Below are 57671 nucleotides of genomic sequence, written 5' to 3'. Positions count from 1 at the left end.
GTAGTATCAAATCCACAACGGTTAGAAATATTTACGGAGATATTAAATATCCCGGATTGACCTTGTGGAAAAACGTAAGCGGTATCCATGCCTGCGGCACTAAATACTGTACTATTATCTACTTGGTTTGTAATTGACCATAAGAACTCATCTATATCGGAAGTGCCAGTACTTGTCATTTCAATGCGTTCCTCTGTACAAGTCAGGTCTGGGGCAAACATTGATGGCTCCATCTGAGGATTGGCATTATTCTGAACAATATTCGGTAAGCCTAGTCGCGAATTACCCGTAGTTAAAATAACCGCCTGAGGACTAAATCCTGAGGTTTGGAGTGTGTCATCTACTGCAGCTATGGAGCTGACAAACCTTGTTCCAGCAGGGTTCCCAGGTGTTTCAACGGCGACATAAAGCTGTCCATTAGGACCTGTTTGGATTTGCCCAAAGTTCAACTGCAAGTTCAAGCCATCGGTAATATCCATTCTAGAAGCTAATCGAGTGGCTTCTGTAGAAAATGTATCAATTCTGTATTCTAGTACTCGTCCACCCGCACTTCCTGTATTGCGGTTATTCATTGTGGCAAAGAGTTTTCCGCCACCTGGAGAAAAATGAACGTCGTAGACCTCATCATTGGCAGCTCCGCCTTCATTTAGATCGATTCGATATTGGAACTCGACAATCTGACCAGTCATCAAGTCGAATTCGAAAAGTTCAGCGTAATCTTCCGTGCCTTCAATAAGGGCAATCGCTACACGACCTCCATCGGCCGAGAATTTCATACCACCTTGTCCACTGAGTTCATCATTGAAGGAATGGATTGCTCCAGCGGAAGAAATCACTGGTGCGCCAATACCATCGACAGTAATAGGGTACGCCCTAAAGGTATTATTGCCATATTCATGAGCGAGTAACCAAGAATCATTACCAGCACCACCGTAAGCCACAACTTTTTCGGTGCTTCGGGTAAACATGGTTACATCTTTGATAATGACATCCCCACGTCCATTATCTTCCTTCATATCAACTACGCTATACTTTAAGGCAAAGGTGTTTTCACCATAAACCTTTTGAGTCGTAAATAAGTAATAGAGCGTTTCATCATCTACAAATGGCACGATGATTACAGCTTGATTTGAAAGGCTATCGCCCCCAATTTCTGTTCCATTTGGCATGACACCATTTTCTCTGTTCCATACGCGTGATCCATTTGTATAGAATAAGACATCCCCATTCGGGTCGGAAATAGTAGAAGTTCCTGCCGGGGCATTCATAGCATGTGGCGTAGTAATACTCCGCGGAGGAGGGTCTAAGCCATCTACCTCATTGAAATCTATTCCTGCACCGTCGCCGAAGTACCAAATGTTGGCTGTGGTGCTTTCATCGGCATAAACTTCTACTCTGGCCGTGGCATAAATAGGACACCCATTGGAAGGAGTGATGACCACCCAGTAATTGCCAGCTTCGCCTACTGTAATCGTTGAGGTTGTTTCGCCTGTACTCCACAGGTATTCAAATGGCCCACCCGTGGCACCACCTTGTTGCCCTTGGCCACCTTGTTCTGGCTCAGCGTCTAATTCCAGTGTTTCTCCCTCACAAATAGTAGTATCAGGTAACGATACTTGTAGATCGTTCTCGAGGATCTCTCGCATAATAACATTGGACCTCACCACTTCTCCGTTAATGATTACCGATAGTGATGCGGAAAGAAATCCTGCTTCTTCAAAGGTCATTACAGGAGCTTGTTGTGTTGAGGTAAGACCGAAGGGTTGAAAATCCCAGAAATATTCGGTAGGCACTGCCGTAGAAGGCTCAATCATGGGGAAGAACTGTATAGGATTGTTCATACAGAATTCTCCATCTTGGGCTACTGCCGTTACAACAGGTTCAATATTGGCTTCTGGGCTGAACTGACTGAAATAGTTTGAATTAACATCTGCTCCTTCGAATAATCCGCTTTCATAGTTTACTATAGTGATGGCGCTATCTGGTTGATTGATTTTACCCATAAAGCGATTTCCGCCTGGTGCATCGCGATAGATATGATAAATAGTACTGTCTGGCGCCAATTGTAAACTCAGACTTTCTTCGACTGGTGTGTTAAGTACAGCTTCCAGTGGGGCATCGTCACGAATATCTAGCATATTGAAACGGAAGATATTTCCTGAGGTACCATCATTCCTACTAAAAAACAGATGGTTTCCTGAAACAGACCATCCTGCTGATCCTCCGAAAGTTTCCCCAAGTACGAAGGTGTTAAGAATTACTCTTCGAAAAGTCAATTCTGGCATTGCTTCATTGAAGTGAATGATTTGAATATTGGAATTATTCGATGGAATGACCGCTATCTGACTTGTTGCCGTATTATAAGCTAGATGTAGGGCCTCAATCGGCGTGGTTAAGTTCAAGTTTCCAACCGTATTGAATGATCCGCCCGGTTCTGGGATGCTATGAATTTCGAATAAGCCGTTAGAAGAATTTTGTGTGATCAGCCAAAATTGGGTCATATCTCTCGAACCAATGGTTATCATGCCATTGCCGCGATCTGTAATGCCGGACAAAAGATTTTTTCCAATTGCAGTTACCTCTCCAGCTGGCGGTCCATCAGCTCGGTTGCCCTGAACGCTTCTATCCACTACAGAATAAAGAATTTCGCCTGCGGCATTTCTATGAAAAAGATAAAACAAGTCTTCATTCCCAGCGCCTGGAACAGGGCTTGTGCTCATGGCCTGAATGCCTGTGGCATCGGTAATTATCCCATTTCCGTTCTGAATTACCTCATTTGTACCATCATAAATATTGATGCCATCGGAGTAAAAGATTAGGTCGCCACTTGTAGGATCAGTAGAAGTGATTTTTTCGCCTACATTCAATTGAGGTCTTTTACCCGCATCTAAAAAGGCTTCGCTATTGATGCTTTTTCCAAAAATTAATGCCTGATCATTGCCTGTAAAGTACCAGTTGTGTCTGGTAAAATCTTGACCAAGAGCGGTTAAGGAGATAACCAAGCCAAAAAATAAAAAAACAAGTCGTAGTTTTCTGTTCACAGTGAAATTCTCTTTCTGGTAAACACCAAGGTAAATTGATACCCTTATTACGCGGTTAGTGGACTTTTTATTATATTCAACGCCTCATTAAGCACGCCCTAAGATAACGGAAAAGTTTATTGAGGAAACGTTGTTTTGGTATTTTGATTCTTCAAAATCAAGGAAGAAAATATTATTGTATCAGGGTCGTTAGGAGTTTAATTGTTTAAAACATTACATGAGGAAGGCGTTTATATTAGTTGTAGGCATTTTAGCAATTTGTACTTCTAGAGAGGCTAGTGCTCAAGATGCGCAGTTTTCGCAGTTTTATGCTGCACCTTTATATATAAACCCAGCATTTACGGGAGCATCGCAATTCACGCGATTTGGTGTTAACTATAGAAGTCAATGGCCAAATCTTCAGGCATCCTTCGAAACATTTTCTTTCTATGCCGATCATTATATAGAAAAGTATAACAGTGGCATCGGTTTAATAGTAACTACTGACCGAGAGGGTCAAGAAGGGCTCACGTCTACCAATGTTGGCTTTAGTTATGCTTATCAACTTCGGATTACCGAGAACATTGTTTTTAGACCAGGTGTTCAATACAGCTTTTTCTCGAGAAATGCAGGTTTTCAAAATCTAGTTTTCACGAATCAAATCAATACAATTACCGGAGAAATTGACCCAACGATTACTGACCCGGCTTTAGTCGCAGGTCAAGATTTACAGGTTAGTTTCGGTGATTTAAGTGTTGGAGGGGTACTATATTCGAGAAGATTATTCTTAGGCGCATCACTACAACATGTTACTGAACCCAATCAATCGTTATTAGGTCCAGATCAAATTAGTGTTTTGCCTGCTAGGCTAACCATTCATGGTGGGTATAAGATTGATCTTTCTCCAGGCCCTTTGAGAAATAACTTGACGTATACCCGAAAGGAACGAAGCATTACACCTGTTTTCCAGTACAAAGAGCAAGGACCTTTTACGCAATTGGATGTTGGAGCGTTTATACATTTAGAGCCAGTGAATTTTGGTATTCAATACCGTGGAATACCTTATAAGCAGTTTGAAGATTTTCCAAATCATGAATCACTGATTTTCTCTTTGGGAGTGACAACTAACAACTTCAATATTGGCTATAGCTTTGACTATACACTTTCTAAACTGACCATTAATGCAGGTGGTGCTCATGAATTTTCGCTGTCATACATTATCGACTTTAGCAAGCCTGAAATTACCCCTAGAAGTCGTTGGAGAATTCCTTGCCCTAAAAACTAAGTAAGAATATGCAAGCTGATCAATTGCTTTACCTCATTGTGGGTATTGTTGTATTAGATTTTAGTCTTGATCAAATTCTAGACTTTCTTAATCGTAAACATTCATCTGCTGCTATTCCAGAAAAGCTTCAAGGTATTTATGAACCAGACGAATACGCTAAATCGCAGGCCTATCAGAAAAAACTGGGAAGCTTCGGCCTTCTTTCTTCGGCCTTCAGTATCATCACAACCCTATTGATTCTTGTATTCGGTGGGTTCGGATTTTTAGATGCCCAACTTGGTCCTTATGTCAGCGACCCAATTCTTAAATCTCTGGCTTTTTTCGGCATCCTTTTTATCCTTTCCGACATCATCAATATTCCATTTAGTTATTACGCCACATTTGTAATCGAAGAAAAGTTTGGTTTCAATAAAATGACGGTCAAACTCTTTGTTATGGATAAACTTAAGGGGTACCTGATAGCGATATTGCTCGGAGGAGTTTTGGGTTATGCCTTGTTATGGATCGTTAACGAATTAGGAGCAAATTTTTGGATTTATGCCTTAGCATTGGTTTCGGCTTTTATGTTGGTGATGAATTTGTTTTACACCTCACTGTTTTTGCCTTTGTTTAATAAGCTCGTGCCTTTGGAAGATGGCGAGTTGAAATCAAAGATCAACGAGTATGCCGAAGGTGTCTCTTTTCCTTTGGATAATATCTTCGTGATTGATGGTTCGAAAAGATCTACTAAGGCCAATGCTTTTTTTTCAGGTTTAGGAAAAAAGAAAAAAATCGTTTTGTACGATACGCTCATTGAAAATCATACCACTGAGGAAGTAGTGGCGGTGTTGGCACATGAAGTTGGCCATTTTAAGAAAAAACACATTGTTTTAGGCCTTGTACTTAGTGTAGTTCAAATGGCGATTACTTTTTATGTTTTATCGCTGCTTATTTTCAATGAAGAACTTTCCATGGCGCTTGGTGGAGGAGAATTGGCCATTCACTTGAATTTTATTGCTTTCGGATTGCTCTACACGCCAATTTCGAGACTTACAGGTTTTCTCATGAATATGCTAAGCAGGAAAAATGAATACGAAGCAGATGCCTATGCCGCAACTACTTACAGTGCAAAACCTCTGGTTTCTGCATTGAAAAGGCTTTCTGTGAAATCGCTGAGTAATTTAACGCCACACCCGTGGTATGTAAGGGCGCACTATTCACACCCAACACTACTTCAGCGCCTTGAAGCGATGGAAAAGTTATAGAAAATCGATATCGATATTCCCTTGATATCTCATAAGGAAATTAACCCCGTTCTCAGCCGACATACCTTCAAAAAGAATTTTATAGAGTATCTCTGTAATTAAAGGTTTCAGGTTCTGGCTATCGGCTAGTTGCTTGATAATTTTAATCGTATTGATACCTTCCGCCACTTCATCCATTTCCAGAACGGCTTCATCCAAAGATTTTCCTTGAGCTATTTTATAGCCAAGCGTGTAGTTTCTACTGTTAGTACTTGTAGTGGTAGCTACCAAATCGCCAATACCCGCAAGACCAATAAAAGAAGAAATTTCACCACCGAGGGATTTACCCAAGTAAATCATTTCAACTAGTCCACGACTCACTAGTAAGCCTCTAGAGTTTTCGCCCATGCCAAGACCAGAAAGTATTCCTGATGCTATGGCTATAATATTTTTTAAAACGCCGCATAGTTCTACTCCTCTCAAGTCCGCATTGCTATAAACTTGAAAGTTTTCCGAGCTCAAAAGTGCTTTGCCTTCTTGGATTACTTCATTAAAAGGAGAGGCGATTACAGTAGCTGCCGGGTGGCCTGTTGATAGTTCACTGGCAATGTTTGGACCCGCCATACAGCCTACTCTTACCACCACCGTTTCTTGTCGTATGATTTCACTCATTGTGAAAACATGCTCCTTGTTAAGAGAAAAATCAGTTGATGGATTTTGGGGAAGTTGTAGGTCTAATCCCTTTGTCGCATGAATCATCATGTGATAGGGCCTTAGATGAGGTGCTAATTGCTGAATTAATTCTCGAAAGTTCGACGAAGGTACTACGGGAAAGATAACGTTGCATTGCTTTGGAACTTCCTCGAGGTCGTTAACCACCTTAATGTTGTCCGATAAATTCTGCCCCGCTGATTTTCTTGTTTTCTCAATTTCTTCAACCGTTTTTTGGTTTCTTACATAGAGAATTACATTGGCATTTTTTGCCAAAATATTTGCTACAGCAGTACCAAAACTGCCACCACCTAATACGCCAACCGTTTTATCAGACATATTTTTCTAGGTTATAACCCGAAAGTCTATTGTGGTAATAAAACAGAACATTCAAGTCTTGTGTAGTAATATCACCAGCCCTATTTCGTATTAAAGGCCTTTTAGCATGGTACATTCCAACATTTTTCAGCCCATGCTTAATAATACCATCCGTATCGCCCGCCAAATGTGGAGAAACGCTTAGTTTACCTTCACCATACATCTTATGTACTTTGGCCAAAACGCTCTTAAAAGAAGTTTTAAACTCGTTATATGGTATGATTAAGTCCTCTTCAGGCAGCCTCAATAGGTTGTATAAATCTAACTTTTTAAATCTCTTTTTTAGAATAATAAAAGCAGTGTAGGCTACTAGGTGACTTGCAAAAACCTTGTTGATTTTCAAGTATTCTTCAACAATGCGCTCGCTGAGCATTCGCGTATATTCAACTTCGCGCTGATCGTTTTGCGAAATTATTCGCCCATCAGCTGTGAAGTATTCTTGCGTATCGATGGTTCTGCCTTTTTGATCATAACTTTGACCGTTTTCGTCAACGTAATTGCCCAAAACATCCATTGCCTTACCAATAGAAACAGATATATCAGAACCTTTGGTAAAGAACTTTAAGAGAAATGCAGTGATCTTATAAGAGGTAGAATATTCGTCGTTTTCAACGTAATATCGCTCTTGACCTTGAAGTCTTAAGTATTGCTTAATTAAACTCGGTGCTTCTAATACGAAGTTGTAATTGAGCGTAACAGGAACCACGAAAATTTTCTCTCTAGCATCGCGTTTCCCTTTCTGATAATTTACCCGTTGTGCTTCTATGGCAGTGCTCAATAAACCCAATTTCAGTCTGCTTTCTATTTTTCCAGACCTGGATCTAGTCCCTCCCGGGAAGAAAAGGCTATGACAGCCTCTTTGAATCGCCAAGCTTGAATAAGACTTAAGCGTTTCCAGGTAAAGCATGTTTTTCTTTCTTCTATCAACTTTATAGGCACCAAGGCTATTTAGAAAATAGGAAATGATTTTTATATTGAAGAGGTTGAGGCCGGCACCATAGATAAAAGCAGGCATCCCCATTACATTAATAACCCAGCCGATAAGAATGGAGTCCAGGTTGCTAAAATGAGTTGGTACCATAATAATAGTACCCTTTCTTGCGAGTTGCCTTAGCTTGTCAACTTCACCAGTAATATTGATTTTATCTTGAAGCGTGTATTGTGTACTGAAGATAGACCAAAAACCACGTGCTCTTGATGCATTCAAAAGCCGCGCAAAGCCGAAGGTGACGATTGACCTGGCCATTCGATAACGAGACTTCTTAAAGTTGCCCGCAATTTCATCAGAGTAGCGCAGGATCATTTCATTAAGAATAGAGTCTAGCTGCTCATCTTTCTCAGCGTCGTTATCAGTTAACGAAATATCGAGTAACCGATCTTTTACGGTATTCAGAAATGCTTGATCATCTTCAGGGTCTACGGCCCAAGGGTTTCTTTTTATTCGAAGTTTTTCGCGAAATACGGTGGTCTCAATTTCCTCTATAAGTGCTTCACGAGTAGGGGCAAGGGCTTTGATTCGCTTGATGCTTTCTTTAGCCACTTCTTCAACGAATTCCTGACGGTTGCGACTGAGTGCAACTACTGGCCATTCATTGATTCCTCCGGGTACAACCGGATCGAATTTTTGCTTAATGTAGTCTTGAGATATTGATTCCATCCAAATAGGTTCTCAAATATAGGAGAATTAAAAAATCAACCTGCGATTCCTGTATTTAAGTACTTGCAAAGTAAATCGATTTCTTCCTTTGTATTGAAAGTATGCAGGCAAATTCTTAATCTTTCAGAACCGGCCTGTACTGTTGGGCTTAAAATAGGGCGAATGTCTAAGTTGTTTTGCTGAAGTAAGCTGGCTACCTCTCTAGTCTTCTTGTTGCCGCCTATTATCACAGATTTAATCGGGGAAGGTGTACTAAATTTTGGTAAGACATGGTTAAAGTAGCTGATGTTTTCGTGAAGCTTTTCAATTAGGTTGTTATTACTTTTCAAAAATTTAAAAGCTTCTAGAATTGAGATTACTTCGAAGGCGCTTGGGGCAGTCGTATAGATAAAGGGCCTAGAAAAATTAATCAAATATGCTTTGAGCATGGTGCTTCCAGCAATGCAAGCCCCATGAATTCCCATTCCTTTACCGAAAGTGTAAATAACTGCAAAAACCTCTTTTTGAAGATTTTTTTGAACCAAAAAACCAGCTCCATTTGGACCAAAAACTCCAGTGCTATGTGCTTCGTCTACCACAACTTTAGCCTCGTATCTTTTAGCAAGCTTAATTATCCTGTCTATCGGTGCAATATCACCATCCATAGAGTACACCGATTCACAGGCTATATAAATAGCTCCGGTGCTCTCTTTTAATTTCTTTTCGAGGTCGATAAGGTCATTGTGTTTGAACGAAAGTCTTTTTGCATGGCTCAGTCTACAGCCATCTTTAATACAAGCATGGGCAAATTCATCGTAAATAACAGTGTCGTTCCGTTGAGGAACTGAAGAGAAGAAAGCTAAATTGGCCATATATCCTGAATTGAAGACAGTTGTGTTTTCAAATCCGAAAAACTGAGCTAAATAACTTTCACAATTTTCGGTGAGCGCATTATTCCCAGTTAAAAGTCTCGATCCTGTAGATCCGTTTTTGAAAGAGTTGGCTTGGTAGGAATCGTTAATATTAGTCTTCAATTGCCCGGATCGCGCTAGTCCTAAATAGTCATTAGAAGAAAAGTCAATCAAATCTTCTCCGGTTGTCTTGAGTCCTCTTAAGGCACCCTCGTTCCTTCTTTTCGCCAATAAATGTGCTATTCGACTATCCTTATTCATTTCGGATGCTGTATTTGCGGTAAATTATAATGACTTTTGCGCCAATTCTAAATGATATGTATTCAAAAGGTATAGCCTTTTTTCTTTGCCTGACAATCTCATCTGGACTGTACGCACAAGGTAGCTACAAGAATAGTGAGTTTTCATTCACAAACGAAAACGATGTTTACCTTTTGAAAGATCGTGATAAGTATTATTCCAATGGGCTGATTACTCATTTCAGATGGGTTCCGAAGTCATTTCGGACAGATACGATCAAGAAAATAGTAGATATTGAGTTTTCTCAAAAGTACTATACGCCTCAAGATCTATTACTGCGCAGGGTTCAGAATTTTGATCGACCATATGCTGGTTTATTATACGGAGGTGCAAGTTTCAGTACATTCAAAGAAAAGCATCGTCATTCTATGTTAGGTGTTGAAATCGGTATTGTCGGTCCAGCTTCAGGGGCGCAGGGCTTTCAAGAATGGTATCATGAAACTTTTGGATTTCCAGCACCACGCGGATGGGATTTTCAGATACCCAACGAATTGGTATTTAACTTTAAGAGCGAATTTAATCGGCAATATCAATTAAAACCGGGCAAATGGGATTTGATATCTAGTACTGATATTGCTTTAGGAACTGCCTTTACGCACGTTTATCAACGTTTGGATATACGGTTTGGGAAACTCCAATTTTTGAGAAATTCTGCTTTTAAAAACGCATTAATAGGCCCTGGTAGTGATGAAATCCCCAAGCACAATTACTTTTTCATGGGATATGGGCTTCAATATGTTGCGCATAACATTACGATTAACGGATCTATTTGGAACGATAATGCACCACATACAGAAAGTATCAAACCGTTGGTAAGACATTTTAGAATGGGTTGGGCTTCTAGCTCGGAAAGTGCCACATTTAAAGTAACCTACAATTGGTCGAGCCCAGAAGTGAATGGAAATGAGCGGCATGCCTATTTAGGCTTCGAATTACAGCTTCGTTTCCCGAGAAATTCTACTGATTGAAGACCATGAATTACAATGTGGTATGCATTGGCTTTAAAGGACTTAAAATCATTTACTGAATATGTCGAATATGTGTTTGCCATTGGAGCATTACCTGTTAATATTGTAGCAGCTAGAACATGGCACTGAGACTGAAAGATATACAAACCCCAGTGAAGACTGAAATGCTCGAATTCGAGCATAAGTTCAGATCCTTTATGAAGAGTAAGGTTTTCCTTATCGATAAGGTCACTAATTACATTGTAAAACGAAAAGGAAAGCAAATGCGTCCAATGTTCGTTTTTCTATCTGCCGGTGTGGTTGGTACCATTTCAGAAAGAAGTTATCGTGGTGCCTCCCTTATTGAATTATTGCATACAGCGTCCCTAGTCCATGATGATGTCGTTGATGACTCCAATATGAGAAGGGGTTACTTTTCGATTAATGCATTATGGAAAAATAAAATTGCCGTATTGGTAGGAGATTATCTGCTTTCCAGAGGCTTACTGCTTTCCATTGATAATGGTGATTTCGACTTGCTAAAAATAGTTTCAGAGGCTGTTCGCGAAATGAGCGAAGGAGAGTTGCTTCAAATGGCTAAAGCACGAAGCTTGGACATTACGGAAGACTTATATTATGAAGTAATTCGTCAGAAAACGGCTTCTTTAATTGCCTCTTGTTGCGCCGTGGGTGCCGCGTCGGTGCAAGATGATCCTGAGGTTATCGCCAAGATGAAAGAATTTGGCCTTAATGTAGGTATGGCTTTTCAAATTAAAGATGATCTTTTCGACTATGGAACAGATCAAATAGGAAAACCACTTGGGATCGACATAAAAGAGAAAAAAATGACTTTGCCGCTCATTCACGTGCTGCAAAAGTCTTCAAATGCCGATAAAAGAAGAATCAAACGAATTGTTAAAAGCAATAAGCAAGACAATAAGAAAGTTCAGGAGGTTATTGATTTTGTAAAGGCAAATGGTGGTATAACATATGCAGAATCCGTAATGCATGAGTACTACAAAAAGTCTCAAGATATCTTGGCGGAATTTCCCGATTCTGATTTTAAGACTTCACTAGGGCAGCTAGTCCAATTCACAATAGAACGCTCTAAATAAAAAAACACCCACCTTGTGCAAGGTGGGCGCTTTAGTTTAGCTTAGTAGTATATTTGTGTAGAAATATAAGATACAGTTAATATCCGCTATAAAGACAATCCTACCCAAAAACAACCTTATCGGTTGACTAAAAATTTCTTATTTTCATGAAAAGGCCTTTGAAATCTATTGGTCATAAAGAACAATAATCCACTTCCAATTTTCAGGAACATCTTCGGATGGCTTATAAAGATATCTGCCAAATAGGGCGTTTTCCTCAAGGTAAATATCTATAATGTTAAGCTTGTTTATTGCTTCCCATGTAGTTTCGAAAGATTCGGTATAAGGTCCGTCAATGTCATCCACAACAAGAGATGTTGGGTATGGCATTTCATCTACAAGCATAAAGAAACCGCCTGGGCCAATAAATTCTGGAGCAAAAATATTTGCATCGCCTTGTTCAGAAATTTCACCATTGAAAAGTTGCACATTGGTGGAGGTGAGTGTTAATGAAACAGATCCGTTTAAATCGTTACTAGGTTCTTGAAGGTCTACATTTACTGGAAGCTCGCTAAATTCAACATCCACTTTTGGGGTGAAAATTGCCGCGCCAGCTTGAAAAAAGTTGGTGTCGTAGTCGACCATTAAGATTAGAACGCTGCTCTGCTCTTCCGTAGGTTCATCGTCATTTATGCAGCCAGTAAAGAGGCCGATAGTTAGTGCTAGGAGTATGTAAGATTTTTTCATAAGAATTGACTTAGTGCGAAACTAAAACATAAAACGCTAAAGGCGTTCAATTGGTCTTAGATATTGCGATTTACTGATCAGTTTGACACAAAAAGTCTTGAATTAGATGGAACTATGGTAAATTACCCCACTCCATTGCACATCTACCCATATTTCTTCCTGTAATACGATTTTGAATTCTTGATTCTAATAACTTATTAATAATCAAGCATATATAAGTTAATTCGATTTTCCGCTAATTCTCATGCAATTGGCCTTTAGCTTGTGTTTTTGCTAAAAAAGATGAAGTTTTGTAGAGAAGTGCAAAAAAGTGCAAAATTGTGGGTGACTGTGGGAAGTTTTTCTATCTTTGTATTAGTTCAGGTGTGTAATGTCTTTTTTTACAGGAGAATATGATTGTAAGCTAGATGCAAAAGGAAGGTTGGCTTTACCAGCAAAGGTTAAGGCGGCTTTACCGGATGTAGCTATTCAGGAGCTTGTTTTACGACGAGGTTTTGAATCGTGCTTGGTGTTATATCCGAAAGTAGAATTTAAAAAGATTATTAATCGTGTTCGGTCATTGAGCGAATTCAATGAAGATTATCGAAAATTTCAGCGCAGTTTCTTTAGAGGGAATGCAGAGGTGGAGTTGGATGGTGCTGGAAGGATAAATATTCAGAATCGTATGCTCGCATATGCTGATTTGACAAAAGAAGTTGTAGTTGTGGGGTTGGGGAATAGAGTCGAAATCTGGAACCCAGATCTGTATGAAGAAAATCTCATCAACGATGCTTCAGAGTATTCGAAATTGGCCGAAAAATATTTGGCTGATGACTAAAAAGAATGGCTGACTATCACGTGCCGGTAATGTTGCAGGAATGCATCGAAGGGCTGGCAATCAAACCAGAAGGAATTTATGTAGATGTGACCTTTGGAGGCGGAGGTCACTCAATTGAAATACTGAAGCATTTATCAGCAGCGGGAAGGCTTTTAAGTTTTGACCAAGATGATGATGCCAAGGAAAATGCCTCCAATATTGAAAATCGTTCTTTCACATTTATACAAGCCAATTTCAGGCATCTAAGGCGTTATTTGAAGCTTTATGGTGTTGGTAAAGTGGATGGTATTTTGGCAGATTTAGGCGTTTCGTCTCATCAAATTGATGAAGTTTCTCGTGGATTTTCTATCCGAGGAGATGCTGATTTAGACATGAGAATGGATCGCGGTGTAGATATAACCGCTCAAGATGTGGTTAATGACTATTCCGAAAAAGATCTTCACCGCATTCTGGGAATATATGGTGAAGTAAAAAATGCCAAAACGCTGGCAGGAGCTATCGTTTCCGAACGATTTGCCAAACCTTTTAGGTCCACTTTCGACTTGATTGATTTACTGAAAAAATACGCGCCAAGAGGTAGAGAAAATAAATACTATGCCCAGGTTTTTCAGGCATTGAGAATTGAGGTTAATGATGAGATGGGAGCCTTAGAAGATTTTTTAAATCAGGCTTCTGAAATGCTCAACACTGGAGGTAAGCTTGTAGTAATGAGTTACCACTCGCTGGAAGATAGGATGGTGAAAAATTTCATCAACAAGGGGAAGATCTTTGGTGACGTGGAGAAAGATTTTTTTGGAAACGAGATTAAGCCCTTAAAGGCTATAAATAGAAAGTTAATACAACCGAATCAACAGGAACTAAAAGCTAACAGTAGATCCAGAAGTGCAAAACTTCGGATAGCTGAGCGAATTTAAACATGGCTGAGAATAGATTTAGAGTCAAAGAAAACGAAAGGCCTCGCGGCAGAGGATTCTTCGGCTTTTTGTCTGCAAAATTCAAATTTGGCCAAGACTGGAATTCTGAGTTACCTGTTAAACATTTACCTAAAGTAGCGTTCACGGTTTTGCTTGGTGTGTTCTATGTATGGAACAATCACTATGCAGAGAAGTCCATTCGAGAAATTGATAGGCTAGAGGACGTTGTTGAAGACTTAAAGGCAGATGTTACTACGCTGGAAGCTAACTATATGTATGGTAGTAAGCAGTCAGAAGTTGCCAAGAAGGTGAAGCCTCTTGGTTTAATTGAAAGTATGGAGCCACCCACTAAAATCATTGCTGACGACGATGAATATTAAGAAGGACATACTGCTTCGGGTGCGCATCGCTTTTTTAGGCGCTGCTGTTTTTGTTTTAGCCATCGTTTACCAAATGGTCGATATACAGATTATTAACGGTGAACATTGGAGAGAACAGGCAAGGGCAAATAGCCTTGATTATAGAACCATAAAAGCAACAAGGGGAAGTATATATTCTGATGGGGAAGACCTGTTAGCTACTTCATTACCCTTTTATAGATTAGCCTTTGATCCGTCAGTGGCTCATGACACGACATTTACGTCCAAATTAGACTCCCTTTCACACCTATTGTCAGCTTTTTTCCGAGATCATTCTTCAGACTACTATCAGAAGAAGATCTCGGAGGCTCGACAAGCCAAAAAGAGGTATTTAGTCCTTAGTAAAGAAGATCTCGATTATCAAGAAAAGGAACAAGTGGCCCAATGGCCAATTTTTCGTTTAGGCCAAATGAAAGGCGGCGTCATCTTTGAAAAAGTTGATAAAAGACATAATCCATTCGAAAGCCTCGCAGTTAGAACCATTGGAAATCTAACTCCTGAAAAATCTGGTTCTCATGGTATAGAAAAGAGTTTTGATCATTTTTTAGCAGGCCAAGATGGAGAAGGCCTTTTCCAGAAAATGACAGGTAATGGTAATTGGAGACCTATAAATGCCTCTTCCGATATTCGTCCTGTAAACGGATATGATGTTCATACCACTATAGATGTCAATCTACAAGATGTAGCTGAAAGTGCCCTCTTAAGAGCCGTTTCCAATCTTAATGCGGCTTATGGCACCGTGGTTTTAATGGAAGTTAAGACTGGCGAAATCAAAGCCATTTCGAACCTAAAAAGAACCTCAAAAGGCACATATGCCGAGAATTTAAATTTCGCAGTAGCTGAAAATAATGATCCAGGCTCAACTTTCAAGTTAGCTTCGATGCTCGCTTTATTAGAAGCAGGAAAAGTTGAATTGACTGATTCAGTAGACACAGGTAAAGGTGCGCTGAAATTTAGCGATCGTACCATGCGTGATCATAAAACAGGCGGGTATGGAATGTTGACCGTTGAAGACGTATTCGTGAAATCTTCAAATGTTGGTACTGCAAAGTTAGTCGATGAGCATTTTGGCGATACCCCTCAAGAATATGTCGATATCATTAAAAATACCGGTTTCGGTAAACCATTAGATTTTCAACTAATAGGAGAAGGCGTTCCTTATATAAAGGATGCTGACGATAAAAGTTGGTCGAATGTCACTTTACCTTGGATGTCTATAGGCTATGAAATGCAACTGACGCCACTGCAAACGCTTACCCTGTATAATGCAGTAGCGAATGATGGGAAAATGATTCAGCCGATTTTGGTTAAAAGCATCAAGCGTGGAGGTAAGACCATTGAAACCTTCGAATCTAAAGTGCTCAATAAGAAAATTGCATCGGATAAAACACTCGCTGGCCTAAGGAAAATGCTCGAAGGCGTAGTTGAAAGGGGTACGGCAAAGAACATTAAAAATGATGTATATAAGATTGCTGGAAAAACTGGAACAGCTCAAAAGTTAATTAATGGGCGATATACTTGGCAAAAATATTATGCCTCTTTCGCTGGTTATTTTCCTTCAGAAGAGCCACTCTATAGCTGTATCGTAGTTATCGATAGCCCGGATGGGATGAATCGATTTGGAGGAGATGTTTCTGCCCCTGTTTTCAAGGAAATAGCCGATATGATATATGCTAAAAACCTTGATATCCACGATTCATTTGAACCGAATCTTTTGGCCAGTGAAGGCAAGTTTCCAGTCATCAGAGCAGGAAATTTTCAAGAACTCAATGAGCTGTGCAATCAATTGGGCATTTCAAATCACTTCAATGGTCAAGCTGAATGGGTTCGATCAACGGTCAGTAATAACGCGATCATTTGGAAAGAAAATCATGACGGAGAAGATTTAGTACCTAACGTGAAAGGAATGTCACTTAGGGATGCGATTTACATCCTCGAAAATATAGGTTTAAAAGTTTCGGTTACCGGTTCGGGCAGGGTTGAAAAACAATCTGTTCCGGCCGGTAGACGAATAACACAAGGCGCAAGAATTAAAATTGAATTAGGTTAATGCCTCAATTAAAGGACATATTATATAAAGTGTCGTTGACTTCTGTTTCCGGAGATATGGAAACTGAGGTGACAACGCTTGCCTTTGATTCTAGAAAAGTTGAGGTAGGCAGTGTCTTTATTGCCGTGTCTGGTACACAAGTGAATGGTCACGATTACATAGATCAAGCCATTCAAAAAGGAGCTGTAGCAATTGTATGTGAAGAGTTGCCACAAACTACCATCGATGATATTGCCATAATTCAAGTGAAGAACTCAGCCCAAGCTTTGGGTTTTATGGCTTCTAATTATTATGGAAACCCTTCTCAAAAACTAAAACTAGTTGGTGTAACGGGCACAAATGGTAAAACAACTTGTGTCACACTACTATTCCATCTTTTTAGAGACCTAGGATACAATACTGGCTTATTATCTACTGTTGATAATAAGGTGAATGATGAGGTAATTCCAGCTACACATACCACTCCCGATGCCATAACCATTAATCGAATGTTGGCAAAAATGGTAGCGAAAGGGTGCACCCATTGCTTCATGGAATCTAGCTCACACGCAATAGTGCAGCACAGAATTGCAGGCCTTACTTATGCCGGAGCGGTCTTTACCAATCTGACGCATGAGCACTTAGATTACCATAAGACATTCGACGAATACATAAAAGCTAAAAAATTACTTTTTGATGGATTGTCGTCATCTGCATTCGCCTTGACGAACAGCGATGATAAACGCGGAATGGTAATGCTTCAAAATACAAAAGCGAGTAAGCATAAATATGCTTTAAAGAGTATAGCGGAGTTTAAAGCAAGAATTCTGTCCAATACACTTCAAGGATTGGAGCTAGACTTAGCCAATCAGAATGTTTGGTTCAAGCTAATAGGTGATTTCAATGCCTATAACTTATTAGCTGTATTCGGCACAGCCGTTTTGCTAGAAGAGGATCCTGAAGAGGTACTTAGAGTGCTTTCAAATATTAATGCTGCGCCAGGCAGGTTCGAACAGGTTATGACCAAAACAGGAATAACTGCGATAGTCGATTATGCCCATACGCCAGACGCACTCGAGAATGTTCTGCTAACGATCAAAGAATTTAGAACAGGTAATGAGAAAGTGATTACGGTAGTTGGTTGTGGTGGAAATAGAGACGCTGAAAAGCGTCCTATAATGGCAAAAATTGCCTGCGCCCTGAGCGATAAAGTTATTTTAACCTCTGACAATCCTCGTTTTGAAGAGCCAATGGCCATCATAAAGGATATGCAAGAAGGTGTAACACCATCTAATTATAAGAAAACCCTTGTCATAGAGGACAGGAAAGAAGCGATTAAAACAGCAAGTGCTTTGGCCGAAGCAAAAGATATAATTCTTGTAGCGGGCAAAGGACATGAAACTTACCAGGAAGTAAAAGGAGAGCGATCTGCTTTTGACGACAGGAAAATACTAGAAGAGATGTTGAACCTAATCCATAAACAGAACTAAACGATGCTGTATTATCTGTTTGATTATTTGGATAGAGAATTTGACCTGGTGGGTGCTGGCGTGTTTCAGTATATCTCCTTCAGGGCGGGTATGGCTACGCTTCTTTCTTTAATGATTACGATAGTATTTGGCAAAAAATTGATCCAAATACTCCAAAAGAAACAAGTCGGAGAATCAATTCGTGATTTGGGTCTTGCAGGCCAGATGGAGAAAAAAGGCACACCGACTATGGGAGGCCTTATCATAATAGCGGCTATTGTAATCCCTACTTTACTTTTTGCCAGGTTAGAAAATATCTATGTCATCTTGTTGTTAGCAACCACGCTATTGCTTGGGGCAATTGGCTTTTTGGATGATTACATCAAAGTATTTAGAAAGAATAAGGAAGGTTTAGCCGGAAAGTTTAAAGTATTCGGTCAAATATTTGTTGGCCTAATCGTAGGAGCAACGCTCTATTTCAGCGACAATGTTGTAGTAAGGGAATTTGAGGAAGTAACATCTACTGAAATAGTAGAAGGCACAGAAGCGCCAAGATCTTTTACCGACTCAAAATCATCAAAAACAACAATCCCATTCGTAAAGGATAATGAGTTAGACTATAGTAAGCTTAACCCTACCGATCAAGAATGGATAACGGCGGCCATTTATATTTTGGTTGTCATCTTTTTTGTGACTGCCATATCTAATGGAGCAAACCTTACAGATGGAATCGATGGGCTGGCGGCAGGTACTTCGGCCATTATTGGTTTGGCACTGGCCATTTTAGCCTATATATCAGGTAACGCCATCTTCTCTGATTACCTCAATGTGATGTTTATTCCTAATTCTGGTGAATTAGTGATTTTCTGTACCGCTTTCGTAGGAGCATGTGTAGGTTTTCTTTGGTATAACTCATACCCAGCTCAGGTATTTATGGGAGATACCGGTAGCCTTTCGCTTGGTGGCGTCATCACAGTTTTAGCCTTAGTGCTTCGCAAAGAATTATTGATTCCTGTGTTATGCGGAATCTTCATTATTGAGAATTTATCTGTGGTAATACAGGTGAGTTATTTCAAATACACAAGAAAGAAATACGGTGAAGGAAGAAGAGTCTTCAAGATGTCTCCACTCCATCATCATTATCAAAAAATGGACATACCAGAAGCGAAAATTGTAACGCGATTCTGGATTATAGGCATACTGCTAGCCATTATAGCATTGGCCACATTAAAGTTAAGATAGAAGCATTGAAAAGAATACTAACCATACTTGGGGCCGGTGAAAGCGGCGTAGGTGCTGCCCTGTTAGGGCAAGCGAAGGGGTATGATGTGTTCGTATCTGACTTTGGTGCAATAGCCGGTCATTTTAAAGATGAGCTAGTATCGTTAGGTATTGAGTTTGAAGAAAACGGTCATGCTCAAGAAAGAATTTTGAAAAGTGATGTGGTGGTAAAAAGCCCAGGTATTCCTGATAGTGCTCCAATAGTGAAAGCACTCAGAGCTAAAGGAAACTTAATCATTTCAGAAATAGAGTTTGCCGGAAAATTCACTTCAGCTAAACTCATTGGTATTACTGGTACTAATGGAAAGACTACTACCACAATGCTCACCTATCATATTTTGAAAGGTGCTGGCTACAATGTGGGAATGGCTGGAAATGTAGGGAAGAGCTTTGCACGGCAGGTTTTAACAGAAACTTATGATTGGTATGTGCTAGAGCTAAGTAGTTTTCAGTTAGACGATACCTACGAATTAAAATTAGAAATAGGAGTCCTTTTAAACATCACGCCAGATCATCTCGATCGGTACGATTATGACTTCAAAAAATATATCGCATCTAAGATGCGCATATTTCACCTTGTACACCTGGGATGTCATGCTGTCTATTGGCAGGAAGACGCCCAAATCGGGGAAGGCATTGTGAGCGCCACTCGTGGCCTGAATGTACGTCCCTTTTCGCTTAGTGGAGACGCCACTGAGATAACACATATACAATTTGATAGGTTGTTTTATGTTCCCTTTGATTTTGAGATATCTGCCCCCAGAGCAGATATCTCAATCAAGGGACTACATAATGTTCAAAATGCCATGGCAGCAGGTAATGCGGCACTCTTGGCTGGCGTAGAGAAAGAAGATCTTTTAAAAGGACTGAAAACCTTCCAAAACGCAGAACACAGACTCGAATTAGTGAGAACGCTGGACGGCGTAGACTATATCAACGATTCAAAGGCAACCAACCTAGATTCAGTGAAATATGCCCTCGATGCATTCGATACGCCAATTGTATGGATTGCCGGAGGAATAGATAAAGGAAACGACTACAGCCTTGTAGAGGCTTTAGTAAGTGACAAGGTAAAAGCACTGATATGTCTTGGGAAAGACAACAGTAAGCTCATTACCTCATTTGAAAATATTGTACCAACCGTGAAGTCTACCGACGATTTGATCAAGGCAATGCGATGGGCAAAAGAATTAGCAAAACCAGGTGATACCGTATTGCTTTCACCTGCATGTTCAAGTTTCGACTTGTTTAAGAATTACGAAGACAGAGGAATACAATTTAAGAAAGCCGCATTAGCGTTATGATGAATAAAGTAAAGGCATGGACAGATAAGCATATTCAGGGTGATCCCGTCATCTGGATAGTCGTGCTATGCCTTTCAGTATTTGGCATACTCGTTATTTACAGTGCAACAGGATCGCTCGCCTATAGATTTGAAGGCGGTAATACGGAGAAATACCTCATCAGACATTCGTTCATGGTTGTTTTAGCGCTAGTCGTCATGTGGCTTGCTCATAAGGTTGATTACCGATATTATTCTAAAATCACCCGTTACGCATTAATTGCATCAGTACCCTTATTGATTTATGTTTGGCTGTATGGTTCGAGCATTAATGAAGCATCACGTTGGATTGTACTTCCATTTATAGGAATTCAGTTTCAGCCATCCGATTTGGCTAAGTTGGCCCTTATCGCTGCACTTGCCACTATGTTGGCCAAACGACAACAAAACATTGAAGACTTTAAAGAGTCTTTGATCCCTATGCTTGCATGGTGTGGCGGCATCTGCGGTTTAATCGCAATGACTAATATATCTACTGCGATTCTCCTTTTCGCAACCTGTATGCTACTGCTATTTATAGGAAGAGTACCAATGAAGTATTTGGGCATGCTTGTAATCGTTGGGGTGTTCGTTGGGCTTATTGCCATGAAGGTAGGCCAGCGTGGAACAACCGCCGGAAGTAGAATTAAGAGCTTTGTGCAAGGCACAGAATTACCCTACCAAGTAGAACAATCTTATATCGCCATTGCCACTGGAGGAATCATGGGGAAAGGCCCCGGAAATAGTGTGCAAAGGAATTTCTTGCCAGCAGCATTTTCTGACTTCGTTTATGCCATCATCATAGAAGAATATGGCATAGTGGGCGGTGTAATTGTCTTACTGCTTTATCTCGTTTTACTCTACCGAGGCATGCGCGTGGTGGCGAATAGCGACCGAGCCTTTGGAGGCCTGTTATCCGCGGGATTGAGCTTTGCTTTAGTTATACAAGCCTTGGTAAACATAGGAGTAGTCGTAGGACTAGGTCCAGTAACCGGGCAAACGTTACCATTAATAAGTATGGGTGGAACATCACTCATTTTCACAGGACTAGCCTTAGGAATAATCCTGAGTATAAGTAGAGGCGAACGAGAAGATATCTCATCGCTAAGTAATGAAACAAGAAATACGGCAAAAGCCATTTAAATTATAGAAAAGAAAGCACCATATCGATTGATTATAAGCGGAGGCGGAACCGGCGGACATATTTATCCGGCGATTGCGATTGCCAATGCCTTTAAAGCTAGATTTAAAGGGGCTGAAATACTTTTTGTAGGCGCCAAAGGTAAAATGGAAATGCAAAAAGTTCCAGAAGCCGGTTATGCCATTGAAGGTCTATGGATAAGTGGATTACAAAGAAAACTCACTTTAGACAATCTGTCATTTCCTTTCAAAGTGATCGATAGCCTTTTAAAAAGTGCACGAATAATAAAGAATTTTAAACCCGATGCAGTTGTCGGCGTTGGCGGATATGCTTCAGGACCACTTTTAAGAGTGGCTACTCGAAAACGAATTTCTACCGTTATTCAAGAGCAGAATTCCTATGCAGGCCTAACAAATAAAGTGCTTTCAGGAAAAGTAGATAAGATTTGCGTGGCCTATCAAGGCATGGATAAGTTCTTCCCTGCCGATAAGATTGTCTTAACAGGCAATCCCGTTCGAAAAGACATTACTGATTTAGCCAATAAGAAGGAAGTCGGTCTTAAGCACTTTGGTTTAAGTAATGACAAGCCAGTATTGATGATACTAGGAGGAAGCCTCGGTGCCAGAACACTAAATGATAGTGTGGTCAACGGTATCGAAAAACTTGTTTCCGAAAAAGTTCAAGTTATATGGCAATGCGGTAAGTTTTATCATGAAGAAATGAAGTCGAAACTTCAGCAAGCTGAACATGATGGACTTATTCACCTTCACGAATTCCTAAGAGAAATGGATTTGGCATACGCCGCTGCCGATGTGGTGATTAGTCGAGCGGGTGCATTGTCAGTATCAGAACTGAGTATAGCAGGCAAACCGACAGTTTTTGTGCCTTCACCAAATGTTGCGGAAGATCATCAATCGAAAAATGCTAAGGCAATGGTTGATAACAAAGCAGCACTACTAGTAAAAGATTTAGAGGCGAAAGAACATTTGATTAATCGAGCGATAGCCCTAATCAATGACCAGGCGCAGAAAGATGCGCTCGCAAAGAATATTAAAGCAATGGCTAAACCCAATGCTGCAGAAGAAATAGTAAATGAAATAGCCAGCCTAATTGAATGAATTTAGATAGCATACATAGCGTCTATTTTATTGGGATCGGAGGGATCGGAATGAGTGCTTTAGCCCGTTGGTTTAAGCATAATGGGAAAGCTGTATCCGGTTATGATAGAACCGAAACATCATTAACCAATAGTCTGATATCAGAAGGTATTTCAATTCATTTTCAAGATGACCTTAGTCTAATTTCTAGTGAAATAAAGGCATCAACCGATGGTGTGCTTATTGTCTATACACCGGCTATTCCCAAAGATCATACAGGTCTGAATTGGTTTAGAGGTAATGATTATAGCTTACTAAAGCGATCGGAAGTTTTGGGGCTAATTACTCAAAACATGAGAAATGTTGCTGTGGCGGGAACACATGGAAAAACCACTACATCTTCAATGATTGTGCATTTACTAAAAACGGCAGGCATTGATTGCACAGGTTTCTTAGGTGGAATTTCTGCCAATTATAATACTAACATGGTACTTAATGATGGTGAAAATAGTATTGCCGTTATTGAAGCAGACGAATTTGATAGATCATTCTTAACACTGCATCCAGATATTGCTGTAGTAACGGCGACTGATGCAGATCATTTAGATATATATGGCGACAAAGAATCCTTAAAAGATTCATTCAAGCAATTTGTCAAGCAGATAAATAAAGGAGGTCATCTTTTTGTAAAAGACAATCTGAAAAGTGACCTGATAGATGAGAATTCAGTGGAGCATACCGGTTATGGATATGCCGATGGTTATGTAAAATCTACTAACCTGAGAATAGAAGATGCTACTTTCGTATTTGATTATAATGGAGATCAAACCATAGAAGGTGTACGACTGAATGTACCAGGCTACCATAATGTAGAAAACATGCTAGTAGCCATGGCGGTCTGCAGTGAGTTAGGGGCAGATGTTGAAAGCCTCAAAGAAGGCGTTAGTTCCTATAAAGGGGTAAAGCGAAGGTTCGAATTTATACATAGGTCTGAAGAGGTGGTTTATATCGACGATTATGCCCACCATCCGGTGGAAATAGAAGTCTTCCTAAAATCAGTAAGAGATCTGTTCCCAAAAAAGAAAGTAACTGCGGTGTTCCAGCCTCACTTATTTACGCGGACAAGAGATTTTGCGAGTGGATTTTCTGAAAGCCTATCGCTAGCCGATGAGGTAATCCTTTTAGATATCTATCCTGCACGAGAATTACCTATTTCAGGAGTATCATCTGAAATACTATTGAAAAACATTAACACACAAAAGAAAACAATAAGCACAAAAGAGCATCTCATAAGTCAAATCCACGAATGGAAACCAGAAGTCTTATTGACAATTGGTGCGGGAGATATTGACAAATTAATTGAACCTATTAAAAACTCACTGTCATGAAAACTAAAGAGACAATACTGAGGGTAGCAGGGATAATTGGAGGTTGTGTGATCATTTTCTTAATGATCAGTTTCGTCGAAAAACGTGAAGTTGGCTATCGTATAGAGGATATCGATGTGGAAATTGAAAATGCATTTGAAAACTTCTTTATAGATGAGGCAGACGTGATGTCTTTAATCATGGAAAACGAAGGTGATTCAGTGCTTGGCGATAAATTCGGAAGAGTAAGCCTTAAAGCAATAGAAAATAGAATTGAGTCACACAGCTTTGTAAAAGATGCCGAAGTATTTAGAGATCTTAAAGGCCATTTAGTAGTAAAAGCAAGGCAGAATAAACCAGTTGCGAGATTAATCAGCAACCGTGGAGAAAGTGCTTATATAGGAGAAGACGGCGATTTACTACCCGTATCGACAAAATACACGGCAAGAGTACCCGTAATCACCGGAAGATATGTAGCCAAAATGTTGGATCTCACTAACGTGAAAGACAGAGAAGAAGACGCAGACATTTTTGACTTAGTCAATCATATCAATGCCGATAAGTTTTGGACCAAACAAGTGGGGCAAATTATCATCAATAGTAGTGATGATATAATAATGTACCCGCAAGTTGGTAACCAAATGCTAGAATTAGGCAACGCCAAAAACATCGAGAATAAATTTAAAAACCTTAAGATATTTTTTAAGGAGATAATGCCAACCAAAGGTTGGAACACCTATAAAAGGGTAAATGTAGCTTTCAAAGACCAGATCATCTGTGATACCAAATAATGCCATGCAAAACGATAAAATTGTAGTAGGACTAGACATCGGCACAACGAAAATATGTGCTATAGTAGGTGCTAAAAACGAGTACGGAAAACTTGAAGTACTCGGTATGGGTAAAGCCGTTTCAGACGGAGTTATTCGAGGAATAGTAACAAATATTGACAAGACAGTACTTGCCATTGAAAAAGCAATCGCGGAAGCCAGTGAGCAATCCGGGATTGAAATTAATGTGGTAAATGTGGGTATTGCCGGTCAGCACATTAAAAGCTCAGTACACCACGGTAGCATTACGCGCGACCGTGTAGACGATGAGATTACTGTTGAGGATATTAACAGGTTAACTAATGATATCCATAAGATAGTAATGCCTCCAGGATGTGAAATAATTCACGTAATGCCACAAGACTACATTGTGGATTATGAAGATGGTATTAAAGACCCGGTTGGCATGTCTGGGGTAAAATTAGAGGCCGATTTTCACGTTATCACAGCACAAACCAATGCAATTCGCAATATCAATAAGTGCGTAAAAAGAGCAGGTCTTGAGATTGATGATCTCATTTTAGAGCCATTAGCTTCTAGTATGTCAGTATTGTCGGATGAGGAAAAAGAAGCAGGTGTGTGTTTAGTTGATATTGGAGGTGGTACTACAGATGTTGCCATTTTCCATGATAGTATTATCAGACATACAGCAGTCATTCCTTTCGGTGGCAATATCATTACTACAGATATTAAGGAAGGCCTTAAGGTAATGCAAAACCAAGCGGAGTTATTAAAAACAAAGTTTGGTAAGGCAATTGCCGAAGAAGCAAACCCTAATGAAATAGTGTCTATTCCTGGTTTAAGAAACAGGCCTCCAAAGGAAATTTCTATTCGTAACCTAGCACATATTGTCGAGGCAAGAATGGAGGAGATTATAGAACTGGTTCATGCCGAAATCATTACTTCTGGTTACGGAAGTAAACTAGCGGGCGGTATCGTAATAACTGGTGGTGGTTCACAATTAGCCTATATCAAACAGTTATTTGAATATATGACCGGAATGGATGCAAGAATTGGGTATCCGAACGAACACTTAGGTAAATCTAAAATAGAAGCAATTAAGAGTCCTATGTACGCCACTACTGTTGGTTTGGTGTTGTCAGGTTTCAGAGCAATAGATGAAAGAGAAAACAGGTACCTGGAAAATAAAGCCGGTGCAAATAGTAAACGTAGCGAAGGAAGTAGCAAGAAAGGCTCAGAATTCTTCAGTAAGCTAATCGATCGTACCAAAGGATTATTAATGGACGATTTTCACGATAAAAACGAATATTAGAATAATAAAAAAACAAAGACGACAACTCGGTATAAACCAAGTTTGATTCTACTTAAAATAAACAGTCATGGCAGATTCTTACATGTTCGAACTCCCATCACACCACAAGTCGATTATCAAAGTAATCGGTGTTGGTGGCGGAGGAAGCAACGCAGTAAATCACATGTTTAATCAAGGTATTAGAGATGTGGAATTCGTAGTGTGTAATACAGACGCACAAGCATTAAAAAGCAGTCCCATTCCAAATAGATTACAAATTGGAATTGGTCTGACTGAAGGACTCGGTGCAGGAGCAAATCCTGATACAGGGAAAAACGCAGCAATAGAAAGCAAAGAGCAAATTCGTGAAATGCTAGGTGAAGACACCAAAATGGTATTCATTACTGCCGGTATGGGTGGTGGAACCGGAACAGGAGCAGCACCAGTAATTGCTAAAATTGCTAGAGATATGGACCTGCTAACGGTTGGTATTGTTACCGCACCATTCAGTTTTGAAGGAAAGAAAAAGACAAATGCTGCGAATAAAGGAATAGCAGAGCTTAAAGAAAATTGCGATACCGTTCTGGTAATCTTAAATGATAAGCTGCGCGAAATTCATGGGAACCTACCAATTAGTAGTGCCTTTGGAGAAGCTGATAACGTCTTAACCACGGCAGCTAAAGGAATAGCAGAGATTATCACTGTACCTGGCTATGTGAACGTCGATTTCATGGATGTTCAGACAGTAATGAAAGGTGCTGGTGCGGCAGTGATGGGTTCTGCCTTGGCCGAAGGCGAAGGAAGAGCACTTAGAGCGGCTGAAATGGCCATATCTTCTCCTTTGCTCAATAGCAAAGACATTCACGGCGCTAAAAGAATATTACTATCCATTGTTTCAGGCGAAGAGGCTGAATTACAAATGGATGAACTGACAGAAATAACAGAATATATCCAAGAGAAAGCTGGTGACGATGCCGATGTAATCTTTGGTCATGGAATTGATCAAGAGCATGGGCAGAATATCAGCGTAACAGTAATTGCAACAGGTTTTGAGACTCCAGAGCTGGAGACTATTTCGGTTGAAAAGAAAAGGGTTATCGATCTAGAGAGCAATCTAGAGATTGAAACAAGAAGCGATGACTCCCTATCACCTAAACACAACTCGCAAGCACTCCTTTTTGAAGAAACAGAAAGTGTTGATAGTGAGGAGACTCAACCTGAAGCAAAAGAAGAACAAAAGGACGAGGAAGATATGACGTCGGGTTATTCATTTCTCAGCCGATTGGCAGAAAAGTATGAGATAGAAGAATATCCGCCACAGCAACCTCAAGTGCCTCAAGATCCGGAAGTAGAAAAGCGCAATCAGTCATTAGATAATGACTTTCAAGAAGAGCGTAATAAGAACTTCTTGGAAATGAAGCGTATAAAGTTGCAGGAACAAGCTAGAATTCGTGAAGAAAGATTGCGTGGAACAAATGCACAGCAAATCGATAATCACGACTTTAAAGAGAAGTTAGAAATTCCAGCTTATCAAAGAAAGCAAGTAAGGCTTACCGATAACCTTCCATCTTCAGAAAGAAGCGTTTCTCGCTTCAATCTAAATGATGACGATGAGATTATGGGAGACAATAAGTTCTTACATGATAATGTAGACTAGTCTACAAGCTCGAACGAGCATTATAACGTGACGCATACAAAAACAGCCTACTGCCATGGGCTGTTTTTTTGTTGATTTTTTAAGTATGAAGCGATACAGAATAGGTTGCCGACTGAGTTCCTCTTACCGATAGGGTTTGATTTGGTTTAGCGACTTAATTAGTGAATTGTAGGAAGCCCCTCAGAACTTGATTAATCGATCAATTTGACCGTTAAGCAATTGATTGTAAAGGTCGTTGGTAATCTTGCCACCTTCGAAATTTCGCTCAATGGCAGCTAATTTTGGTTTTATGGCCAATACATTCATTCCCAAGTAGTTGAATATGTCTGTGAGGTGAGACATGGCAAAAACACCGCCTTGGACACCAGACGATATGCCAACCATTGCTGCCATTTTATCTTTCACACCTTCGGGGTACTTTAAACCATCAATAAATGCTTTCAACACACCTGGAAAAGAACCATTATACTCAGGAACAATAAATACAAGTTTGTCAGCAGCCTGAACCTTTTTTCTAAGTCCATTAAAAGCTTCATTCGTTCCATTGTTCTCATAAAGCGCTGTGGTTGTAAAATCTGCAGGTAAATCTACCAAGTCGACGATTTGACTTTCTTCGCTCTTCGCCGAGAGTAAGGATGAGTAATATTCGGCCACTTTACGGCTTACAGAATTCTTACGGTTTGTGCCAACTACAATTGTGATCATATGCTTTTAATTGTCGCTAAATTAAGACCCAAAATCAGTTTCATCATAATCTTGGAACCTTAATGATTTTACAAGTGTCATTAGAACCTAATCTCGCCGAAATAGTTCAAGAGAATTCAAAAACTTTGCATATTTGATTTGTTAACAAAACAGCCCTATGACTTACTCGGAAAAAATTGCTCAGACCACTGATTTCATTAAAAACAAAGTAGACTTTACGCCAGAGTTTGGAATTATTTTAGGTACAGGTTTAGGTGCATTGGTAAATGATATACAAGCTGAGTTTGAATTAGAATATGAGCATCTTCCAAACTTTCCTGTGTCAACGGTTGAGAGTCATAAAGGCAAGCTGATTTTTGGTGAACTAGCGGGTAGGAAAGTTGTAGCCATGCAAGGCCGATTCCATTATTATGAGGGTTATGACATGAAGGAAGTGACCTTTCCTGTAAGAGTTTTAAAGCAGTTAGGTATCCAAAAATTGTTTGTTTCGAATGCCGCTGGAGGTGTGAATTTGGGGTTCAAAATAGCAGATTTAATGATCATTGAAGATCATATTGACCTGACAAAGGAAAACCCGCTTACAGGAGCAAATCTTGACGAATTTGGTGGTAGGTTTCCAGATATGAGCGAGCCATACGAACGAAAAATGATCGACGAGGCCTTAGAGATTGCAAAAGAACATGAAATCCCTTGCCATGAGGGCGTATACGTCGGTGTGAGCGGTCCAAACCTAGAAACAAGAGCAGAATATAGATTTATTGGCAGAATAGGTGGTGATGCTGTTGGAATGTCGACAATACCAGAAGTTATTGTTGCCCGTCATATGGATTTACCCGTTTTCGCTATCTCAGCCATCACAGATTTATGCGATCCTGACAATCTTGAAAAAGCAGAGATTAGTAAGATTCTGGAAGCCGCATTTAAGGCTGAAAAGGGCATGACAACTATTATCAAAGCCCTTATCGCTAAGAACTAGTACAGCTATTAGAAGTTCTTTCTGCGTTTTATCATGAGCGATTTTTCACCCTCGAATGCATCGTTTGAAGAGCTGATACTATATTTGACCGCACGAATATCCATGGAAATGTGAATACCCTCCAGCCAATGTGTCATTTTATTGCCTTCAATGGAAGCTTCAAATCCGCCACCCTTGAATTCAAAAGTTGTCCAAGTTCCATCCGTTTTCTTGAACTGAAGTTTAAGTGCATCAAAAAAGAAGGTGCCGGAGCCTACTACGAGACCACCAAAGTACATGGTTACGTCATCAGATGTAATGTCACCTTCGATGATATAGTTGCTCCATTCGTTCGAAGTTATTAGCCTATCGCCCATATTATCAAAAAAAGCTGGAGATCCGTCTGCCTTCTCCACCCGCGCCCACAGGGCTGCAGCATCATTTGCGTCTGGTTGGTCACCATTTGCCCTAACAGCACCTGTTAATTTGAAATTTGTATAGTTTCCTGCTTCAAGCGGGATTAATTGGTAGAAGGCAGCCCAATCATATTCCACCTCTTCTTGAGCAATTAAAGAGTGGTTTATAAAGAGCAATGAAATGAGAGAAGCCAATAAAAGTCTTTTCATAATGCGGTATTTGTGTGTTATTTGAGAACGATCTGTGCTTCAAAGAAAATCTGAAGTGAGTTATCGCCCCTTTGAGGATAAGCAAGGAAATAGGTAAGCAGTTTATTATAAAGAATTATGGAGTTAAATGGTAAGGTTGCCATCGTTACAGGAGTAAGTAAAGGAATCGGTCTGGAAACTGTAAAAGTGCTGTTGAAAGCAGGCGCGATTGTGGCAGGTTGGGGTAGAACCAACCCTGAAATTGAACATGAAAATTATCACTTTTTCGGAACAGATGTGGCTGATTGGGAGAACGTTCAGGGGTCTTTCCAAAGAACCAGAGAAAAGCTAGGGAAAGCCTCTGTATTGATCAATAATGCAGGTTTTGGACATCAAGGATTGATTCATGAAATGCCAGTAGAAGAATGGAAAGCTATGTTCGATGTAAATGTTCATGGGCTTTTCTATTGCACAAAAATGGTCGTGCCTGATATGATCGAAATGGAAGAAGGTCACATCGTGAACATCGCTTCTATTGCAGGTACAAATGGCGTTGAAACGATGTCTGGTTATGTGGGGACAAAACATGCCGTGAGAGGTATTGGCCAATCGATTTTCAAAGAATTGAGAAATCATGGCATCAAAGTATCTACAATCTATCCAGGAAGTACAAACACTAATTTCTTCGATAGTATAGAATTTGCAAATGCAAACGAGCATATGATGCGCCCAGAAGACATTGCTTTAACTATATTGCAAAGCCTTGAAACACACCCTAATTATCATGTGGTAGATGTTGAAGTAAGGCCATTAATGCCTAAGGGGAAACCCAATAAAAAATAAGTCACTACGTTTATTTTTCAATGTCCATTAAAGTCAGTCAGCTCACGAAAGTTTATGGAAACCAAAAAGCAGTAAATGCTATTTCGTTTGAAGTGAATAAAGGAGAAATACTAGGTTTTTTAGGCCCTAACGGAGCTGGGAAATCTACGACAATGAAAATTGTAACTGGCTTTATTCCACCATCCGATGGAAGCGTTGAAGTAAAAGGGGTGAGCGTGATGAAAGACCCTATATTAGCACGAAGGGCCATCGGATACCTACCAGAACATAATCCCTTATATCAGGATATGTTCGTACATGAATACCTAGCCTTTATTGGCGAACTACACGGGTTAAAAGGAAGTTTCTTAAAAGATAGAGTGAATGAAATGATTTTACTCTGTGGGTTAAGAGTAGAGCAGAATAAAAAGATTGGAACTCTCAGTAAAGGTTATCGTCAAAGAGTTGGCCTTGCACAAGCTCTCATCCACGATCCGAGCGTATTAATTCTTGATGAACCCACAACGGGCTTAGATCCGAATCAATTAGTAGAAATTCGCAATCTGATTAAAGAGATCAGCAAGGATAAAACTGTTGTGCTTTCAACCCATATCATGCAGGAAGTGAAAGCACTCTGTAGCCGAGTGATAATCATAAATAAAGGAGAAATTGTAGCCAATGATACCGTGGATAACCTAACCGGTGGACAATTTGTGCTTAAAGTTGAGTTCCAGAATTCTATTGAAATAAAAGAGCTGGAACACTTTGGTAAAGTAAAGAACATTGGTGGTTCAATTTATGAAATCAATCATGCAGGTTCGGATGGTTTGAGGGCCCAATTATTTGAGAAAGCAAAAGCAAATGATTGGGTAATATTGAGCATGCAGCAGCAAGAGAAAGACCTAGAGCAAGTTTTTAGAAATTTAACACAAGACAGCAATGTGGGCGATTTATAAAAAGGAAATCAGGCAGTTTCTCAGTTCTCTTATCGCCTATGTGGTAATTGGAGTATTCCTGACTGGTATTGGTCTTTTGACATGGGTTTTTCCAGACTCTAGTGTATTGACATACGGATATGCTGATCTTGAAACTCTGTTTACACTTGGGCCTTTCGTCTTTATGTTTTTGATTCCAGCCATTACCATGAGAATGTTAGCGGAAGAAAATAAAACGGGCACAATCGAATTGTTATTAACAAGGCCGCTCAGTGATTTTCAGATCATTATGGGCAAATTTTTCGCCGCTTTCACATTAGTTATCTTCGCAATACTTCCAACATTGGTCTATTGTTATTCTATAGCTCAATTAGGCAATCCCATTGGCAATCTTGATGTACCAGGAATAGCAGGCTCATATGTAGGGCTTCTCCTTTTAGGAGGTGTTTTTGCCGCAATAGGAATCTTAGCGTCTTCGCTCAGTGAAAACCAAATCATCGCGTTCATTATTGCCGTTTTCGTAAGTTTTTTCCTCTATTCAGGAATTAGCTCAATGGCCGGAATGTTTTCCGGAGAGGTAACGCTATACGTAGAAGAAATGAGCCTTACTCATCATTACGAAGCCATGAGTAGAGGACTTATCGATACCAGAAATGTAGTCTACTTTATCAGCACCGCCGTATTAGCGCTTTTACTAGCACATTTAAAAATGGCAAGTAGATTCTTCTCCTTTAAACCTAAAAGGAATAAAATATGGAGTCGGTTTGGAGTGAGTATGCTTATTGTATTGATTCTAAATATAATTTCAGCCAATGCCTATTTGAGATTGGATTTGACTGCGGATAAGCGCTTCACTTTGAAGCCAGCAACCTCCGAAATGCTCGGTGCCATTGACAAAACACTCACCATGGAGGTACTGCTAGCAGGAGATTTACCCCCCAAATATCAGCGGTTGAACAAAGCTTTGATTCAGACGCTTAAAGAGTTTAACGATAAGATTGGCGGAGAATTGATTTTCTTTCAAACTGATCCGAGTGCCGCAGAAAACGAACAGGAACGACAAGAGAATTATCAGTATTTAATGGAAGGGTTGCGACTGTCACCCACACAAGCCATTTATAACGAAAATGGTAACCAGGTAAGGCGATTCGTTTTTCCATATGTAATTATGAATTACGATGGTCGTTCAGCGGCCATAGAAATAGCGGGTGCCGGAAAAGTAGGTTTAACACCAGATGAAGTATTAAATCAGGCCGCTGAAAATCTGGAATTCAATTTGGCAGTTGGTATCCAAAGACTCGCTAAATACGACCGTAAGAAAGTGGCGCTGATCACTGGCCACGGAGAGCTTGATTCTATGCGAGTGATTGGTTTTGGTGCTGAAATGGTTCAGTATTTTGATCTTGAGCCACTAGATATAGATTCTGTAGATAGAATTGAAGGTTTCGATGCAATCATCGTTTCTAAACCTACCGAAAAATATGAACGCAAAGATAAATTCAAACTAGATCAATTTGTCATGAATGGCGGGAAAGCTATTTTCTTAATAGACGCTTTGAATGCAGAAACAAGTAGGGCAGGTGGGGTAGGTACTGTGGCTTTACCTATTGATCACGGGCTAGGTGACTTGCTTTTTAGATATGGTGTTCGACTTAATGATAACTATATACAAGACATTCAAAATTTTGGACGACATCCGGTGGAGATCGATGAGCAGCGGAATATCATCAACTTACCATGGCCGTTTTATGCGTCAATTAATGAATTTGCCAAACATCCGATTACGAAAAATTTAGATGCCGTTTATGCACGAACATTTGGTACAATAGACACTGTTAAGGCAGAAGGAATTAGAAAAACTCCGCTCATGTTTACATCATCCGCAACCCGTGTAATGGCAGCGGGGAGTCGCGTGGCGTTTGAAGACTATGCTAGCCAGCCAGACCCTATTTTATTTCAACATGGGAAAGAAGCTGTGGCCTACTTGTTAGAGGGTAAATTTATATCACTCTTTAAAAATCGAGTACTATCAAATGACGATAAGAATGAATTTAGAGCTGAAAGTCCGGATACAAAAATAATGGTCGCTTCTGATGGCGATCTCATTCGTAATGAACTCGATTTAAAAACAGGCGCACCGATGGAGTTGGGGATTAATCCGTTTGCCGACAGAGGTGAGAAAGTGATGTACGCCAATAAAGATTTTCTATTCAATGTGCTGACTTATCTTACAGATGAGAATGGCCTGATAACTGCCCGTGCTAAAGAAGTAAGTTTAAGGCCCTTAAACCGTGTTAAAGTACAGAATGAAAGAGTCTATTGGCAGGTGCTCAATTTGGCAGGGCCGCTATTCATTATCATCCTCTTTGGTATTATCCGAGGAGCAATTAGAAAGAGGAAATACGGATCTTTTAGTACTTCTGAACACTAGGGTCAATCTCGTCGGCCCAAGCAAGAATTCCACCTTTCAAGTTATATAAGTTCTCAAAGCCATGGTTTGCTTCTAGCCAGTTGATTACATCCCCACTTCTTTTGCCACTGCGGCAATGAACAATCACTTGTTTGTCTTTCGGAAACTTATCAACATTTTGGGGAACTGAGTTCATCGGGATTAATTCTCCGCCTATTTCAGCAATTTCAAACTCATTTTGTTCGCGTACATCTATTAGCTTAAAATCGGCGTTCGATGCCATTAGGCCATTAAGTTCTTTAACTGTTACTTCTTTCATTTTATTGAGTTTTGCTTCTTCTCGATCGACTTTCTTTAAGTACAATGCTGAGATTGATTTAGTTTCAAATTTCGTCATTAGTTCCGCTTTATAGAAAGTTCGGTACCAATAAAAGTTTCGAAATTGAGTTTTTACAATTCAGATTAGCACCATTCCAGACCCATCAGCTAGCAGGAAAGATAATTGGTGCTCAATTATTTGACTTCCTTCCAGAAATATGAGTAAAAGCAAGTATTGCGTCACTCAAAAAGAGCTTCTGGGGTTCAGTGTATTGATTTTATTGTTAATTTTATCCGTTTAATAAAACCACCGCGAAAATCAACATTATATGAAGTTTATTGTCTCTTCAGCTGAACTCCTGAAACGCCTTTCAAATATCAATGGAGTGATCACTACAAACCCTGTGGTGCCCATTTTAGAAAACTTTTTATTCGAAATTAACGACGGCCTTTTAACAATCACGGCGTCTGACTTACAGACTTCCATGATTACAGAAATAGATGTAGAGGCAAAAGAAGATGGTAGTATCGCTGTACCAGCAAGAATTTTGATGGACACGCTTAAGAACTTACCAGAGCAGCCAGTTACGTTTAGCATCGACAATGAAACTTACAGTGTTGAAATTAATTCTGATAATGGTAGATATAAGCTAGCTGGTGAAAATGCCACTGATTTTCCTAAAGTTCCAGATGTAACGGATGCTTATTCAGTTGATCTTTCTACAGATGTTTTGAGCAGTGCCATTAATAATTCAATCTTCGCGACAAGCAACGACGAATTAAGACCTGCAATGACAGGTGTTTTCGTGAAATTAGACGATACTAATACAACTTTCGTTGCCACTGATGGGCACCGTTTGGTAAGGTACAGAAGAGTAGATGTTGCCACAGATTCCGGGATGTCAATTATTATTCCGCGTAAAGCATTGAACTTATTGAAATCAACGTTGCCTTCTGAAAATTCTAACGTGGTGATGGAATACAATGCTTCAAACGCATATTTCCACTTCAACAATATTAAAATGATCTGTCGCTTAATCGACGAGAGATTCCCTGATTACGAAAACGTAATTCCAACTGAGAACCCGATAGAAATGTCTATCGATAGAAACGAGTTCTTAGGTTCCCTGAAAAGGATATCGATATATGCGAACAAAACAACACATCAGATTAGACTTAAGATTACAGGTAGTGAATTAACTATTTCGGCTGAAGATCTTGATTTTTCTAATGAGGCTAAGGAAACCTTGGCTTGTGAGCATGAAGGTGAGGATTTAGAAATTGGCTTTAATGCGAAGTTCTTGGTAGAGATGCTAACGAACTTACATTCTAAGAGCATTACCTTACAAATGTCGGCTCCGAATCGTGCCGGATTAATAGTTCCAGCTGAAAAGGATGAAAATGAAGATATCCTTATGCTAGTAATGCCAGTTATGCTGAACAATTACTAAAAGAGATATTTAACAAAATTGTAAAAGGAGCTTCGGCTCCTTTTTTGTTTAAATTTTGAATAACTTAAGTTCTCAATCTTCAAGCGTTGCTATCTAAGAAAACACAATATGCTTTTCATGCCCTGACCTATTTGGCTGATAACTATAGCAAAGGTCCTGTCTTGATTTCTGAGATTTCTCAAGAAAGAAACATATCACTAAAATTTCTGGAAAACATATTGCTGGAACTCAAGAAGGCCGGAGTATTGGGCAGTAAGAAAGGAAAAGGTGGTGGTTATTATCTAATAAAGTCAGCAGATGAAATAGCCCTTGCCAAGATCATCAGAGTTCTAGATGGGCCAATTGCGCTTTTACCATGTGTTAGTTTGAATTACTATGAACGCTGCGAAAATTGCCAAGAAGAGGTTTGCGGACTGAATAGAGTAATGGCTGAAGTAAGAGACAATACCCTTAAAGTTCTCGAAAATAAGACGTTGAAAGATATCTTGAGGAACAGATAGAATTTTTTTGCCTCATTAGTCTACTAAAACGGTAGGGATTATATAGATTTGTAATTCGATAAATTTCTTTCAAGCAATATGCTCTTAGATAATGTAATTAATAGAAAGGTAGAATCAAGCCCTTCTGGTGCGGATAGCAGCCTTAGAAGTTTGATGAAAACGATCAGTTGGCGTATTCTAGGAACAATAGATACGATTATAATCTCCTATATCATTACGGGTGAAGTGGCCATGGCGATGTCAATTGGCTCGGTTGAAATTGTCTCCAAAATGATACTTTACTATCTACATGAGCGCGCTTGGACAAATGTCAAAACAAATAAATCAGGGCAATGACATTACAAGAACTCACCGAAAAATTAAAAGATGAATCTTTAGCTTCAGGCTTAGAGCTAATCACCAATTTATATTCAGGGAAAGTAGTTTTTTCATCCGCCTTTGGGCAAGAAGATCAGGCCATAACGCATGCGATTTTTAAGAACGATTTAGACGTTAAGATCTTTACACTAGACACTGGTAGGCTTTTTAAAGAGACTTATGACTTGATCGACCAAACGCGATCTCGCTACAAAAAAACCATTGAAGTCTTCTATCCTCAGACAGAAAAGGTTCAGCAATTAGTCTCTGAAAAAGGTATGCACAGTTTCTACAATTCTGTCGAAGAGCGGAAGGAGTGTTGTTTTATTCGAAAGGTAGAACCACTACAGCGTGCTCTAAAAGGTGCTGATGTTTGGATTACAGGCCTAAGGTCTAGCCAGTCTGCCAATAGAGAGGGGTTCAAGCAGTTGGAATGGGATGAGCAAAATAAAGTGATCAAATACAATCCAATTCTTGATTGGTCTTATGATGAATTAATTAAGTATTTGACAGATCATAATGTTCCCTATAATAAGCTCCACGATCAAGGTTTTATCAGTATAGGGTGTGCACCATGTACTCGTGCAATTACTACAGGTGAAGACCCAAGGGCTGGTCGTTGGTGGTGGGAATCTTCACAAAAGGAATGTGGATTGCATCAATTAGCAAAGGTTTAGAATCGACAAAGGGCGAGAATAGCCCTATTCGGTTTTCTCGCTGAGTTTACCTTCTATTACTATTGATTCTTCATAAACTCTAACGAATAATTCATTGAGCTCAAGTTCATTTGACAACAGATTAACGACAAGATTTTTGAATTCAACACTTTTAATTTTATCCAGAGAAATGATTTTCTCTTCCCCAAAGTCAACATCGGAAACTAGGAAGTCTCCATAGTATTTTTCTTTCATGCGCACGTAATAGTCTACCACATCGCGCAGTTCTAAATAGAGTCCTTTAAGAACAAGAAGGTCACTTTTTAAGTCTGAATTTTTGTTTGTGTAGTTTGTATTTAAATAGAAGTTGAGTGCTTCCATTTGTAGAAAAGGCTTATGTGTTTTATTAATATCAAACAAGTAGTGGCTTATACTGTCTTCAGCTAGCGCATCACCTGCAAATAAGAATCGTGCAAGTTGTCTCGTATCTCTTTCCAATTTGAGTCTGTTACCAATTAGACTTTCAAAAACCTGCTGATTGGTAGTAGTTTCGCTAAAAACCCTTTCTATGGCTGATTGTTCTAGTTTTAAATCCTTTTTGTCTTCGTAGTAAACGTTCAGTTGGTAAGCTACTGTAATACCAAAAATCACAATGAAAATCTCCATCATATACGTATAGATGTCGTTTTTCTTGAGTCTTCTAGAAGTACCGAACTTGACCATGGATAAAGACGTTTTGCCTAATGACGGAGTTTAAGAGTATAAAGATGCTTTAAGAATATAATTTCCCCAAATACGAGATTCTAACTTAGGTTTAGTCATACGAAGAAATTACCGCTTTCATTAGACTATCCACTTTGCTCAGTTGCACTGTCGCTTGCTCATATAAACGATTCAATTCAAATTCATCAGCGGCCATATTCCAGATGATATTCTTGAATTCAACAGATTGAATTTTCTCCAGCCGGATGATTTTTCTTTTGAAGAAGTCAACTTCGGTTTTTAGATAATTCATGTAATCCTGTTTTTTCATCACCTTATAACTCTCCGAAAGATCCATCAATTCTTGTAAGAAGGTCTGTAAAGAAAGCAGCTCGTTTTTAAGGTCGAGGTTCGTGCTTCCGTAATTGCTGTTTAAATAGGAAGTGGTAGTTTGACGTTGAAGATCGGGTGTAGAAGTTTGTACTAAGGAAAAAATATACTTTTCGGCACTGTCTTTTCTGATGTTAGTTTGATCTAAAAGTCTCAGTAAATTTCTTGATGATTTGGTGATACGCTTGCGATAAGCTTTCAGGCTGTTAAACTCCGCAATATTGATTTGAACCTCTTTCTCTAGGTTCCTTAGAATATTCAGTTCTAACTGATTGTTGATCCTTTGCTCGTTGACTAAATTAAGCTGATAGGCGATAGAAATTCCCAGAATCACTATGATCAACTCCATTAAGTAAATCTTGACATTCTGATTATTTCGCAATCGCTTCAATCGCATAGATTGTATTTATTCTACTCTTTCAATTTTAGCACCTAATGCATTGAGTCGTGTATCAATATGCTGATACCCACGGTCTATTTGTTCAACATTATCGATCACACTAGTGCCTTCGGCGGACAATGCAGCAATAAGAAGTGCCTGACCTGCTCGAATATCAGGCGAAGTCATTCTAATTCCTTTTAACTTCTGTTGTCTATTCAATCCGATAACCGTTGCGCGATGTGGATCACAAAGAATAATCTGCGCACCCATGTCAATTAGCTTATCAACAAAGAACAATCGACTTTCGAACATCTTTTGGTGCACTAGAACGGTACCTTTTGCTTGTGCAGCAACTACAAGTACAATACTTAGTAAGTCTGGGGTTAAACCAGGCCAAATAGAATCAGCGATGGTCATAATTGACCCATCGATAAAAGTTTCTATTTCATAATTCTCTTGCGTCGGGATATATATATCATCTCCTCGGAATTCCATTTGGATTCCTAACCTGCGGAAAGTCTCAGGGATTAGCCCTAATTCAGGAATCTGACAATTTTTAATAGTAATTTCAGATTGTGTCATAGCCGCCATACCAATGAAAGACCCAATTTCGATCATATCTGGTAACATCGTATGATCAGTTCCATCCAAGGCTTCCACCCCTTCGATGTGAAGTAAATTAGATCCAACACCTGTGATTTTAGCACCCATTCTATTGAGCATTTTGGACAACTGCTGTAGGTAGGGTTCACAAGCGGCATTGTAAATGGTGGTTTTACCTTTAGCCAAAACTGCTGCCATCAGAATATTGGCAGTACCAGTTACGGAAGCCTCATCTAATAACATATATGTGCCTTTTAAATCAGAGGCATCTATGTGGTACATTCCAGTTTCGGCTTCATAAAGAAACCTAGCGCCAAGTTTTTGAAAACCAATAAAGTGTGTATCAAGTCTACGACGACCAATTTTATCACCACCAGGTTTAGAGATTTTGCCCTTTCCAAACCTGGCTAAAAGAGGCCCAAGAATCATTATTGATCCACGAAGTGATGAAGCTTTTTTTCTAAATTCATCAGTCTCTAAATAATCAATATTTACGTTTTTGGCACAGAAGGAATAACTTTCGCCTGATAGATGCTTTACTTCAACGCCCATATCTGCCAGTAGCTCAATGAGCTTGTTGACATCGCGGATATTCGGAACCTTGTTAATAGTAACAGTTTCCGGAGTTAATAGTACTGCACAAAGAATTTGAAGCGCTTCGTTTTTCGCACCTTGGGGAATGATTTCCCCTGAAAGTCTGGTGCCTCCTTCAATGACAAATGATGACATTTAGTTTCTACGTCTATTGTTATTACCTCTTCTTCGGTTGTTGTTATTTCTTTTATCGCGATCGCCTCTGTTGTGATGTCTCTTCTCTTTCACATTGTTATTGAAAAGACCGAATTCCTTCACCTCATCAATAGATATATCGAGCTGATTGTCAGAAAGTTGTTTGATCTGCTTAAGAATAATTTCATCATCGATATTATCCTTATTCCAAGTGTTGTAGAAACCTTTCATTAGTCTACCGATATGGATGACGGCCGACTTTTTTGATTCAGGATCTTCCATCTGAATGGCTTGCTCAATCATAATTTCTACACTTCTTCCGTAGTGCATATATCTGATTTTAGAGCTTTTATAAGCAACCCTTTGAGGTTTTTTGCCAATAGCTGATTTCTCAGGCATTGGAAAAGGAGCATCTATGGTTAAATCGAAGTTTGAAATTATGTATAAATCATCCCAGACTTTCTGATCGCTATCTACGTTCACCTTTAGGTTCGGGTTGATCTGTTTCATGAGGTCAGTCAGTGTCTGTGCATAGGCACTTCTTTTCTCTTCGTCCTCGATAGTTCTGATATGGTTTACTAGCTTCTGAATGTTACGGCCATATTCCTTAAGCCTAACATCAGTTCTTTCTGTATTGTATTCTAATCCCATTAATTTTTAAGTATGCACCAAATTAACAATAAATATCTTAAAGCGTGGCTATTACGATAGCCCTATTCTACTATTCTCAATTTGGCGAAAGTGAGTAATAATGTCTTTTCTCCAAAGTCTTCAAATATAACCTTGGCTTTTTTGTTGGCTCCGGTAGTGTCCATTTTGGATACTTTCCCAAAACCGAATTTCGGATGTTCTACCTTCATCCCTTCTTGTAAACCTGAAGTATCGCTCGGTCTAAAGTCAGCAGAAGGCTTATGGTATTGCAATGGCTTTTTAGGAGCAGCCTTCTTACTAGCCATCAAATTTCTGGCGAAGTTAGAATTAAATCCTGGCGGGCCATCTTTTCTGCCTAGCTTGGGTTCCCGACTTCCATAGCGCGTGTTTACAAAAATAAAACTCGGGTCAACTTCTTCAATAAACCGACTTGCTTCGCAATTGATGAGCCTGCCATATCGATAACGCGAAAGGGCATAAGAGAAGTATAAATTTTCTTTCGCTCGAGTTATAGCCACGTAAAAAAGTCTTCTTTCCTCTTCCAAATCATCACGACTACTCATCATCATTTGAGATGGGAAAAGATCTTCCTCCAAACCAACTATAAAAACATTTTTGAATTCTAGTCCTTTTGAAGAATGTATCGTCATTAAGGATACAAAGTCTTTATTGTCGTCATCTTCGTTGTCCTGATCCGTCAATAAGGCAATATCTTGCAGAAATGCACTTAAGCTTTTGTCTTCTACATCTGGTGTCTCGACAAACTCCTTAATGGCATTGAGTAACTCTTGAACGTTTTCGTATCTGTTTAGGCCTTCTACCGTTTTATCGTCATATAATTCTTTTAGTAAACCAGAATTTTTGGCAATGTGACTTGCGGCTTCAAAGGCATCACGTGATTGAACGAAAATCTGAAAGCTCTTAATCAGGGTGACAAAATCATTCACCGCGTTTGCCGCCCTACCAGGTAAGAAGGCACTTACATTATTCAATACTTCCCAAAGCGGAATATCATGTTCAAAGGCTGCCACCACGATTTTCTCTACTGAAGTAGTTCCAATTCCTCTTTTGGGTAGATTAATTATTCTTCTGAAAGATTGCTCATCTGCTGTATTCATGGCGAACCGCAGATAGCCCATTAAATCTTTTATTTCTTTACGCTGATAAAAGGATAAACCACCATATATCTTGTAGGGTATTCCAGATTTTCTAAGTGCCTCTTCAATCGCCCTAGATTGGCTATTTGTTCGATATAAGATGGCAAAGTCTTCGTTTTTGTAGTTGTTTTGACTTTTCTGTTCGAAAATAGCCGAAGCTACAAAACGTCCTTCCTCGTTATCGGAGATAGATTTGATAAGATCAATTCGATTGCCGTCATTATTCGTTGTCCAAACTTTCTTTTTGATCTGCCCTTTATTTCTAGCGATTACTGAGTTGGCAGCATTCACAATATTCTGAGTAGAACGATAATTCTGCTCTAACTTGATCACTTTCAAGTCAGGGAAGTCCTTCTCGAAATTTAAGATGTTCTCAATATTGGCACCTCTAAAGGCATAGATGGACTGGGCATCGTCACCAACTACAGCTATATTTTGACTGACTGCAGATAGTTTTTTAGTAATTAAATACTGAGAAACATTCGTGTCCTGAAACTCATCCACCAAAACATACCTAAATCGATGCTGATATTTGTTCAAGACATCCACATGATCTCTGAATAGGACGTTCGTCTGGAAAAGCAAATCGTCAAAGTCCATGGCATTGGCCTTAAAACAACGTTGCGCATAGGTTTTATAAATACGGCCCATTTCGGGCTTTTGAGCCGTTTCATCATCCGCGGCGTAAATTGGATTGTTTACATATTCTTGCCAAGAAACCAGCCTGTTTTTAGCGCTAGAAATCCTGCTAAAAACTACATTCGGTTTATAAACTTTGTCATCTAGCCCAAACTCTTTTACAATCGTTTTGATTAGCGATTTAGAGTCATCGGCATCGTAAATTGTGAAATTGCTGGGGTAACCCAATCTGTCAGCTTCCGCTCGAAGTATTCTAGCAAAAACAGAGTGAAAAGTACCCATCCATAAATTGCGAGCATTACTTCCTACAACAGTGGCAATTCTTTCTCGCATTTCTTTTGCCGCCTTGTTTGTAAAGGTTAGCGCTAAAATGCTAAATGGATCGACACCTTTTTCTTTGATCAAGTAAGCAATGCGATAAGTTAGCACACGCGTTTTACCAGACCCAGCACCAGCAATAATCATTGCAGGTCCTTCGGTGTTGACTACACCTTCGTATTGGGGCTCGTTGAGTGACGCTAAGTAATCCATGAAAAAGGGTGATTTCTGTCTAAAGTCGATCTGTCTGCAAGATAAGACTTTCGACTCGAGAAACATCTAAATTTACTCTGTCAGTCGCAAATAAAAGATGCTTTTCAATTATTTATTTCTCAGCTACTTGCTTCAATAAATATTCTAACTAACTAGAAATATCCCGTTATCCATACGGCGGACAAACTATTTCTGTCTCTTCTTTCTGTTTTGATACTCCTACCATCCGGTAATGATGAGTGTGCCAAACAAGAATGCCATTAGATAATGAACCCATTCTTGCTCCACCATAAAACTAAACTATTCGGAGTAGAAGTAGAGCAAGAGACATGTTAGAACGAAGAGAGCTAGAATAATACTAAGAGGCTTGATCACAAGTGTTAGTTGAGCATAAGTTTAAGATTGTTTTCCTTATAAAAATCACTAAAGAAGTTTCTATTTTTTAGTAATTCCAATGGAGACCCCGACTGACTAATGGTATTGTTTTCCAAAATGTAAATCTTGTCTGCCTTAGCCGCAGTGGTTATTCTATGAGTGACCAAAAGAATGAGTTTTGTCTCTTTCAGCTTTTTGAGAATTGTTAGAACAAACTGCTCAGTCTTTCGGTCCAAGGCCGAGGTAGCCTCGTCTAGTAAAAGGATTTCAGGGTTTGACCACAAAGCTCTAGCAAGTCCAACTAGCTGTTTTTGTCCTCCGGAAATATTTACACCTTCTTCACCTAAAATCGTCCCGTAACTTTGAGGGAATTGTTTGAAATACGCATCAAAACCATATTTCAACATAAATGCTTCTATTTTTTTTGGGTCGGCGTCTGACACACCCAAAAGGATATTATCTAAGAGGCTGCCATTGAATATCTTAATTTCCTGTGGGACGACTCCGATTTTGGATCGAATGGCCGTTGTATTAATTTCTGAATATTCTTGATTATCAAGTTTTATGCAACCTCCCTCTTGCGTATAGAATTTTTGAAGAATCTGTATAAAAGTACTCTTACCACCACCGCTTTCACCCAACAGACAATTCATCTCACCTTTTCTAAGTTCTAGATTGAACTCCTTCAATAATTGTTTTCTTCCTGGAAAACGAAAGCTTAAGTTTTCAACCGTCAATGATTGAATTTCCTTGATTTTTTGAATATTTTCAGTGGGATTAAATTCAGGTTCTATTGATGTAAATTCATACATTCTATCGAAAGCAATTTTGGCTTCCCTTATTTGAATGTTAGCACTAGCAGCGGCTTCTATAGCAGGGAAAAGGCCACCAGCCATAGAAAATAAAGCTACGAGTTCGCCGATCTGTAATTGCTCCTTAACAACTAAAAATGATGAAAGGCCCAAGACACCAGACATGGCAATTATCCCTATGATTTGCGTGCTGATACCATATTTGTTGCCAATGAGCCCCAGATCAAATGCCTTATTTTGAAAATGACCGTAGATAGTCTCAGTTATTTTTCCAAAAATAGGTTCTTTACTCTGGTTTTTAATGACCTCAACGCCCTGTATGGTATCTACATAATTGCTCTCATTCAGAGCATATGCTTGCATGACTTCTTTTTGTCCTGATGTAATGGGCTTGGTATATTTCCAGACTAAGAGGATGTAAATGGGAACAAAGGACAATAATAGTGTTCCTACTTCCCAGGAATAAGTAAATACAAAAACTAGTGAGGTTATACCTAATAGTAACTGAATCAAAGTATCTCCGAGAACAAAGCTAATGGTTCGTTGAATTCTATTGGTATCATTCATCCGAGCAATCAATTCACCTGTTTTTCTGGTATCAAAAAAACGTTTTGGCAAATAGAGCAGTGCACTGTAAAATTTCTGAATGATTCGATTATTGAAGTCTTTTGATTGCCTTAGAATTAAGAGTGTTCTTAGGTAAAATATACCCGATCTGGCTAGTAATAAAATGGTTAAGAGTATTAAGCCGAAAATAAGCCGTTCAGAATCTTGACTAGGTAGAATATCATCGATTAATCGTTGGGAGAAAATAGCAGTACTGATGCCTAAGACTGAGATTATGACACCTAAGAATGTAGCAATGCCGAGTATGCTGTAGTCTTCCTTGACCAAGGAAAGTAACCAATTCTTCTTTTTACTTTTTTGTGCTTCGGCGCGTTCTAGTTTATCTGTGGACTTAATCAAAAGTAAGGCCTTTGATTGCCAGATTAATCTGAGTTCTTCTTCTTTCAGTTGCTCAATGCCTTTCGCTGGGTCACTAACTAAGAACTTACCATCCTCAAAGCCAAATAAAATAATGTAGTGTTGAAGTTTACCATCAATGACCACGTGTAGGATTGCGGGATGCTCCAGCGTTTTTAAGTTGTCAATTTCTGCCTCGAAGCCTTCTGCTTCTAACCCAATTTGATTAGCCGCTTGGTAAAGCCCTAAAAGTGTGGTGCCGTCCTTGGCAGTACCGCTAAGTACACGAAGTTTTTCGACGCTAACCTCAGCCCCATAATATTTTAGAATAGTAGATAAGCAGGCTACCCCGCAGTCCGCCTGATCTCTTTGTTGGACATAGATTTTGTCTAGTTGTGATTCTTTTTGCGTTGCCATAACTATTTTTCCTGATTGTATGCGTCTAGAATTTCTTGAGGCTGCGTTAGACCAACCCATTTTTTTATTAATTCACCCGACTTGTCATATGCTAGGAAAGTAGGGAACTTCACGTTGCCATACTGTTCTAACATGGCCTCAATATCCATATAAGCAAAGCGAATATTCGGTATAGTGTCTAGACCATGACTGTGTGAGAACTTTTGAATTGAATCTTTGTCATCATAGCTGATCCAAATAATATCTAGATTTTTAAGAAGTACTCTTTTCTCATAAAGAAGCTTTGCATCTTCCTGGCAGAAGTCGCAAGAAGGATGGAAGAGAGATAGCAAAAATGGTTTGCCAGAGATTTTTGTATCCTCTTTAAGATACTCAATATTTTTTAGTGATAGCACCTGTTGTTTTAATTCAGTTTTCTCTTTTCTGGCCAGTTCCTTATAAACCTTGTAACCCATAAGGGTGCCCACAAGGAAAAATATACCAATAAGCGCCCAGCGTAGATGTTTTAAATTCATTTTTAATTATTTGATAAGAGAAGGAAAGCGACTGTTAAGAGCCATAAACAGAACGCTGGAACGTAAGAAGTTAGAATATACCTAAGTCCTAGAGTTAGATTTGATTTAAGAATTTGTGCCAATAAGAATGCCAAAACAAACCAGTAGGCTAATTCAAAAAGACTTAGAGAACTAAAAATAAAGGCTAAATATGGTTCAATAGTTTTCGTATCGGATAGGCTAGCTAATGAGAGAGGTGAAAAGTTTAGAAAGTCCATCAAATTGAACGAAGGTGAGAAGAGGACTTGAGAAAAAAGTATATACGACTTTAAGGCAAATGTGAATTGTGCAATGATAGAAATTTTCCATAATTGATAAAATGATTCTTTCTTATTTGATATAAAAAAGCCTAACCATATTATTGATCCTACAATTAATGTTTTTAAAACAATAAATAAAAAAGTAAGAAGATAATTTATAGGTCGATACCTTTTTATGTTTTCAAGGAATTGGTTCATGCGATCAGAAGGAATGATACCACTATAACTATTTATATAGTCGACCTCATCAATCAGTATAAAATCTATGATTAGAATAGGTAAGAAATATGTGCCTACCAGGCATATTATAAGTACTTTGTTCTTCGCTTTCAGATTCATGTATTAAGGAACTAGTAAAGCTTCTCCAAAAGATTTAGACTGTTGTATTTTTGAACCTTGTGGTATGATTTATGGGCTAAGATTATCATTAGGATAACGTTGAAAATTAATATGGCTACTACATTGATAAAGAAGAAACTTACGCATAATAAGGAGCAAAGAATTGAATATTTCAAGGGCTTCAATGACGCATTCTCTTTGATCTTTTTGCTTTGAAAAGTTGTCATTTTTAATGGGAACTCTATCGAAAAAATGAGACCTATGAGTGATAGATTGATTGTTGAAAAAGACAAGGTTAGGAGACCAGAGAGTAATGATTCACGATCCATGTACAGACCTAAAAAGACAATCCTTAACAGGACGAAAGCACTCAGTGGAACTAAAATCAATCGATAATAGAATGATGCTATATTTTGATCACCATTTAGTGAGTGACGGAATGTGGTTAGCTTTGGATTACTTCCAAAGGTATTATTTCCGTAGTTTGTCATGAGTGGCAACGGGGTGAGAAAAGTTACAACAAGAATTTTCTTGAAACTTTCTAAGATAAAGACATCGAAAAAGATTAGTGCAACAAGGTCTAGGGATAAGATGAATGCAATACGTTTAGTTAAGGGCTTATTTCTAAAAAAGAACCAGAATGAGTCAACTTTTCGATGCTTCAAAGAAGAGGTTCTTTGAGTATAGACGTTAGTACTGCCCAAAAAAACATATAATGAAATAAATGCCATTAGGAATAGAATAAGCCCTGTGGTATTAACCCGCCAATTAATTGTCAAATAGGTGAAGAATATATTCAGAATTAGATGAGAAATTGAGTAGACGCTTGTCAGTTTGCTATTCGAGAAGACTAGGTCTTCAAGTGTCGATATGGCTATTATGACGGTTACAGTTTCGAGTAAGTCTTCAAACAAATTTTCCGAACTGCCAATAATAGAAATCATTATGATTGTTGACGTTAAAGCCAAATTTCTCAAGGAGATTTCTTTGACAGTTAGATTAAAGATTTTTCGTTTGAAATTGCCAATTGGGTGATTGGGCATTATCCAGTGAACTCTCCTCGAATTCAGGTTCGATGTGATCCTAACTGTTACATAAAAAAGGAATATATACGAGTTTGCTATGTTGTTATCAATTATTCCTTTTAAAAAGGGGTCAAAGTAAACCTGGATGTCTGAGAAGAGAAAGAATAATGCAATAATCGCTAAAGGGGTTAGGCATATCAAGATCTTAAGAATCCAATAGCTTGTGTTGGCTCTATTAACATTCAAAACAAACATGATTAACCTCATGCTACTGATCTATAAATAAGGACTTATTTGAGATATTGATCACTGTGGCTTCAAGATCCTCTCTTGTTTCTTTTCGGTGATCAGCAACTAAGATGAGTTTACTTTTCCCCAGATTTTTGAGGTGCTGTTTACAGCGCACAACACTTTTTTCGTCTAAACCATTAAATGGTTCATCCAAAAAAAGAATCATCGGGTTACTGACTAATGCGTTTAATATTTCTACCCTTCTTAACATCCCAGTGGAAAGACTACCAATTATGAGGTTTTTGTTATCGTTATACTCGGTGTCAAATAGTTCGGAATATAGTTGTGATATGAAGGGCAAGAAGTCGTTCTTGTCAATGCCGTAGATCAGTGATAGATATTTAAAATTCTCTTCAACAGAGAACTCCTCTAAAGGAGAAATAAGATTGGATTGTAAACCAATCTTATTTTTCCACTGTTTTTTTTGTGGCTCTACTATCTCATTTAACCAAAAGAAACTATCGTAGCACCCTTTAATTAGCCCCGAAAGAAAGTTCAGCAAGGTGCTTTTACCTGATCCATTATTGCCTTTGAGTAGGTATATGCCATTCTCGTCTAAAGAGAAAGAAATATTATCTAAGATCTTATTTGTTCCATAGGATATACTCAAGTTACTTAACTCCAACATAATATATTAGCTGTATAAGGTCATTTATATATTGTATGATTTAAGTGTTGAGTTTTTATACTCAACACTTTGGTTTTAATCATTAGCAATAGACTGCTGCTCCTCCCAGTCCTCCCAGAAATCCGCCAATCAGACCTCCAACTAGGGCTCCTTGTGGAGAAGGAGCGATCGCCACGCCGACTCTTGCTCCAGATAAAATGCCTACAAATAGGCCTCCTAATATACCTGTTAAACAGTTTCCTGAGCCACCAGTGGTTGTGCTCATTTCATTTATCGTTAAACTCTTCATATTTTTTATTTTTAAATTTTATGTTAACAAGCCTCTGCATGTCCAGTCATGGCACCAGCAAATGCGCCATAGGAAGCTCCTAAAATCGCTCCGGCTAAGTTTCCAATTCCTGGAACCGCCGAACCTACAGTAACCCCTGCTATGGCACCTGACAATAAACCTCCAAAGAAGCCTCTTAGTATTCCTTTCTGGCAAGCATTCGTGCCTCCAAGAACGTTTTCCATTTTTTCAAAACTCAAACTTTTCATTTTTTAATATTTACGTTAAAACTAAAACTCGAAGCTTTACCTCTACCTAGGATGTTGTATGTGCTTCTTGATTACAAGTTTAAGTGTGGTGACTGAAATAAAATTGCAGTGGCAAAAAAATATTTAAAAAATTATAAAATATTCTTTAATGAGTTTTCGAAAAGCCAATGTTCCAATTGACCTCGTGTTCATAACAATAGGATTGGGCCGCACTATCGAAATAAATAGGTGCGCCAAGTTCTTTCATAAGCTCTAGCGTATTATAAAGCTGTCTTTCGCTAATATTTAGCCTTTGAGCACATTGTTTAGCACTGCCAGTTGCCTGCCGCCTAATGAGATCGTGAAGACGCGAAATCCTGTGTTTTTGTTTGAGCATAAATTGTGGGTGTTTAAAAATGTCACAATGGCTCAGGATTATGATAACTTTAAAATGCTATATTAATTATTTTAATGCATAAAAAAATTATGTTTTGAAAGAATTTGAGCTTATCGAGAAGCCTGTGGCCGTAATAGCATCTTTTACTGAGCAAAGCCCAAAAAGTACTCCTCGTAATTCGAGATGGTGTTTTCAATATTGAATGTGACTAAAGCCGTTTGCTGGCCATTCGTTTTTAGGCGTTCTCGTAAAGCGTCATTCTGCTTGAGCTCACGAATGTTTTCTGCGATTTTCGGAATATCTCCATCGGTGAAAAGTAGGCCATTTTCACCATCTTGAATTAAGTCTAAATTTCCCGCATAAGCAGTAGCCGTTACTGGAACTTCCAGCGCCATAGATTCTAATAGTGCCTGAGAAAGCCCTTCCATGGTTGAAGCTAAAATGTTAGCATCGAAGAGTTTATAGTAATTGAGAATCTCAGGAGAATCTACATGAGCTTCGAAATGGATTTTGTGTGTCACCTTATAGTGATTCATGATGGAACGCATCTCTTCGGTTGGTTCAATACCACAGAAGATGACCGTGATGGGTTCCTTCAGCAAGTCTAGGGCTTTAATTATCTGTATTTGATTCTTAATTCTGGAAACACACCCTAGTACAAAGTCGGTTTCTTTAAGCTGATATTTTTCCTTCAAAGCAGTTACACGAAGCGGGTCAACCTGATTATATTTCTCGGTTGGCGTACCGTTGTATATTACTTCGATATTCTTAGCCTTCATGCCCACTTTTACTAAGCCTTCTTTAACTTGTTCGCCAACAGCGACAATTCCATCGGTATACTTGTTATATAATAGGAGTTGTAGCGGTCCGCCAAAGCTTTTGGGCATTTGTCGCCTAGTGTGAATAATCTTTACGTTTAAACCATATCGCCATTTAGAAAAAATGCTAGTATACCGATCGTGACTTGACTGCGGGTTTATCAGTTGAATGCCATGTTCTTGTACGGCATCTTTAATTTGGCACCAATTCTCAAAGTCGAATTTCCCCTTGAAGGTCATTGGAATCCTCTGGACTTTAGAACCTTCTAATAAGTCCCAAAGCAGGCTTTCCTTGCGAATGCCTATATAAATAAGGTGGCCCTTTTCTGCAAGCCCTTTTGCCAAATAGGCAATTGAGTTTGTAGAACCGGCAACGTCACCTTGATAGGTGAGGAATAATATTTTTAGTGGGTTGAAATCCTTGATGCTACAAAAAACATTAAACATACCCTCTTATACAAGCACGAAGCGTTTTGACTTGATTTTTTATCCGCTAAGGCCACCTTTAAATCGGATAAACATAGTCTCTTAATTAGGGACTAGCACTTTTATTTTACTAATTTTAAATTATGTCTGAAGAAGCAATACAAGATGAACACGAAGTTCGAAGACAGAATTATTCCGAAAGGGAAAAGACAGCAATCTTCGATACGGAATTTATGCCACACGTGGATTCCATGTACAACTTCGCTTATCGATTGACCTTTGATGAAGATGATGCCAAAGATTTAGTGCAAGACACTTATTTAAAGGCATTTAGATTTATCAATTCATTCGAAAGAGGAACTAATGCAAAAGCGTGGTTGTTCCGCATATTGAAAAATAGCTTTATCAACGAATTCAGGAAGAAAAGTAAACAACCTGCTAAAGTTGATTACAACGAAGTTGAGCAATATTACAATTCTGATGATGCCGGTGAGCAAATCACCACTGATCTTAGGGTAGAGACTGTTCAACACATGATTGGTGATGAAATATCTGGAGCGCTAAATGGTATTCCGGTAGATTTTCGAACAGTCATTATACTAAGCGATTTAGAAGGGTTTACCTACGAAGAAATGTCTAAAATTTTGGACATTCCAATCGGTACGGTAAGGTCAAGGTTGCATAGAGCAAGAAACATGTTGAAAGACAAGTTGGCTGCATATGCTAAAGAAATGGGATTTAATAAATAGAATAAGATGGCAGAGTTTTCAGATTGGTTCAAAGAGACTTTTAAGAACTGTTATTGCGAGCAAGGAAATTTAATTGACGAAAAGCGTTTCTCGGAGATTGTACAATTGGTATTGGACAATGAAGCAGACGAGGAATCTAGAGCTCTTTTCGAGAAAAAGATTCAATCATGTGTAAAATCAAATTTTACATTTGAGAACGAAAAAAGCATGCGAGAAGAAATTCAAAAGAAACTCAACATGCACACGGGAGAAATCCCGTCTGATCTGGCACAAACGATCAGAAATAGCATGAATCTCTAAATAGCATGACAAAAGGAAAGGCATTTATTTTTACCGCACCCTCTGGTTCGGGAAAAACTACCATTGTAAAGCACCTTTTAAGTACTCACCCAAAATTAGGCTTCTCAATTTCTGCGTCTACACGTGACAAGCGTGGGAGAACCGAGGAAAACGGTAAAGATTACTATTTCTTAAGCAGGGATGAATTCAGGCAAAAGATTGAAGAGGATGAATTCATTGAATGGGAGGAAGTATACACCGGAAACTATTACGGAACATTAAAAACTGAAGTCCAAAGAATTTGGGATGAAGGAAGACATGTAGTTTTCGATGTAGAGGTAAAAGGAGCACTAAAACTCAAAGAATATTTCGGCGACGATGCTTTAGCCATTTTTGTAAAGGTGCCAAGCATGCAAGAACTTGAAAAAAGACTTACAGGCAGAGGAACGGAGTCACGTGAAAGTCTTTCGCAACGACTATATAGAGCTAAATTTGAGATGACTTTCGAAAACAAGTTCGATATAACTTTGCTTAATGAAGAGATCGCAGATTCTTTTCAAAAAGCGGAAGAGTTGGTTAATAACTTTTTAAACCCTTAAACTTTGAATATAGGCCTATTCTTCGGCTCATTTAATCCCATTCATATCGGGCACTTAGTTATAGCAGATGTTATGGCTAACCAGACTGATATTGATGAAGTTTGGTTCGTAGTAAGTCCTTTAAATCCATTCAAAAGTAGCAGCACATTATTGCACGAATTCGATCGATTGAAAATGGTCGAATTAGCCGTTTCAGATAATTTTAAATTTCGTGCCAGTGATGTGGAGTTTAATATGCCAAGGCCAAGTTATACGGCAGATACGCTAGCCTATATTTCTGATAAGCATCCGCAGCATGATTTTAAACTAATTATAGGAGAAGATAACCTATTGCACTTCCACAAGTGGAAAAATCATACAGCTATTCTTGAGAATTTTGGGCTTTATGTATACCCCAGACCTCAGGTTGATAAAAAGAAAATCAAGGTGAGCCATGACAATATCCAGTATGTCGACTCTCCCATGTTAGATATTTCAGCAACTTTTATTCGAAGATCCATTCGAAACGAACATTCTGTTCAATACCTATTGCCACCGACTGTTGTGGACTACATTAATATCAAGAAATTTTATCAGTAATTCTCAGTGGCTTTTTTTGAAAGCTTAACACTCCTTAGCCGCTATTTCCTTAAAGATTTATCGAAATTTAAAAATTATAGATTTTCAGCGGACATTTTACCCTTTTAGCACGTCTATAAGCTGTCAACTCAAAATTTACGGATAGAAAAACTTTGGCGCGTAAATTGTGCCAGGTTCAGAAACTTCAACTTATGCAACGCTTATTAACACTCACACTATTATTAATCCTTCCTGTAGGGCTTTTTGCACAGGGAATAAAAGGCACCATCAAGGACAATGAAGGTAATGCCATGCCTTTCGCTTCAATATATGTTCAAGAAGTAGGAACGGGTACATCTTCGAACCTTGAAGGTGATTATGAAATACCACTAAAAGCAGGCAAATACACGGTTACATTTCAATTTATGGGCTTTACCACACAAGTAAAGCAAGTACAGGTGACTAGTGGCTTTGCCGAACTAAATGTTGTTTTAGTACCACAAGTCATACAGCTTCAAACCGTTGTAGTTACCGGTAAAGCAGAGGACCCTTCCTATACCATTATGAGGAAGGCTATTGCAAAAGCACAATATCATTTGATGCAGAACGATAGTTACTCAGCTGAAGTATACATGAAAGGTACTGGTAGAATTACAAAAGTACCTTGGTTATTAAAGCGTACTTTCCAAAAAGAGGGAATCGATACAAGCCAAGTTTTCACTTCAGAATCAGTGAGTGAAATTATGTACGAGAGACCCAATAAATTCTCAGAGAAAGTGATTTCCGTAAGAGCCTCGGGTCAGGATATGGATAATGCCAATCCTAATTCATACATCAACAGTAGTTTTTATCTCCCACAGGTAGTGAATGCCATTTCACCACTTAGCCCAAGAGCATTTTCATATTATAAGTTCGAATACCAAGGAAGCTTTAAAGAAAGAGGGTATGAGATTAATAAAATCAAAGTGACACCTAGGTCGAAGGGAGATGATGTTTTTGAAGGCGAGATCTATATCAGGGAAGACTTCTGGAACATTCACTCATTAGACCTGTCCACAAGTCTATTGGGTTTCAGTATTAAAATTGAGCAAATATTCGCCCCAATCGAAGGTGAAACTTGGATGCCAGTTACTCAGCAGTTTGAATTTGGAGGATCAATATTTGGGCTGGCAGGTACTTACTCATACTTAGCTTCAGTAAGTAACTATAAAGTAACACCGAACAAAGATTTAGACGCTACCGTCGTGCTGATCGATGAAAAAATAGCCCCTGCACCAGAAGAAATTGAAGCGATTAAATCCGGTGATTTGGACATTGGCGTCAACGAAGTATTTAAAGAAGATAAGGAAGTCTCTCGAAAGCAGTTTAAAAAACTAATGAAGGCCTATGAAAAGCAAGAAAGAGAAGAAGAAAAGGAGCCAGACGTAATAAGAGACTACCGCTATGAAGTAGATACTTCTGCAGCAAAAAAAGACTCCGTTTACTGGGCTAAATTAAGACCTGTGCCGCTCACTAAAAAGGAAATTCAAGGCTACAAGCGCGAAGACAGTACTTATGTGGCAGATAAAGCCAAAGCTGAGGCAGATTCATCAATTGTTAGAAATGGAAGCAAATTTAGACCCAAAGACATACTCTTTGGTGGCTATTACAAGTTAGGCGAAAGGTTAAGGTTCAATTTTCCCGGAATGCTACTTAAAACTCGTTTCAATACGGTAGAAGGAATGAATTTGAATTTTACAGGTAGGTTTATTTGGCGAAATGATACCACTACTCGTTTGAGAATTGAGCCTTTTCTAAGGTATGGATTCGGAAGCAACCGCCTTTATGGTAAAGTAGAATCAAGGTTTGGAATAGGACAGGCAGAGCAGCGAAGCACTTTTAGAGTGTCGGCAGGTAGTTATGTCGAGCAATTTAATCCGGGTATTGTCGATCCATTTATCAATACCCTCTACACGCTGTTGAGAGAGAAGAACTACATGAAGCTCTATCAAAAAGACTTCGCTAAAGCCACTTGGGCTAAAAGATTTAGATACAAGTACACCGTTGGCGCATCGTTGGAATATGCTTCCAGATCTAGCTTATTCAATAATGATGACTATACCGTATTCGATATAGATAACCGATTCTTTACACCTAATACTCCCGTAAATGCCGAAACCAATATTCAAGCATTTACGAATAGTGGAGCGGTAAAAACAGCCTTAAGCGTAAGGGCGCAGCCATGGCTTAAATTTAGAAGGTATAATGGAAGGTTGATTCCACTTGAAAATTCTTCACCAGAACTAAGACTTACCTATAGAAAAGGTATCAATGGACTTCTTGATAGTGAAGTGGGTTATGATAACCTTGAATTTGGCTTAAAAGCCGATATTAGACTGGGTGTAAGAGCAAAAATTGATTTAGACCTTGAAGCAGGTACATTCTTTGGAACACCTGATTTGCTATTTACAGATTTCAAACATTTTAGAGGAAACAGGTTAGGCTTTACACCGCTAGACGTTACAGGAGGCTTTAGATTGTTAGATTATTATCGCCACAGTACAAGCCAAGAATATGTATCTGCATTAACTCATATTCGATTTAGAAAACTATTCTTGACTCACTTGCCAATGTTACGATTGAGCGGAATTAAGGAAAATTTATTTGTGAACTATCTCCATACACCTACATCCGATAACTACATGGAAGTAGGCTATACCATCGATAATATCTTGAGGATTTTCAGAGTAGAGTTTGTTCAGTCTTTTCAAGGTTGGCAAGCAAGAGAATTCGCTGTTCGTATTGGGGTAGCCTCCATATTTAGAATAGAAGAAAATTAAACCGACAAAGGGCCCATAATCAAAATATTCGATCAGTCTAAAATGCAAAACTATATCTTTAGTTGTATTTGAACTAAAGATATAGTTAATTAGTCGAACCTTAAAATACTTCGACTATGATAAACCGACGAAACAGACCGGCGCAAGAAGTAAACGCTGGCTCAATGGCCGATATCGCCTTTTTACTCTTAATTTTCTTTTTGGTAACCACTCAGATAGCCACTAACAAGGGAATCACCATGGTGTTGCCACCTAAATTAGATGTGATCGATAATGTGCCGCTTAATGAACGCAACGTTTTAAAAATTCAAGTGAATTCTGAAGATAAACTGCTAGTGGAAGGCGAGCCGCTCGGTGATATCAATGAGATAAGTGAAATCGTCTATGATTTTGTATTGAATTTTGGTCAACCTGATTCAAAAAAGAAAGGAAAAGCTAAAATTAGCGACCAAGAACTCTTCGCAACACTTCCCACAGAAATGAAGAACTACATTCAGCGTGATTTGTCATTGAGTACATCCTCGGACGGTCCGAGTGAAGCTGTTGTGTCATTAAAAACAGATAGAGGAAGTGGATATGACATTTATATTAAAGTAATGGATGAAATAAGTGCGGCTTACTACAAAATCTATGGTCAAAGAGTAGGCCTTACAGCAGAAGAGTATAGGAAGTTGAATAGAAATGATCCGAGACAAAAGTTGCTTTACGACAAAGGGAAGCTCGGGATTGGCAAGGCAATTTCTTTAGCAGAGCCCACTTCCAATGGTGGTTAGCCTTTCTGGTATCGCTTTTGCATGGTAGAAGATTATTGATTAAGGGGTTTTAGGAGAACCCCTTTTGCATTACTTTTGCCATGTGAAAAGACCAATTATGAGAACGACTACTTTAATTCTTTTACTCGCCTTTTTTTCATTCCAGCTGTCAGCACAAACGACTTTTATGGAAGGGAAGCACTATGAGATTGTTTCAAAAGAGAAATCAAGCGAACCGATAGTGACTGAATTTTTCTCGTTGTTTTGTGGTCACTGTTTTCAGTTCGAACCATTAGTAGATCAGTTAAAAGCAGGCCTAAAAACAGGTACGAAGTTTGAAAAGTCGCATGTAAATTATTTACCAAGAAATAATACTGAAGCGCAGTTTGGAATAGTAAAAGCTTTTGTAGCCATGCAGGATCTTGGAATTCAAAAAGATCTTGTGCCACAGTTTTTCGCGGCTATTCATCTAAAAAAGATCAACCTCGATTCTGAAAAGGATATTATGCAAATCTTCTTGGCAAATGGCGTGAAGGAAGATGAATTCAAAAAAGTCTATACTAACCCTGATTTAATAAAAAGGGCCACCGCCATGGCTACACTTTGGAGTAAAAAAGGTGTAGATAACGTGCCTACGTTGATCGTCAACGGCATGTACAAAATTGATATCAATAGCGTAAGAAGTCTAGAAGAACTCACTTCATTGACGAACTACCTTTTGGAGAAGTAGTCCATTTAAAAAAAAACTGT

General features: G+C 39.0%; 53 protein-coding genes (1 of these 53 running past the window's edge). 32 read left to right on the top strand and 21 right to left on the bottom strand.

Features of this window, described 5'->3' with window-relative positions:
• A protein-coding gene (locus JXQ92_RS02235) for a gliding motility-associated C-terminal domain-containing protein (RefSeq protein ID WP_421984943.1) crosses the window boundary here: on the bottom strand, nt 1-3041 show its 5' portion. Its footprint begins 2281 nt before the window's first position; 3041 of the gene's 5322 nt are visible here — the first part of the coding sequence; the start codon lies at nt 3039-3041; its stop codon lies off the left edge, out of view.
• Nucleotides 3042-3258: 217 nt separating this feature from the next.
• Here JXQ92_RS02235 and JXQ92_RS02230 point away from each other — a divergent pair, with 217 nt between their 5' ends.
• Together JXQ92_RS02230 and JXQ92_RS02225 are read left to right on the top strand one after the other, a co-directional pair.
• Complete coding sequence (locus JXQ92_RS02230; protein WP_421984942.1) at nt 3259-4305, top strand: type IX secretion system membrane protein PorP/SprF; 1047 nt, start codon at nt 3259-3261, stop codon at nt 4303-4305.
• A gap of 8 nt (nt 4306-4313) precedes the next feature.
• Nucleotides 4314-5549 carry a M48 family metallopeptidase gene (locus JXQ92_RS02225; protein ID WP_421984941.1) on the top strand — a complete coding sequence of 412 codons (1236 nt, stop codon included), beginning with the start codon at nt 4314-4316 and terminating at the stop codon, nt 5547-5549.
• Here the strand turns inward: JXQ92_RS02225 and JXQ92_RS02220 are convergent.
• The 3 genes from JXQ92_RS02220 to JXQ92_RS02210 are packed head-to-tail and all read right to left on the bottom strand — an operon-like array spanning nt 5544 to nt 9425.
• Nucleotides 5544-6578 carry an NAD(P)H-dependent glycerol-3-phosphate dehydrogenase gene (locus JXQ92_RS02220; RefSeq protein WP_421984940.1) on the bottom strand — a complete coding sequence of 345 codons (1035 nt, stop codon included), beginning with the start codon at nt 6576-6578 and terminating at the stop codon, nt 5544-5546. The genes JXQ92_RS02225 and JXQ92_RS02220 overlap by 6 nt on opposite strands.
• Entirely contained in the window at nt 6571-8265 is a 1695-nt protein-coding gene (locus JXQ92_RS02215; protein ID WP_421984965.1) for a 1-acyl-sn-glycerol-3-phosphate acyltransferase, read from the bottom strand. Before JXQ92_RS02215 ends, JXQ92_RS02220 begins: the two co-directional genes overlap by 8 nt.
• A 44-nt stretch (nt 8266-8309) precedes the next feature.
• On the bottom strand, nt 8310-9425 hold the full coding sequence (locus tag JXQ92_RS02210) for an aminotransferase class I/II-fold pyridoxal phosphate-dependent enzyme (protein WP_421984939.1): 1116 nt from the start codon (nt 9423-9425) through the stop codon (nt 8310-8312).
• A gap of 56 nt (nt 9426-9481) precedes the next feature.
• On the opposite strand from JXQ92_RS02210, the gene JXQ92_RS02205 reads away from it, so the two are divergent.
• Both JXQ92_RS02205 and JXQ92_RS02200 read left to right on the top strand, forming a co-directional pair.
• Nucleotides 9482-10432 (top strand): lipid A deacylase LpxR family protein, encoded by a 951-nt coding sequence (locus JXQ92_RS02205; RefSeq protein ID WP_421984938.1) that lies wholly within the window; start codon nt 9482-9484, stop codon nt 10430-10432.
• A gap of 119 nt (nt 10433-10551) precedes the next feature.
• The gene (locus JXQ92_RS02200) at nt 10552-11526 is read left to right on the top strand and encodes a polyprenyl synthetase family protein (RefSeq protein WP_421984937.1); all 975 of its coding nucleotides are present in this window, start codon (nt 10552-10554) and stop codon (nt 11524-11526) included.
• A gap of 165 nt (nt 11527-11691) precedes the next feature.
• On the opposite strand, the gene JXQ92_RS02195 is transcribed toward JXQ92_RS02200, so the two are convergent.
• Complete coding sequence (locus tag JXQ92_RS02195) at nt 11692-12252, bottom strand: hypothetical protein (RefSeq protein ID WP_421984936.1); 561 nt, start codon at nt 12250-12252, stop codon at nt 11692-11694.
• Nucleotides 12253-12622: 370 nt separating this feature from the next.
• On the opposite strand from JXQ92_RS02195, the gene mraZ reads away from it, so the two are divergent.
• The 13 genes from mraZ (at nt 12623) to ftsZ (ending at nt 27846) form a co-directional block, all read left to right on the top strand.
• Entirely contained in the window at nt 12623-13069 is a 447-nt protein-coding gene (mraZ, locus tag JXQ92_RS02190) for a division/cell wall cluster transcriptional repressor MraZ (RefSeq protein ID WP_421984935.1), read from the top strand.
• A gap of 5 nt (nt 13070-13074) precedes the next feature.
• Complete coding sequence (gene rsmH / locus JXQ92_RS02185; protein WP_421984934.1) at nt 13075-13983, top strand: 16S rRNA (cytosine(1402)-N(4))-methyltransferase RsmH; 909 nt, start codon at nt 13075-13077, stop codon at nt 13981-13983.
• A 2-nt stretch (nt 13984-13985) separates the two neighbouring features.
• Entirely contained in the window at nt 13986-14363 is a 378-nt protein-coding gene (locus tag JXQ92_RS02180; protein ID WP_421984933.1) for an FtsL-like putative cell division protein, read from the top strand.
• Complete coding sequence (locus JXQ92_RS02175) at nt 14353-16452, top strand: penicillin-binding protein (protein WP_421984932.1); 2100 nt, start codon at nt 14353-14355, stop codon at nt 16450-16452. The genes JXQ92_RS02180 and JXQ92_RS02175 overlap by 11 nt, the downstream gene beginning before the upstream one ends.
• The gene (locus JXQ92_RS02170; RefSeq protein WP_421984931.1) at nt 16452-17921 is read left to right on the top strand and encodes a UDP-N-acetylmuramoyl-L-alanyl-D-glutamate--2,6-diaminopimelate ligase; all 1470 of its coding nucleotides are present in this window, start codon (nt 16452-16454) and stop codon (nt 17919-17921) included. Before JXQ92_RS02175 ends, JXQ92_RS02170 begins: the two co-directional genes overlap by 1 nt.
• A 3-nt stretch (nt 17922-17924) precedes the next feature.
• Complete coding sequence (mraY, locus tag JXQ92_RS02165; protein WP_421984930.1) at nt 17925-19142, top strand: phospho-N-acetylmuramoyl-pentapeptide-transferase; 1218 nt, start codon at nt 17925-17927, stop codon at nt 19140-19142.
• A 5-nt stretch (nt 19143-19147) separates the two neighbouring features.
• Nucleotides 19148-20485 carry a UDP-N-acetylmuramoyl-L-alanine--D-glutamate ligase gene (gene murD, locus JXQ92_RS02160; protein WP_421984929.1) on the top strand — a complete coding sequence of 446 codons (1338 nt, stop codon included), beginning with the start codon at nt 19148-19150 and terminating at the stop codon, nt 20483-20485.
• Nucleotides 20485-21645 (top strand): FtsW/RodA/SpoVE family cell cycle protein, encoded by a 1161-nt coding sequence (locus tag JXQ92_RS02155; RefSeq protein WP_421984964.1) that lies wholly within the window; start codon nt 20485-20487, stop codon nt 21643-21645. Before murD ends, JXQ92_RS02155 begins: the two co-directional genes overlap by 1 nt.
• Before the next feature lie 30 nt (nt 21646-21675).
• Nucleotides 21676-22761, top strand: coding sequence for an undecaprenyldiphospho-muramoylpentapeptide beta-N-acetylglucosaminyltransferase (murG, locus tag JXQ92_RS02150; protein ID WP_421984963.1), 1086 nt, complete (start codon nt 21676-21678; stop codon nt 22759-22761).
• Complete coding sequence (murC, locus tag JXQ92_RS02145; RefSeq protein WP_421984928.1) at nt 22758-24128, top strand: UDP-N-acetylmuramate--L-alanine ligase; 1371 nt, start codon at nt 22758-22760, stop codon at nt 24126-24128. The genes murG and murC overlap by 4 nt, the downstream gene beginning before the upstream one ends.
• Complete coding sequence (locus JXQ92_RS02140; RefSeq protein ID WP_421984927.1) at nt 24125-24898, top strand: cell division protein FtsQ/DivIB; 774 nt, start codon at nt 24125-24127, stop codon at nt 24896-24898. The genes murC and JXQ92_RS02140 overlap by 4 nt, the downstream gene beginning before the upstream one ends.
• A gap of 4 nt (nt 24899-24902) precedes the next feature.
• Nucleotides 24903-26210: a cell division protein FtsA gene (gene ftsA, locus JXQ92_RS02135; protein ID WP_421984926.1), complete on the top strand. Its 1308-nt coding sequence runs from the start codon at nt 24903-24905 to the stop codon at nt 26208-26210.
• 67 nt (nt 26211-26277) lie between these two features.
• Entirely contained in the window at nt 26278-27846 is a 1569-nt protein-coding gene (gene ftsZ, locus JXQ92_RS02130) for a cell division protein FtsZ (protein ID WP_421984925.1), read from the top strand.
• 180 nt (nt 27847-28026) lie between these two features.
• Here the strand turns inward: ftsZ and JXQ92_RS02125 are convergent, their stop codons facing one another.
• Complete coding sequence (locus JXQ92_RS02125; RefSeq protein ID WP_421984924.1) at nt 28027-28551, bottom strand: NADPH-dependent FMN reductase; 525 nt, start codon at nt 28549-28551, stop codon at nt 28027-28029.
• Nucleotides 28552-28708: 157 nt separating this feature from the next.
• On the opposite strand from JXQ92_RS02125, the gene JXQ92_RS02120 reads away from it, so the two are divergent.
• Nucleotides 28709-29527, top strand: a complete 819-nt coding sequence (locus JXQ92_RS02120; protein WP_421984923.1) for a purine-nucleoside phosphorylase — start codon at nt 28709-28711, stop codon at nt 29525-29527.
• Between the two features lie 8 nt (nt 29528-29535).
• Here JXQ92_RS02120 and JXQ92_RS02115 read toward each other — a convergent pair whose 3' ends face one another.
• Nucleotides 29536-30132, bottom strand: coding sequence for a hypothetical protein (locus JXQ92_RS02115; protein WP_421984922.1), 597 nt, complete (start codon nt 30130-30132; stop codon nt 29536-29538).
• Nucleotides 30133-30249: 117 nt separating this feature from the next.
• Between JXQ92_RS02115 and JXQ92_RS02110 the strand changes: the two genes are divergently transcribed.
• Genes JXQ92_RS02110 through gldG form a run of 3 tightly spaced genes read left to right on the top strand, consistent with a single transcriptional unit; the run spans nt 30250 to nt 34299 of the window.
• Nucleotides 30250-30954 carry an SDR family oxidoreductase gene (locus JXQ92_RS02110; protein ID WP_421984921.1) on the top strand — a complete coding sequence of 235 codons (705 nt, stop codon included), beginning with the start codon at nt 30250-30252 and terminating at the stop codon, nt 30952-30954.
• A 20-nt stretch (nt 30955-30974) separates the two neighbouring features.
• Nucleotides 30975-31889, top strand: coding sequence for a gliding motility-associated ABC transporter ATP-binding subunit GldA (gldA, locus tag JXQ92_RS02105; RefSeq protein ID WP_421984920.1), 915 nt, complete (start codon nt 30975-30977; stop codon nt 31887-31889).
• Nucleotides 31873-34299 (top strand): gliding motility-associated ABC transporter substrate-binding protein GldG, encoded by a 2427-nt coding sequence (gene gldG / locus JXQ92_RS02100; protein ID WP_421984919.1) that lies wholly within the window; start codon nt 31873-31875, stop codon nt 34297-34299. The genes gldA and gldG overlap by 17 nt, the downstream gene beginning before the upstream one ends.
• On the opposite strand, the gene JXQ92_RS02095 is transcribed toward gldG, so the two are convergent.
• Nucleotides 34280-34675 carry a rhodanese-like domain-containing protein gene (locus tag JXQ92_RS02095; RefSeq protein ID WP_421984918.1) on the bottom strand — a complete coding sequence of 132 codons (396 nt, stop codon included), beginning with the start codon at nt 34673-34675 and terminating at the stop codon, nt 34280-34282. The genes gldG and JXQ92_RS02095 overlap by 20 nt on opposite strands.
• A 250-nt stretch (nt 34676-34925) precedes the next feature.
• Between JXQ92_RS02095 and dnaN the strand changes: the two genes are divergently transcribed.
• The 4 genes from dnaN to JXQ92_RS02075 all read left to right on the top strand — a co-directional run bounded on the left by dnaN (nt 34926) and on the right by JXQ92_RS02075 (nt 37581).
• Complete coding sequence (gene dnaN / locus JXQ92_RS02090; RefSeq protein ID WP_421984917.1) at nt 34926-36047, top strand: DNA polymerase III subunit beta; 1122 nt, start codon at nt 34926-34928, stop codon at nt 36045-36047.
• A gap of 86 nt (nt 36048-36133) precedes the next feature.
• Nucleotides 36134-36547, top strand: coding sequence for an RrF2 family transcriptional regulator (locus JXQ92_RS02085; protein WP_421984916.1), 414 nt, complete (start codon nt 36134-36136; stop codon nt 36545-36547).
• Nucleotides 36548-36625: 78 nt separating this feature from the next.
• Nucleotides 36626-36883, top strand: coding sequence for a DUF2061 domain-containing protein (locus JXQ92_RS02080; RefSeq protein WP_421984915.1), 258 nt, complete (start codon nt 36626-36628; stop codon nt 36881-36883).
• On the top strand, nt 36880-37581 hold the full coding sequence (locus tag JXQ92_RS02075) for a phosphoadenylyl-sulfate reductase (RefSeq protein WP_421984914.1): 702 nt from the start codon (nt 36880-36882) through the stop codon (nt 37579-37581). Before JXQ92_RS02080 ends, JXQ92_RS02075 begins: the two co-directional genes overlap by 4 nt.
• 24 nt (nt 37582-37605) lie before the next feature.
• Here the strand turns inward: JXQ92_RS02075 and JXQ92_RS02070 are convergent, their stop codons facing one another.
• The 13 genes from JXQ92_RS02070 to JXQ92_RS02010 form a co-directional block, all read right to left on the bottom strand.
• Complete coding sequence (locus tag JXQ92_RS02070) at nt 37606-38283, bottom strand: hypothetical protein (RefSeq protein WP_421984913.1); 678 nt, start codon at nt 38281-38283, stop codon at nt 37606-37608.
• A 91-nt stretch (nt 38284-38374) separates the two neighbouring features.
• The gene (locus tag JXQ92_RS02065; RefSeq protein WP_421984912.1) at nt 38375-39001 is read right to left on the bottom strand and encodes a hypothetical protein; all 627 of its coding nucleotides are present in this window, start codon (nt 38999-39001) and stop codon (nt 38375-38377) included.
• A gap of 57 nt (nt 39002-39058) precedes the next feature.
• Nucleotides 39059-40366 carry a UDP-N-acetylglucosamine 1-carboxyvinyltransferase gene (gene murA / locus JXQ92_RS02060; RefSeq protein WP_421984911.1) on the bottom strand — a complete coding sequence of 436 codons (1308 nt, stop codon included), beginning with the start codon at nt 40364-40366 and terminating at the stop codon, nt 39059-39061.
• On the bottom strand, nt 40367-41017 hold the full coding sequence (locus tag JXQ92_RS02055; protein WP_421984910.1) for a DUF4290 domain-containing protein: 651 nt from the start codon (nt 41015-41017) through the stop codon (nt 40367-40369). It abuts the gene before it with no gap.
• Nucleotides 41018-41079: 62 nt separating this feature from the next.
• Entirely contained in the window at nt 41080-43344 is a 2265-nt protein-coding gene (locus tag JXQ92_RS02050; RefSeq protein WP_421984909.1) for an ATP-dependent helicase, read from the bottom strand.
• 380 nt (nt 43345-43724) lie between these two features.
• On the bottom strand, nt 43725-45911 hold the full coding sequence (locus JXQ92_RS02045; protein WP_421984908.1) for a peptidase domain-containing ABC transporter: 2187 nt from the start codon (nt 45909-45911) through the stop codon (nt 43725-43727).
• A gap of 2 nt (nt 45912-45913) precedes the next feature.
• On the bottom strand, nt 45914-46426 hold the full coding sequence (locus tag JXQ92_RS02040) for a TlpA family protein disulfide reductase (RefSeq protein ID WP_421984907.1): 513 nt from the start codon (nt 46424-46426) through the stop codon (nt 45914-45916).
• Between the two features lie 649 nt (nt 46427-47075).
• Nucleotides 47076-48008, bottom strand: coding sequence for a hypothetical protein (locus JXQ92_RS02035; protein ID WP_421984906.1), 933 nt, complete (start codon nt 48006-48008; stop codon nt 47076-47078).
• A gap of 349 nt (nt 48009-48357) precedes the next feature.
• On the bottom strand, nt 48358-49008 hold the full coding sequence (locus tag JXQ92_RS02030) for an ATP-binding cassette domain-containing protein (protein WP_421984905.1): 651 nt from the start codon (nt 49006-49008) through the stop codon (nt 48358-48360).
• Between the two features lie 82 nt (nt 49009-49090).
• Nucleotides 49091-49297 carry a hypothetical protein gene (locus JXQ92_RS02025; protein ID WP_421984904.1) on the bottom strand — a complete coding sequence of 69 codons (207 nt, stop codon included), beginning with the start codon at nt 49295-49297 and terminating at the stop codon, nt 49091-49093.
• A gap of 23 nt (nt 49298-49320) precedes the next feature.
• Complete coding sequence (locus JXQ92_RS02020; RefSeq protein WP_421984903.1) at nt 49321-49545, bottom strand: hypothetical protein; 225 nt, start codon at nt 49543-49545, stop codon at nt 49321-49323.
• Nucleotides 49546-49690: 145 nt separating this feature from the next.
• Nucleotides 49691-49921 carry a hypothetical protein gene (locus JXQ92_RS02015; protein ID WP_421984902.1) on the bottom strand — a complete coding sequence of 77 codons (231 nt, stop codon included), beginning with the start codon at nt 49919-49921 and terminating at the stop codon, nt 49691-49693.
• Nucleotides 49922-50064: 143 nt separating this feature from the next.
• Entirely contained in the window at nt 50065-51186 is a 1122-nt protein-coding gene (locus JXQ92_RS02010; RefSeq protein WP_421984901.1) for a glycosyltransferase family 4 protein, read from the bottom strand.
• A 122-nt stretch (nt 51187-51308) separates the two neighbouring features.
• Here JXQ92_RS02010 and JXQ92_RS02005 point away from each other — a divergent pair, with 122 nt between their 5' ends.
• The 7 genes from JXQ92_RS02005 to JXQ92_RS01975 all read left to right on the top strand — a co-directional run bounded on the left by JXQ92_RS02005 (nt 51309) and on the right by JXQ92_RS01975 (nt 57651).
• The gene (locus JXQ92_RS02005; RefSeq protein WP_421984900.1) at nt 51309-51914 is read left to right on the top strand and encodes a sigma-70 family RNA polymerase sigma factor; all 606 of its coding nucleotides are present in this window, start codon (nt 51309-51311) and stop codon (nt 51912-51914) included.
• A 6-nt stretch (nt 51915-51920) separates the two neighbouring features.
• Nucleotides 51921-52214, top strand: coding sequence for a hypothetical protein (locus tag JXQ92_RS02000; RefSeq protein ID WP_421984899.1), 294 nt, complete (start codon nt 51921-51923; stop codon nt 52212-52214).
• A 5-nt stretch (nt 52215-52219) separates the two neighbouring features.
• The gene (gmk, locus tag JXQ92_RS01995; protein ID WP_421984898.1) at nt 52220-52792 is read left to right on the top strand and encodes a guanylate kinase; all 573 of its coding nucleotides are present in this window, start codon (nt 52220-52222) and stop codon (nt 52790-52792) included.
• A 3-nt stretch (nt 52793-52795) separates the two neighbouring features.
• Complete coding sequence (gene nadD / locus JXQ92_RS01990; protein ID WP_421984897.1) at nt 52796-53371, top strand: nicotinate (nicotinamide) nucleotide adenylyltransferase; 576 nt, start codon at nt 52796-52798, stop codon at nt 53369-53371.
• A 191-nt stretch (nt 53372-53562) separates the two neighbouring features.
• A complete protein-coding gene (locus JXQ92_RS01985; protein ID WP_421984896.1) occupies nt 53563-56169 on the top strand; it encodes a DUF5686 and carboxypeptidase regulatory-like domain-containing protein in 2607 nt (868 codons plus the stop codon).
• A gap of 116 nt (nt 56170-56285) precedes the next feature.
• Nucleotides 56286-56942 carry an ExbD/TolR family protein gene (locus JXQ92_RS01980; RefSeq protein ID WP_421984895.1) on the top strand — a complete coding sequence of 219 codons (657 nt, stop codon included), beginning with the start codon at nt 56286-56288 and terminating at the stop codon, nt 56940-56942.
• A gap of 97 nt (nt 56943-57039) precedes the next feature.
• Nucleotides 57040-57651 carry a thiol:disulfide interchange protein DsbA/DsbL gene (locus tag JXQ92_RS01975; protein WP_421984894.1) on the top strand — a complete coding sequence of 204 codons (612 nt, stop codon included), beginning with the start codon at nt 57040-57042 and terminating at the stop codon, nt 57649-57651.
• The last annotated feature ends 20 nt before the right edge of the window (nt 57652-57671 follow it).

The sequence above is a fragment of the Roseivirga sp. genome (assembly GCF_049099775.1).
Taxonomy (GTDB): Bacteria; Bacteroidota; Bacteroidia; order Cytophagales; family Cyclobacteriaceae; genus Roseivirga.
The sequence above is the reverse complement of the archived record's forward strand: the minus strand, read 5'-3'. Positions and strand labels throughout refer to the sequence as shown.

Bases quoted from the DNA above. Each gene is read 5' to 3' on its own strand.
- JXQ92_RS02195 (WP_421984936.1), bottom strand. From the start codon at position 12,252: ATGAAAAAATCTTACATACTCCTAGCACTAACTATCGGCCTCTTTACT.
- JXQ92_RS02205 (WP_421984938.1), top strand. From the start codon at position 9,482: ATGTATTCAAAAGGTATAGCCTTTTTTCTTTGCCTGACAATCTCATCT.
- JXQ92_RS02170 (WP_421984931.1), top strand. From the start codon at position 16,452: ATGCCTCAATTAAAGGACATATTATATAAAGTGTCGTTGACTTCTGTT.
- rsmH (WP_421984934.1), top strand. From the start codon at position 13,075: ATGGCTGACTATCACGTGCCGGTAATGTTGCAGGAATGCATCGAAGGG.
- JXQ92_RS02180 (WP_421984933.1), top strand. From the start codon at position 13,986: ATGGCTGAGAATAGATTTAGAGTCAAAGAAAACGAAAGGCCTCGCGGC.
- JXQ92_RS02075 (WP_421984914.1), top strand. From the start codon at position 36,880: ATGACATTACAAGAACTCACCGAAAAATTAAAAGATGAATCTTTAGCT.
- JXQ92_RS02055 (WP_421984910.1), bottom strand. From the start codon at position 41,017: ATGGGATTAGAATACAATACAGAAAGAACTGATGTTAGGCTTAAGGAA.
- JXQ92_RS02020 (WP_421984903.1), bottom strand. From the start codon at position 49,545: ATGAAAAGTTTGAGTTTTGAAAAAATGGAAAACGTTCTTGGAGGCACG.
- gldG (WP_421984919.1), top strand. From the start codon at position 31,873: ATGTGGGCGATTTATAAAAAGGAAATCAGGCAGTTTCTCAGTTCTCTT.
- JXQ92_RS02045 (WP_421984908.1), bottom strand. From the start codon at position 45,911: ATGGCAACGCAAAAAGAATCACAACTAGACAAAATCTATGTCCAACAA.
- JXQ92_RS02200 (WP_421984937.1), top strand. From the start codon at position 10,552: ATGGCACTGAGACTGAAAGATATACAAACCCCAGTGAAGACTGAAATG.
- JXQ92_RS02005 (WP_421984900.1), top strand. From the start codon at position 51,309: ATGTCTGAAGAAGCAATACAAGATGAACACGAAGTTCGAAGACAGAAT.
- JXQ92_RS02050 (WP_421984909.1), bottom strand. From the start codon at position 43,344: ATGGATTACTTAGCGTCACTCAACGAGCCCCAATACGAAGGTGTAGTC.
- JXQ92_RS01980 (WP_421984895.1), top strand. From the start codon at position 56,286: ATGATAAACCGACGAAACAGACCGGCGCAAGAAGTAAACGCTGGCTCA.
- gmk (WP_421984898.1), top strand. From the start codon at position 52,220: ATGACAAAAGGAAAGGCATTTATTTTTACCGCACCCTCTGGTTCGGGA.
- JXQ92_RS02040 (WP_421984907.1), bottom strand. From the start codon at position 46,426: ATGAATTTAAAACATCTACGCTGGGCGCTTATTGGTATATTTTTCCTT.
- JXQ92_RS02110 (WP_421984921.1), top strand. From the start codon at position 30,250: ATGGAGTTAAATGGTAAGGTTGCCATCGTTACAGGAGTAAGTAAAGGA.
- JXQ92_RS02065 (WP_421984912.1), bottom strand. From the start codon at position 39,001: ATGGAGTTGATCATAGTGATTCTGGGAATTTCTATCGCCTATCAGCTT.
- JXQ92_RS02025 (WP_421984904.1), bottom strand. From the start codon at position 49,297: ATGAAGAGTTTAACGATAAATGAAATGAGCACAACCACTGGTGGCTCA.
- murC (WP_421984928.1), top strand. From the start codon at position 22,758: ATGAATTTAGATAGCATACATAGCGTCTATTTTATTGGGATCGGAGGG.
- JXQ92_RS02080 (WP_421984915.1), top strand. From the start codon at position 36,626: ATGCTCTTAGATAATGTAATTAATAGAAAGGTAGAATCAAGCCCTTCT.
- JXQ92_RS02095 (WP_421984918.1), bottom strand. From the start codon at position 34,675: ATGACGAAATTTGAAACTAAATCAATCTCAGCATTGTACTTAAAGAAA.
- JXQ92_RS02015 (WP_421984902.1), bottom strand. From the start codon at position 49,921: ATGCTCAAACAAAAACACAGGATTTCGCGTCTTCACGATCTCATTAGG.
- JXQ92_RS02225 (WP_421984941.1), top strand. From the start codon at position 4,314: ATGCAAGCTGATCAATTGCTTTACCTCATTGTGGGTATTGTTGTATTA.
- JXQ92_RS02155 (WP_421984964.1), top strand. From the start codon at position 20,485: ATGAATAAAGTAAAGGCATGGACAGATAAGCATATTCAGGGTGATCCC.
- JXQ92_RS02120 (WP_421984923.1), top strand. From the start codon at position 28,709: ATGACTTACTCGGAAAAAATTGCTCAGACCACTGATTTCATTAAAAAC.
- gldA (WP_421984920.1), top strand. From the start codon at position 30,975: ATGTCCATTAAAGTCAGTCAGCTCACGAAAGTTTATGGAAACCAAAAA.
- JXQ92_RS01985 (WP_421984896.1), top strand. From the start codon at position 53,563: ATGCAACGCTTATTAACACTCACACTATTATTAATCCTTCCTGTAGGG.
- JXQ92_RS02115 (WP_421984922.1), bottom strand. From the start codon at position 30,132: ATGAAAAGACTTTTATTGGCTTCTCTCATTTCATTGCTCTTTATAAAC.
- JXQ92_RS02230 (WP_421984942.1), top strand. From the start codon at position 3,259: ATGAGGAAGGCGTTTATATTAGTTGTAGGCATTTTAGCAATTTGTACT.
- JXQ92_RS02175 (WP_421984932.1), top strand. From the start codon at position 14,353: ATGAATATTAAGAAGGACATACTGCTTCGGGTGCGCATCGCTTTTTTA.
- JXQ92_RS02140 (WP_421984927.1), top strand. From the start codon at position 24,125: ATGAAAACTAAAGAGACAATACTGAGGGTAGCAGGGATAATTGGAGGT.
- JXQ92_RS01975 (WP_421984894.1), top strand. From the start codon at position 57,040: ATGAGAACGACTACTTTAATTCTTTTACTCGCCTTTTTTTCATTCCAG.
- JXQ92_RS02220 (WP_421984940.1), bottom strand. From the start codon at position 6,578: ATGTCTGATAAAACGGTTGGCGTATTAGGTGGTGGCAGTTTTGGTACT.
- mraZ (WP_421984935.1), top strand. From the start codon at position 12,623: ATGTCTTTTTTTACAGGAGAATATGATTGTAAGCTAGATGCAAAAGGA.
- dnaN (WP_421984917.1), top strand. From the start codon at position 34,926: ATGAAGTTTATTGTCTCTTCAGCTGAACTCCTGAAACGCCTTTCAAAT.
- JXQ92_RS02210 (WP_421984939.1), bottom strand. From the start codon at position 9,425: ATGAATAAGGATAGTCGAATAGCACATTTATTGGCGAAAAGAAGGAAC.
- JXQ92_RS02070 (WP_421984913.1), bottom strand. From the start codon at position 38,283: ATGGTCAAGTTCGGTACTTCTAGAAGACTCAAGAAAAACGACATCTAT.
- ftsA (WP_421984926.1), top strand. From the start codon at position 24,903: ATGCAAAACGATAAAATTGTAGTAGGACTAGACATCGGCACAACGAAA.
- JXQ92_RS02030 (WP_421984905.1), bottom strand. From the start codon at position 49,008: ATGTTGGAGTTAAGTAACTTGAGTATATCCTATGGAACAAATAAGATC.
- mraY (WP_421984930.1), top strand. From the start codon at position 17,925: ATGCTGTATTATCTGTTTGATTATTTGGATAGAGAATTTGACCTGGTG.
- murA (WP_421984911.1), bottom strand. From the start codon at position 40,366: ATGTCATCATTTGTCATTGAAGGAGGCACCAGACTTTCAGGGGAAATC.
- JXQ92_RS02035 (WP_421984906.1), bottom strand. From the start codon at position 48,008: ATGATTTCTATTATTGGCAGTTCGGAAAATTTGTTTGAAGACTTACTC.
- JXQ92_RS02010 (WP_421984901.1), bottom strand. From the start codon at position 51,186: ATGTTTAATGTTTTTTGTAGCATCAAGGATTTCAACCCACTAAAAATA.
- ftsZ (WP_421984925.1), top strand. From the start codon at position 26,278: ATGGCAGATTCTTACATGTTCGAACTCCCATCACACCACAAGTCGATT.
- JXQ92_RS02125 (WP_421984924.1), bottom strand. From the start codon at position 28,551: ATGATCACAATTGTAGTTGGCACAAACCGTAAGAATTCTGTAAGCCGT.
- JXQ92_RS02000 (WP_421984899.1), top strand. From the start codon at position 51,921: ATGGCAGAGTTTTCAGATTGGTTCAAAGAGACTTTTAAGAACTGTTAT.